Genomic DNA, 57,671 nt, shown 5'->3' on the forward strand with positions numbered 1-57,671 from the left:
AATCAACAAATGGCTCTATCACAGAATACGTATGTGTATATGGAAACAATGGAAGAAACCCAAGACAAAGGTGCGAAATCTGATTAAGATGGGTGTACCCGAGGACTTAGCATGGCAGGCTGGGAACAGCCGAAGAGGCCATTGGTTCACGACGCATACAGTCGCAGTCAATATGGCTATGACAAAAGAAAGACTGATAAACAGTGGCTTCTATGATTTAGCCACGGCCTATCAGTCTGTGCACGTTATCTCAACTATTGAAAGCGCCGTATACCGAACGGTACGTACGGTGTTGTGAGAGGACGGCGGTTAGTCACCGCCTCCTACTCGATTTTACGCGAACAGTGAGCCGCAGCCGAATGCGAAGTATTCGTGTGCGGCGAGCGTCGCGATAGCGAGATAAAACTCGCGCAGCGTGTTTTATCTCGTTTGAAAAGAGCCCGGGTTCCGTGAGCTTTTCCAGTGTCTGGTCAGGAAAAGTAAAAAAATTAGCACTCAACACTTGACATGGCTAACAAATGGTGCTATTACATAATCGTAACAAGAAAGGGTTACATAAGATGAGCTGAAGGGCCGCGGATACAGAGACCCGGAGCGAATCGAAAGACGAAAAGAGCATTAGAGAAAGGCTCAGAAGTTACATGCAGGGTGCTTGAGACGACATCCGGACATGCTTTTATGGTAAAAGGAGGTATGACTTATGATGTATTTACCAAGTTTGTTCGGAGAGGATATGGAAGATATGATGGATGATTTTGATGATGAATTCTTCGGAAAAAGAAATCCGGTGTTCGGGCGTCATGCAAAAAATCTCATGAAGACAGATATTAAGGATCAGAAGGATCATTATGAACTGGACGTAGATCTTCCGGGATGTAAGAAAGAAGATATTGCGCTGACACTCAATGATGGCTATCTGAACATTGCCGCTCAGAAGGGTCTCGGCAAGGAAGAGAAAGATAAAGAAGGCAAGCTGATCAGACAGGAGCGTTACGCAGGCAGTATGGCGAGAAGCTTCTATGTAGGTGAAGGCGTCAAGGAAGAGGACATCGGAGCAAAATTCGAGAACGGTGTTCTGAGAATTACAGTCCCGAAAAAGGAAGAGAAGAAGGCAGTTCCGGAGAAGAAGACAATTGCAATTGAATAACAGCCGATGGAATTCTGGCTGTGTATTCTGTCCGTGCACCGGATGATCAGCCGGGAGGCTGACCGGTCGCAGGTATCAGAACCGCAGCGTATACAAGTTTCGGCGGATAATAAACAGATGCAGCAGAGGAAAAAAATATCTCTGCTGCATTTTTATGTCTCTCGTTCGCGGGGAATATGGGGTTATAATTAAAAGCACAGAATGATAATAAAAACGCAGGGCGATAATAAAAGTATGGGTTTATAATAATAAGCAGAGAATAAATCTATTCAGAAGGAGGATAAATCTATTCAGAAAGAGAATGAATCTATTCAGAAGGAGAATATATCCGTTTCACGCAAGAAAGCGTTCATTGCCAGGTGGAGCAGTAACAGAGAACAGGGTCCGAAGATAAGGCGGAATTCGGCTTGTCTTCGGCAGATATGAAGAAAGCCGACAGGATATGTGGGACGAAATCAGGGAGTAAAGGATATGGGAGAGGACAGGGATTTCACGGATAATCAAAAGGAAGAAAAGCAGCTGACGGAGAGCCTGGAGAAGATGAACCGGGAGAACACGGAGCTGTGCCGCAGAATTCAGAAGGGTGATGTGTCTGCCCAGGAGGAGCTCTGTGAGAAGAACAGAAAACTGGTAGACAAATACGCCTGGTCGTATCACAAGTATTACGGGAATGACCTGGATTTTGAGGACATTGAGAACATGGGGCTTACAGGCCTTCTGCATGCGGCGGAGAAGTACGATCCGGAGAAGGGCGCGTCCTTCAGCACATACGCGACCTTCTGGATACGCCAGTCGATCGTCCGGGGAATCATGGAATCAGGATTTTCGGTCCGGATTCCGGTGCATGTGTTCTCGGCAGTGTCGAAGGCATCCGCGATCGACAGCAGGCTCTCTCAGGAAGGCGTGGATGATCCGGACAAGCGCAGGGCAATGGTTGCAAAGGAAATGAAAATTCCGGAGGAAAAGGCGGCGTACTATCTGTCTCTGAAGCAGGATTTTTTCACAATGCCTTCTCTGAACAATCCGGTCGGCGACGATGGCGAGACGGAACTGGGGGATATGGTGACCGGTGATGATCATCTTTCAGTGGAGGATGCCGTCGTGCAGTCGGACATCTACAATCGTCTGGATGAAATCGTAGGTACTTTGTCCGATCGGGAACAATATGTCCTTAAGCGCAGGTTCGGACTGGATGGAAATGAGGTGCAGACGCTGGATGAAATCGGAAAGCAGCTGGGAGTCACAAGAGAACGGGTGCGTCAGATCGAGGCAAAAGCGATCCGGAAGCTCCGCGCGCCAAAGACGATGCTGAAGCTGAAGGATGCGGAGTCATAAGAAGAATTTCTGAAGCAGAAGTAAGGCGGAGAATTGCGTCACGAGACAGAGCAAAATGTGAGAAAATAAAAACAGAACATAGCACAGAAAAACCAGAAGATAACACAGGAAAAACAGAATAAACACAGAATAAAAAAGAAAAGGAGAATGCCGCGTGGGACATTCTCCTTTTCTTTTTTAAATGAGGGGGAGATAGTGAGTGGTTAATCAACTATCTGAGTAAAAATATACGTGGAAGTTGTGATTAAAATGTGGTGGCTGTCTAAAGAAAATATAAACTTTATCCATTTCAATTTGAGAGACCCGCAAAGTGGAGCCTTCCAGTATTCGGGGCAATGTTGATTTTGGTGCCTTGATTTCGCTTCCGCAGTCATGCTGCCGGTTGAAGGGGTTGAGGTTGAGAAATCGACAGATAAAATGTATAGTAAGATCAGATCCGATATCAGGGACAGCAGGTATTTTCCTGAAGTGATGCGCGAATATACAGCCTGTTGAGCGGATCTTCCGGGCTACACGCGCGGCTTGCAGAGTCTGCTGAGCGGATCTTCCGGGCTACACGCGCGGCTTGCAGAGTCTGCTGAGCGGATCTTCCGGGTGACAGGCGTAACTAACTGTTGAGTTTACGGGGCTTCCACTCCGGGGAATGATGAAGAAGAAGCTGAGAGGAACGGGCGATGGATGATTTTTGGGGATGCAGGCATGCACTGTGTCAATACGGGAAGAGACATGGAAGCTACGATGGTCTGGAGGAGATCTCACTGGACAAGGTCGGAGTAAGGGTAGAAAATCACTATTTTATGTATGGAGATTATGTTATCACCGTTGAGGAAAGCATTCGGGAAGCGGATTTGGCGCGGTCTTACAGTGCCTGGATCTCGGAGGATTCCTATTCGGAGGTGCGGCAGTATGTGATCGGTTATCGTCCGCTTTCGGGATTTGAAAAAACAGGGCATGATTACCGGGAATTTATCCGGGAGTCTGTTCTTCAGGATAACAATATTCCCCGTGCGATCCGGAAGCTGAACGCGAAGCTTAGGCGTTTGAATGAGGAAACCTGGGAGAATGACGAGCGGGAGAATGAAGTATATCGTCTCTACGCTGCGCTCCGTGACACCAACGGGGATATTCTCGGATGCTGCCCGGTAGCTTTGATGGATTCTGAGGAGAAAGCAGGTGCGATTGGTGAGTTTCTGCGGTCTCATCAACTGCTTCCGGCAAAAGCATGGGATTTATATCGGGCGTCGCGGGACGCATCGGTTGAATATCGAGCGGCGAGGCTGACCGAGGAGGATATTCCAGAGTACTGGTGCGGGACCGATGAAAAGGTCGTCTTCAGTGCCTGTCTGTTTCGAGACTGTAACGGGAGCCCGGAGGATCAGGAATTATACGGCATCAAGCCGGAGTGTAGAATCGACACTGCCTCCTCCCGTGGAACGGTCGCTTATGTCCGTGGAAGAGAACTGGCGGGTGAGATCTGCGGCCTGATGAATGTGATGTCGCTGTATCCCATTGAGATGTATACGGAATTTGATTCGCCGGAACATACGATGACTGCGGGCATCCGGCGGATCGGGCCCGGAGAGGTGCCGGAGGCGGAGGAAAAACTTCAGAACGGGATTGTGCTTGAGATCATATCGAGCTGGAGAATGTGAGAAATCCACAGATGTTTTTCTCGTTTGGGAAAACATCTGTGGATTTTTACGTGAAAATCGGACCTGTAAACTTGCTTGTGTTCGAAGAAAGCAGGCATATCCGGCCACAGCTTCATGCGAGGATCAGAAGAAGCTGGAGCCATGCCTTATGCGGAGATAGCCGCCTGGTTCATGCGAAGAACAGAAGCAGATAGCCGCCTGGTTCATGCGAAGAACAGAAGCAGATAGCCGTCTGGTTTATGCGAGGAACAGAAGCAGATAGCCGCCTGGTTTATGCGAGGAACAGAAGCAGATTGGATGCCACAAGTCCGATGAGGGATGAGGCGGCAATCATGAAAGGGTTGCTTTTCTTCTTCATGAGAGAGAGATTCAGAACGATGATGCCGCAGGTTACGAGAAATACCGGAAGAACGGCTATGCCGATGGAGGCGGCGGTGCTGAGGCTGGTCTGAATCATGGAGCACATGACGTTGAGCAGAAGGCCGGCGATGATGGGACGGATCCAGTGGCCGATTTTCTGAAACACGGTGATGTGCTCCACCGAGTTATAGGCATGATAGACAAGGCAGAATACAAGCCCGGAAGCAACAACGCTGCAGATGAACCCGGCGAATGCTACGGCGATGCCCTGGACGGGTGAACCGTTCAGATTGTAGCCGATATAATATCCCACACCGGTGAGAATTTTGCTGAGAATCGATCCGGGCAATACATTTGCCACAGGAACGAGGAGGGAATAGAATTCCCCGTAGGTGACCATCCCGGAGTTGACAAACAGGCCATCGGCGACCGAGAGATAAGCGTCTCCTCCTCCGAAGGAGATGATAGAAGAAAAAAATCCCCGGATCAGATAGAGAGGCGTTTTTTCGGTCAGAAAGAGAGCGGGCAGTGCACAGACAGCCAGAAGCAGGAGCCAGGCGAGGGTCTCCTTCAGGAAATGCAGAAGATTTTTTCTTCCGGAAAGCAAAGCCCTGTGCGCGCGCAGATCATCCCGGATGCTGAGAATCATTCCTGCGGCTGCGCAGAAATACATAGCAGCAACCAGGATTCTGCGGGGGCCAGCTCCCGGAATGAGGTGAGCATGGCCGGCACTGAGTGCATACAGAGCTACAAGAACGGCAGAAACCGCTGTTTTCCATGGGGTGTTTTTCCCTCCGGTGAAGAGGATCACGAAAAAAGCAAGCCCCAGGATCTGAATGGTAGAGAGTCCGAAGAGATATCTGCCGTTCATAAAGGGGAGATTGCTGAAGGTTTTTCCGCATCCCAGAAAAAACACGGCAAGCATCACAAGGAAGGTTTTTCTGGTGTCGCCGGAGGCTGCATTCTGGGATTCCCGAAGGGTGTTGATGGCGTACAGAAGCAGCAGATAGCTGATAAAAGCACCGACGCCGATCGAAAAGCACTGGATCTCTGTCAGGACCAGGCCATCGGCTCCGGACAGGAGTGCCAGAATCAGCACCGTCAGAAGCGAACCGGGAAGTGCGAGCGCCAGGGCGGCAGAGAGCATCCCGGTGATTCCATAGGCGGAAAGACCGAGACCTGTGGCGATTTCGATGGGAAGAGCTCCCGGGGTGATGCATGCCACGAGAGTATCCTTGTCGTATTCCTTCTGAGTTACCAGCTTTGCGTCCTCGACGATTTCCTTCTCCATGACAGGAATCAGGGCGCATCCGCCACCGAAGCCGAGAAAGCCGATCTTAAAGAGCGAGGAAATCAGGGCCGGAAAATGCTTCCGGTTTCTCTTCGCTGCGGTCTTTCCGGTTTTTGCTTTTGTTTGTATCGCAGACATGGATAATCCTCACTAATTTTTACATGATTTCACATAATTCCTATAGACATGATAGGAAATCTATGCTATGATTCTACGATGAAACAGGCAAAAAATCAATAGAAGAAAGACGAAACAGATAAAAAGTCGAAATCAGCAGCCGGAAGTCAATACAGAGAAAAGGCAAGATCATCGAATCATTGAAAATATGAACAGGAGAATCGCAGACAATGGCATCGCGCACACGCACAGGAGTATCAAATGAAGATTGAAAGAATCAATGCAGATGTACTGATTATCGGAGGCGGTACCGCGGGCTGTTATGCCGCGCTTACTCTGGCGGATCGGAATCCGGAGCTCCGGGTTGTGATTGCGGAGAAGGCAAATATCCGGAGAAGCGGATGCCTCGCTGCGGGTGTCAACGCATTGAACGCGTATATTACGAAAGGGCACACGCCACAATTTTATGTGGACTACGCGCTGAAGGATGCGCACGGCATTGCGCGGGAGGATCTGCTGCTGACCATGAGCGAGAATCTCAATGAGGTGACCGCGAAGATGGAGCAGCTTGGGCTGGTGATTCTGAAGGATGAGAACGGCGAGTACGTGAGCCGCGGCAACCGGAACATCAAGATCAACGGGGAGAACTTCAAGCCGCTTCTGGCGGACGCGGTCAGAAAGCTGCCGAATGTTTCCGTGTACAACAATATTAATATCGTAGATCTTCTCCGGGATGAGAAAAGCGGCAGAGTTACCGGGGCCTTCGGACACGGTGTCAAGGAGGAAGTGATCTGCTTCTTTTCCGCGGATGCCACGCTGATTGCAACAGGAGGGGCGTCCGGCATCTACCGGCCGAACAATCCGGGATTTTCCAGACATAAGATGTGGTACAGTCCTTTCAATACCGGTGCCGGATATGCGATGGGAATCCGGGCGGGTGCGGAAATGACGACCTTCGAGATGCGATTTATCGCTCTTCGCTGCAAGGATACCATCGCGCCAACCGGTACGCTGGCGCAGGGAGTCGGCGCAAAGCAGATCAATGCCCTTGGTGAGGTGTATGAGAATAAATACGGACTGACCACCTCTCAGAGGGTATGGGGAACGGTAGAGGAGAATAAGGAGGACCGCGGACCCTGTTATCTCCGGACTAAGGGAATCAGCAGATCACAGACGGAGGATCTGGAGAAGGCATATCTGAACATGGCTCCTTCACAGACGCTGAAGTGGGTGGCGAGAGGCAAGGGACCGGATGAAGAGAACGTGGAGATCGAGGGGACAGAACCCTATGTTGTCGGAGGGCATACCGCGAGTGGCTTTTGGATCGACGACGGAAGACGGACAACGGTTCCGGGACTCTACGCTGCCGGAGATGTGGCGGGCGGCTGTCCGCAGAAATATGTGACCGGTGCTCTCGCGGAAGGAAAACTGGCAGCCTTGTCCATACTCAGGGATCTGAAGTCTCTGCGGGCGAAGATGAATCCCTGTGAAGAAATGAGGGTGACCGTAGGAAAGGATTCTCACCGTACCAATGAAAGTATAACAGAGGGCGGAATAACAGAAGGCCGGGACAGCATCAACACGGTGATACATCCGGCGTGGGATACGCTCACAGACGCCCGGATCCGCAGTGCCGTGAAGGAAATCGAGTCGCACTATACCGACGGGCAGCCAACATCCGGATATACCCCGGAGCAGCTTGAGGCAGATATGCAGGAGGTGATGGACCGCTATGCCGGAGGAATCAGCGAAAGCTACGCGTTTACAGAGGAATCTCTTGCGGAGGCGGACCGGAGGATCGACGGACTGATGCGGAGAGCCGGGGAGATCCGGGTGAACCGGCCCATGGATCTCGCGCATTATTTAGAGACGCGGGAGAGACTTCTCGTGGCGAAGGTGCTGATTGCGCACCTCGGCGCCAGAAAGGAGACCCGCTGGCATTGTTTTGCCGAGAATGAGAGCCATCCCGACAGAGACGATGAGAACTGGCTGAAATTTGTGAATTCCGTCTATGAGGATGGCAGAGTTCGGATGATTTTCCACCCGATCCGGACCGGAATCCGTGATTTCACCGTGGGAACCGGAGAAGAACCGGAAGCGGGAGTCGCGGAAGAACCGGAAGCGGGAATTGAAGCAGAAGCCACGGAAGGAACCGGATGGAGACAGCTGTTCGGAGAGGAGGCGGCAAGATGAGTATTCGAATCAATGACAGGTGCATCGGATGCGGCCGCTGTGCCGATGTCTGTCCCGGAAGCCTGATTGATGTCATCGGTAAAAAGGCAGTGATGCAGTATCCGGAGGACTGCTGGGGCTGCGTGTCCTGCGTAAAGGAATGTCCGGTCCGGGCCATTGAATTTTTCCTCGGAGAGGACATCGGCGGAGGTTCAGCCTACATGCAGGTGGAGCGGGAAGGAAAGCTTCTGAACTGGAAGTTCTATGATTCGGATCACCGGGAAAAGCCCATCCGCACCATCACCGTGGACAGTACAGATTCCAACAAATACTGAGCAATACAGATCAGGTCAGAACGCGACCCGGTTATAAAGAATCAGGCTGCAGCACGACCCGGTTATAAAGAATCAGGTCACAACGCGACCCGGTTATAAAGGATCAGGCTGCAGCACGACCTTTTAATAAATAATCAGGTTGTAACCCGACTAAGGCATACATCGACCAAGTCATAATAGGAAAGGATGAAATATCATGAGTAATCTTTCGCATCTGGACGCCCTGGAGGCAGAGTCCATCTACATTATCCGCGAGGTCGCGGCAGAGTGTGAGAAACCGGTCATGCTTTATTCCATCGGCAAGGACTCCTCTGTCATGCTTCACCTGGCAATGAAAGCCTTTTACCCGGCAAAGCCGCCGTTCCCGTTCCTCCATGTCAACACGACCTGGAAGTTCAAGGAAATGATCAAGTTCCGTGATGAGACGGCGAAGAGACTGGGCATCGACATGATTGAGTACATCAATCAGGACGGCGTGAAGCGGGGAGTCAATCCCTTCGATTACGGGTCATCCTACACGGACATCATGAAGACGCAGGCTCTGAAGCAGGCACTGAAGAAATACGGATTCACCGCGGCCTTCGGCGGCGGACGCCGTGACGAGGAGAAAAGCCGCGCGAAGGAGAGGATTTTTTCCTTCAGGAATGAGGCGCAGGCATGGGATCCGAAGAACCAGCGTCCGGAGATGTGGAAGCTGTACAACACAGAGATCCGGAAGGGAGAATCCATCCGTGTATTCCCGATCTCAAACTGGACGGAGGCAGATATCTGGGAGTATATCAAGCGGGAAAATATTCCGATTGTGCCGCTGTATTATGCTGCCGTGCGGCCATGCGTCGAGCGCGACGGACAGCTGATCATGGTGGACGATGACCGCATGCGTCTGAAACCGGGCGAAAAGCCGATGATGAAGAAAATCCGTTTCCGCACGCTCGGATGCTATCCTCTGACCGGAGGATTCGAGTCCGATGCCGACACACTTGACAAAATTATTGCGGAAACACTGTCTTCGGTAGAATCCGAGAGAACCACCCGTGTCATCGATAAGGACGGCGGAGAGGCCAGTATGGAAAAACGTAAGAGAGAGGGGTACTTCTGATGAGCGATCTTTTGAAATTTATCACATGCGGCAGCGTTGATGACGGAAAATCCACACTGATCGGACATATTCTCTATGACTCGAAGCTTCTGTACGCGGATCAGGAGAAGGCTCTTCTCCTGGACTCCAAGGTCGGATCCACGGGAGGCGACATCGATTACTCCCTTCTTCTGGACGGCCTGATGGCAGAGCGGGAGCAGGGAATTACCATCGACGTGGCATACCGCTATTTCACCACAGATAAGCGTTCCTTTATCGTTGCGGACACGCCGGGACATGAGGAGTATACAAGGAACATGGCTGTCGGCGCTTCCTTTGCGGATCTCGCCGTCATCCTGATTGACGCCACACAGGGAGTTCTGGTGCAGACGCGCCGTCACGCGAGAATCTGCGCGCTGATGGGAATTCACTATTTTGTATTCGCTGTCAACAAAATGGACCTCGCCAATTACAGCAAGGAGCGCTTCGACGAGATCACCGAACAGATTCATGTGCTGGCAAATGAGCTTCACCTCCGCAATGTGCAGATCATTCCGGTGTCCGCAACGAAGGGCGACAACATCACGAAGAAGTCCGCAAACATGCCCTGGTATGAAGGCCCGGCGATTCTCGAATATCTGGAGAATGTCGATGTAACAGAGAGGGGACACGAAGAGGGATGCTACATGCCGGTGCAGCGTGTCAATCGTCCGGATCATACCTTCCGGGGATTTCAGGGACAGATTGAGGCGGGAACCGTCCGGATCGGAGATGAGCTCACGGTTCTTCCGTCCGGTGAGAAGGCAGAGGTGGAGCACATTCTGATCGGAGACAAGGACGCCGAATCCGCAGACGAGGGCCGTCCGGTGACCATCTGCCTGAACCGGGAAATCGATATTTCCAGAGGCTGTGTGCTGGAGAAGGACAGCAAGATTGCCGTATCCAAGGTCTTTGACGCGACCCTTCTGTGGATGGATGACGCAAGGCTGGCGGACGGAGAGGATTTCTTCGTCAAACTTGGAACCAAGAAAATCGGCGGTTTTATCCGCAGGATTTTGTACAAGACGGATATCAACAGCGGCGAGCAGGTGAAGGCGGACACGCTGGAGAAAAATGAGATCGCGCTCTGCGAGATCGTCCTGGATGAGGCGATCCCGATGGATTTGTTCCGCAACCACAAGACCATGGGCGAGCTGATCCTCATTGACCGGATCAGCAATATGACGGCAGCCTGCGGCGTTGTGGAAAAACTTGTGAATGAGGAAGATACCGGCGTCAGAATCTCCGGCGGAGATATCACCGCAAGAGTGAACGTATTCGACGAATTTTTCTTCAACGAGAAGCATGACGCAATCGAGAATATGGGCGTCGAGGAGAAGGAATACGAGGTTGGAGATTCCTTCCCGGTCAAGGGTGAAAGCTACGAGTACCCGAACTATTTCGACATTCTGTCCGTGGATTCCGGCGCGTACGTGCAGATCCGCGATGACAGAGTGGCTGAGGTCGGCCCCATTGAGAATTACAGATACACCGGACTTCCTGCGGTGAATGCGAACGGTTTCGCGGTAGGAATCTCAAGTCAGAAGGATTTCGAAAACTTCCTGAAAGACCGGAAGAGCATGGACCGTCAGGAGTTCAACGCGAAATGGCTTACCTTTGAGACATACCGTCGGATTATCTTTACCGGAAATTCGTGGAGCATCTGAAACAATTGTTCAAATGAATCATAGCTTTTATGATCCCGCCAGGCGCTTACAGGGCCGGGCGGGATTTGTCTGTCTCTGAGCCTGACAATTGCGGCCTTTGATTGTCTGCGATTTTGCGAGAAACGATTGTGATTGCGTTGAAACAATTGCGGCAGAACGCTGGATTGATTTTTGGCACAATAATCAGATTATGGTTGACAGGAATACAGACAATATTTTATGCTATATATAGCATAAAGGAGGGGGAGGTTTGTTTAGCGTTAATTTCTATCGTGAAGAAGATGGAAGTAAGCCCGTAGGTGAGTTCATTCGTTCATTAGACACAAAAATGAAAGCAAAAGTAGTGTCGGATTTGCACCGGTTGGAAATGCTTGGCAATGAAGCCAGAGCTCCGCTGAGCAAATTCCTGGAAGACGATATTTTTGAACTGCGTTCTGTGTCGGGAAGCAACATTGTGAGGATTCTTTATTTTTTCGACGAAGATGAGATAATTATTGCCACAAATGGATTTGTGAAAAAACAGCAGAAGACGCCGCGCAGCGAAATTTTGCTAGCAAAGCAAAGAAGAGCAATTTATATGGCCGGGAAGGAGGACATACGATGAGTGATTTACAGGAATTGACCAATGAATTAATGCAGGATGCTGAGTTTAAGAAAGAATATGAAGCACTTCAGCCGGAAAGAGATATTACTATGTCCCTGATCCAGGCGAGAAAAGAAGCGGGACTGACCCAGGAAGAGCTGTCTAAGAAAACCGGAATCAGTCAGGCGGATATCAGTCGTCTGGAAAATGGCACCCGTAATCCCAGTCTGGCATTGTTGAATCGTATTGCAGAGGCGGTAAATGCGACTCTTCGAATCGAATTTGTCCCAAACAAGAGAGTCGCTAAGTAATACGCTGAGCTGCCTGATAACATCAGTTCGTATACCTTGTAGAGGCAGGATAACTGAAGTCAATAAGAACCAAATCATATCAAATACATAACCTAAATGGGATAGAATCTAAATTCCATTTTCGAGCCGGAACGGCTGCAATTGTGTCAGAACGGACTTTACAAACAAAATGGCAGGTGTTACAGTTAATGCGATTGATAAATTTTTTATAAAATCTATCCGAAAATCTATCCGATGGATGGTTCGGCTTTTCTACTTAAAAGGGAAAAGCTGTGGGTCTGGCGGGTTAACAAAGAAAAGAGGTGGAGCAGATGGAAGGCTGTGATGGTGAAGGCCGAAGTCCTTATCACATACCGAAGGAATTGCAGATCTTGAGGAATGCAAGTCACAACGGGCAGCCGGAAGCTGTTCTTTCTTTTTTGTGCTTTTCATATCCTCTGTTTTTTTGAGTTTTCATTTCTGATCTGCAATTCATTTTCGTATTCATCCAAAAAGACATTTAATTTCATACAAAACCGCAGCGCAGAGAAAATGTATCAGTGGAATTGTCTGAATGACGGCTGAATCGGAGCCCGGACCTGATTGGAGTGTCGGCTGAGTCAGAGCACGGATTTCAATTCCGATTTCTTTCAGGGCCCCTGGTGCAGGAACATTGCTGTCGAACGGAAGGTCTCCGGGGATTGCGTTTGGAACATCGGGTGAAACGCTTCGCCGGTACGAGCGTGCGTGAGAGCAGCTGTGCATGAGATCGCGCATGACAGGCGGCGCGTGAGGACGATGTGCGTGAGAGCAACTGCGCATGAGAAGGATCGCGCATGATAGGTGGCGCGTGAGGACGATGTGCGTGAGAGCAGCTGTGCATGAGATTGTGCGTGACAGGCGGCGCGTGAGGACGATGTGCGTGAGAGCAACTGCGCATGAGAAGGATCGCGCATGACAGGTGGCGAGTGAGGATGACTGTGTATGAGAGAGCTGCGGATTGGGAAAGGGGAAGGAATGAGCAGAGAGGAAAAAAAGACAGAGATGACTGCTACCGGATATGAGAAGGAAATTCTGGATGTCATCCGCAGCAAGAATTCTCCGAGAGTGATCCGGGACAGGCTGCAGGATTATCACGCGAACGATATCGCGACGGTTCTTCCGGAGCTGGATAAAAGAGAGCGGCTGTCGCTGTACCGCATCATGCGTACAGAGGATCTGGCGGAGATGCTGGAATATACCGACGAGGATGCCGAGGAATATCTGAATGAGATGGATCCGAAGAGGGCGGCTACGGTTCTGGAGGAGATGGAGCCGGCGACGGCAGCGGATATTCTGAAGAACAGCGATTCACAGCAGAAAAGAGCCTGGCTGGAGCTGATGGATCCGGAGTCGAGAGAGTCGATTCAGGTGCTGGCTTCCTACGATGAAGACACGATTGCGAGCCGTATGACCACCAATTTTGTCACACTGAACTGCAGTCTGTCCATCAAGGAGGCGATGAGCTCGCTGATTGAGCAGGCGGCAGAGAACGACAACATCTCCGTGATCTATGTGCTGGATGATGATGGTGTGTACTACGGAGCCGTTGATCTGAAGGATCTGATCATCGCGAGGAACGGAACGAGTCTGGAGGATATCACGGCTACTGCATATCCGTATGTGTATGCCGACGAAAAAATTGAAGACTGTCTGGAAAAGATCAAGGACTATTCCGAGGAGTCCATACCGGTTCTGTCGGACGACAACCGCATCCTGGGTGTCATCACCTCGCAGGATGTAGTAGAGGTTGTCGATGACGAGATGGGTGAGGATTACGCAAAGCTCGGTGGTTTGTCCGCGGAGGAGGATCTGGAGGAGCCGGTGAAGCTCAGCGTCAGAAAACGTCTTCCCTGGCTGGTGCTTCTCATGTTTATGGGGATCGGCGTATCTACGGTCGTCGGTCTTTTCGAGACAGTCGTCCAGAAGCTCACCCTGATCATGGCTTTCCAGTCTATGATTCTGGATATGTCCGGTAATGTGGGAACACAGTCGCTTGCCGTTACCATTCGTGTCCTCATGGACGAGCATCTGACCGGAAAGCAGAAGCTTCATCTGGTTGGAAAGGAAATGACCGTGGGATTTTCCAACGGCTTTATTCTGTGTATGGTTTCGTTCGCTGCGATCGGATTGTATATCATGGCGGCGCGGCGCATGCCACCGACTACGGCATTTGCGATCTCGGCCTGTATCGGTCTGTCTCTGCTTCTGGCAATGCTGATTTCAAGCTTTGTAGGAACAGCGGTTCCGATCTTTTTCAATCAGGTCGGGGTGGATCCGGCGGTTGCTTCCGGTCCGCTGATCACAACGCTCACGGACCTTGTCGGAGTTGTAACGTACTACGGACTTTCCTGGATCATGCTGGTCAATGTGCTGCATATGTGAGAGAGGGATAAACAATGGATTTACAGGATTTCTACAACGGAGAGGAATTTAAGGCCTTTGAGTACCTGGGCGCCCAGTGCGGGAAGAAGAACGTGGTATTCCGCACCTATGCGCCGAATGCCGATGCGGTTTCCGTGATCGGCGAGTTCAACGGATGGACGGATACGCCGATGCAGAAGGTGGAAAACGGGCAGTTCTGGGAGGCTGAGGTGGATAACGCCAAGCCGGGACAGATGTATAAGTTCCGGATCTATGGCCCGGACGGGAACTTCATGGACCATGCCGATCCGTATGCTTTTTTTTCGGAGAAGAGACCGGGAACGGCGTCTGTAATCTATGACCGGAAGGGCTATGAATTCCATGACGAGGACTGGATGTGGACCAGAAGAGACCGCACGAAGGAACCGCTGAATATCTATGAGATGCATATGGGTTCCTGGAGGAGGAAGGACGACCCGGAGATCCACGCGAGGGAGCTGGATGAGGCGAAAGCGCAGGGGATTGGCATCGATGTCTCCGACGGGTGGTACACATACGATGAGATTGTGGGCCAGATTATCCCTTATCTGATGGAAAACCATTACAACTATCTGGAGATCATGCCGCTGAACGAGTATCCCGCCGACGAATCCTGGGGCTACCAGTCGCTGGGATTTTTCAGCGCGACATCAAGGTACGGCAATCCGGACGGACTGAAGCGGTTGATCGACACCTGCCATCAGCACGGGATCGGCGTGATTCTGGATGTCATCACCGTGCATTTCGCGGTGAATGATTATGGTCTGTGGAAGTATGACGGAACACCGCTGTATGAGCACGCGTTTGCCGATAAGAGCACCAGCGAATGGGGCAGCTGCAACTTCAACCATTCCAGGGGGGATGTGCGGAGCTTTCTGAATTCCGCAAGCGAATACTGGCTCGCGGACTTCCATTTTGACGGGCTTCGCTTCGACGCGGTGGGAAATCTGATCTACTGGCAGGGGGACGAAAATCTCGGCAGAGACGAGAACGCGATTGTGTTCCTGCAGAATATGAACCGCGGATTGAAGAAGCTTGACGGGAATGTCCTTTTGATCGCGGAGGATTCTTCTGCCTATCCGGGCGTTACAAAGCCCGTGTCGGAGGGAGGACTCGGATTTGACTACAAGTGGGACATGGGATGGATGAACGACACCCTGAATTATTTCCGCACCCCGCCGCAGAACCGTTCCGATGAGTACCATAAACTGACCTTTTCCATGCAGTATTTTTATAATGAAAAATATCTGCTCCCCCTGTCGCATGATGAGGTGGTTCACGGAAAAGCAACCATCATGCAGAAGATGGCAGGCGATTACGCGGACAAGTTCCCGCAGGGAAGAGCGCTGTATCTGTATATGATGACTCATCCGGGCAAAAAGCTCAACTTCATGGGCAATGAGATCGGACAGCTCCGTGAATGGGACGAGAAGCGGGAGCAGGACTGGTTCCTGACGAAGTACCCGATTCATGACGCATATCACAGACTGACGGTTGATATGAACGAGATCTATATGAAGCATTCCGCCTTCTGGCAGAAGGACTATGACCGTCTCGGGTTTCAGTGGATCGAGGCGGATGACACCAGCCAGAGCGTCTATGTGTACCGGAGAACCTCTGACACCGAGGGAATTCTCTGCTTCTTCAACTTCTCCGACAGGGAGCAGACCTATTATTACAGGCCCACAGGCGATGAGAATCTTCATCTGCTGATTGACTCGGACGATTGCATCTATAACGGCACGACGCCGGAAGATAAGCTGGAGAAGCTGATCCGTGTGAGAAAAAAGAACGGAGCCGTGCCGGTGACACTTGCTCCGTATTCGGCAAGGCTTTATCAGGAGGTGATGCCGGCGCTGGATTCGGACGAGAAAAAAGCCGGACAAGCCGGCAGGGCAGGCTCTTCGGGCAGCGGAGCAAAGACAGCAGATCCGGCAGGCGGCAGGACGAAAGCGTCAGGTCAGGCAAAAGGCGGGACGAAAGCAGCGGTTCCGGCGGACGGCAGAGTGAAGGGCGTGAATTCGACAGATCGAGGCACATCGCGGAAAAGCGCGGGCAGGAAATCTCCGCGTACGCATACCGGTCACGGAGAGAGCCGCAAAGATAAGTAAGAAAAAGCAAAAATACGCAAAAAAGGACATCAACAGCAGAAATAAGAGCTGCCTACTTCAAATTAAGCATTTTCAATCTGGGGTAACATGCTTATAATGTGACCATGTACAGAGAGGTACCGATTTGTCGGTATCTCTCTTTTTTTACGCGAACAGTGAGCCGCAGCAGAATGCGAAGTATTCGTGTGCGGCGATCGTCGCGATAGCGAGATATAACTCGCACAGCGTGTTTTATCTCGTTGTATAAGCCCGGGCATGCAGGCCGCGGAGCAGCGGAGCAGCCCGGATAACTTATATCATTCGTTCTGTAGATTTCGGGAGGAGAACATATGGATTACAGTATTACAGACACTTTATGGGTTTTTCTGGCGGCGATCCTCGTATTTTTCATGAATCTTGGGTTTGCTTCCGTTGAGGCTGGCTTCGCCAGATCCAAGAACACGGTAAACATTCTGTCAAAGAACTTTATCGTCTTCGCGATTTCGTCTCTGGGCTTTATTCTTCTGGGATGGGGCCTGATGTTCGGAGGAACCGGCGGGTTTGTCGGAACCTCGCATCTCTGGGTTCTCGGAAACGCGGACCTTTCGTTTTATGACAATACGCTGACCAGCGCGGTTCCGTTCTGGGGCAAGTTCTTCTTCGAGCTTGTATTCTGCGGAACAGCGGCGACGATCGTATCCGGTGCCGTGGCGGAGCGAGTCAAATATGTGTCCTTCATAATTTTTTCCTTTATCCTGACACTGCTGATCTATCCGATCATCGGACACTGGATCTGGGGCGGTGGCTGGCTTGCGCAGATCGGCTTCAAGGATTTCGCCGGTGACACCGTGGTGCATTCTCTCGGAGGATGGTCAGCGCTGAGCGGAGCTCTGATCCTCGGACCCCGTATCGGAAAATATGACAAATATGGCAAACCGAGGGCAATCCCGGGACACAACATGTCTCTGGCGGTTATCGGACTTTTCGTTCTCTGGCTTGGATGGTTCGGTTTCAACCCGGGCTCTACCATGACCTTCCAGAATCCCTCAGATGTCATGCACATCCTTATGACCACAAACTCATCCGCCATCATGGCGGTTCTGACATCCACGATCACAGCATGGATCGTGATCGGCAAGCCGGACCTCGGCATGACGGTTAACGGATGCCTGGCGGGACTTGTAGGAATTACCGCAAGCTGCGCGTATGTAACGGTTGGAGCGTCCATGATCATCGGCGCGATCGCCGGCGTCATCGTGGTATTTGCGGTCGGCTTTTTCGATAAGCTTCATATCGATGATCCGGTCGGCGCGTGCGCGGTTCATCTGTGCAACGGCGTTCTCGGAACGGTGGCGGTTGGCCTGTTCTCCTGCAGGGGAGTCACAACACTTTCCACGGAAAACGGACTGTTCTACGGCGGCGGATTCCATCTGCTCGGGGTAGAACTCCTCGGCATTGTTGCAGTCGGGGCCTTCAGCTTTTTTGCATCGTTTGCGGTGTGGCAGATTCTGAAGCACACCATTGGAATTCGTGTCACGAAGGAGGAAGAGCTTCAGGGTCTGGATATCGGCGAGCATGGAAACATTGCGTATCCGGATTTCGCTCCGGCGACAGCTACTGCCTTCAACACGGAGATTGATGATGACGATGAGAGAAAGTACGGAGGCGGAAAGATTGCGGCTACTATCGGCGGAAGCACACCGGCGGAGATGAAGAAGGCGGCAGGTGCGGAGGCAAGTGTTCAGGAGGCTGTTCCGGTTACAAGAGTGGAGAGAGCCGGCGCGAAGATCACGAAGGTGTCCATTGTGGCCAACCAGACACGGTTCGCGGAGCTGGAGGATGCACTGGAAAATATTGGCATCACCGGAATGACGGTTACCAACGTCTTTGGTCACGGCATGCAGAAGGGACATTCGACCTATTTCCGCGGCGTACCGGTGGAGACGAGACTTCTCCCGAAGATCAAGCTGGATGTGGTCATCTGCAAAGTATCCTCTGAGGAACTGATTGATACCGTTCAGAAGGTATTGTATACCGGCAGATACGGAGACGGAAAGATTTTCCTGTACGATGTCGAGGATGTCGTAAAGATTCGTACCGGGGAGCATGGATATGACGCTCTTCAGGATGATCCGGGAGCGCAGGACGACTGACAAAGGGCAAGAAAGAGATTTTAATATGGAAAAGATCCCGTATCAGCGGATGATGGAATTTTCATCCGAAGATACGGGATCTTTTGTTGCGTCCTTTATTCTGTGTGATTTATTCTATGTTATTTGTGGGGTTCTTTATTCTGTGTCCTTCAGTCGGCATCCTTTGTCTCACCGCCGGCCTTGTTTTCTTCATTTTCCGCCAGCTGGGCGTAGTAAAAGTAGCGGTCCATGTAGATCTTGTGGGAAATCGTGATGACTGTATTGCGAAGCAGGATGTGTCCCTCGGAGTCATCGGTTGATGCAGGTGGAATTCTGTCCTCTGCCCCGGTCATGTGGTGCAGAGCCTCCTCCATCTTTCTGCGGAACTGCTCGTAGGAGTATTCCGTGTCATAATCTTTCTCCTGAATCGCAAGAAGAAAACGTATTTCCTCCAGCGAGAGAACGCATTTGGTAACCGCGATGAAGAACAGAAGGGCAATCTGCTCGCGGTAATACATCTTGTGAATCGGATTCGGTATCAGTTTATGCTTTACATAGTTGCTGACCATGGATACGGTCAGCGGATCATCGCGGATCGGATCCAGATAATCATTGATATATGCGACCACCTGCTTCAGATAGAGTCCGACGTTCGGAATCTGCGTATAAGCAGGCATCTGAAAATTGTTCAGACTTTCTGCAATCTGTTCTTCGCGTGTGGTTGGCATCTGTTTCATCTCCCGGAACTGAATATAAGTGCGACTGGACTAATTTTGCATGCAGCTTTCTGTGCATGCTTCGCATGCCCAAAACTGCCTGCTTGACGACGGCTTTAATGGCAAACTGTATAAGTCCCCGCGTCACGAGAGCTGCTTCGCAGCTTACGTGCCGCTAACAGGTATGAGCACTTTCATGCCGCTTACGCGTCATTTCGTGCTCATACCTGTTTTCGTCGCTAATGTTCTTGCCCATTGGTGAGCAAGCTCCCCATGGGCCAAGAACATTGCGACTGGACTTATACAGTATATTTTATTCTATTGTGTGAGTCAAGTGAACCGCGTGTGCGGTTTTTGAAAAACTTGACAACGGGTATTTGAGAAACTATGATAGGGACAGAACTGGTATTGAGTCAACAGGATACTTTTGCACGGAGGGTGGTGCGAGGGTCTCGTTTGGCGGCCGCGGGGCGGCTGCAGGGAGTGATTTATGCAGGAGAAGATTATTGTAATGGCGGATTCTTGCTGTGATGTCGGCAGGGATTTGCAGGAGAAGTACAACATCCGGGTTTTGCCTGTTCATGTGATTTATCCGGAGAGGGAGTACGAGGATGGTGTGGACATTGATCCGAAGACCATTTATGAGCGTTTTCCGGATGAAATCCCGACGACTTCCATGCCGTCTCCGGGGGAGATCCTGGATTTCCTGGAGAAGCTGAGAGAGGAAGGATATACACACTGCATTTCGGTGAATATCTCCGATCATCTGAGCGGGACGGTCAACAATGTGCAGGCGGTCGCCGGTGAGGTGGAGGGATTGACAACCTATGTGTACAATACAAAGGATATCTCTTTTGGAAGCGGCGTATATGCGGTGTATGCGGCAAAGCTGGTGAAGGAAGGAGTTCCGTTTGACGAAATCTGCAGAAGGATGGAGGAGAAACGTGAGGACTCTCATCTGATGTTCTATATGGACACTCTTGATTACCTGAAAAAGGGCGGACGCATCGGGAATGTCGCGTTCATGATCGCCAATGTGCTTCATATGAAGCCAATCATCGCCTGTGACCCGGACGGAGTGTATTATACCGTGGCGAAAATTCGTGGCGCCAGAAAAGGGAAGCAGAGAGTTATAGACGAAATCGCGAAGAGAGTGGGGGACAGGAAGTGCTGGCTGGCGGTCCTTCACGGAGATGACGAAGAGGAGGGAAAGAGGACGGTTGAGATGATCAAAGAGCGGATCCCTCAGGGAGAGCTGATTTATTTTAACCAGATCAACGCCTCCCTTGCCGTGAACACCGGCCCCGGACTGATCGGAGTTCTTGCCTTTGTGGAGCCATAAGCCCGGCCTGAAAGCACCGCTGCTGCAGTTCAGCGGGGAAAATCGTATAAAAGTGCACTAAAATATCCGCGAATTTCAGTAAATTTGTTTCCAGACAGTGGCTTGACCGTGTGAATCAAACTGCTTATAATATAAGAATAATGTAGCATTAAAGGATAACCGTCAGTCGTCGTGGGGCTGGCGGTCTTTTTTTACAAGGATTCGGAGCATGTGTGAGGAGAAGCTTTTTGACAATCCGAAAGAGGCGAGAGATGCGCTGTATTATTCGATCTATCCGGATCAGAACGGAAAGATCTGGATCAAGTTCTTTGGTATCTTTCGCTACGACTGGAATTTTCCATCCAAACCATGGAAGCTGCAGGAGTATTTCGGTGCGGATTTTGCGTATGAGGATTTCCTGAACATGACTCCTTCGGAGCTGCATGAGAACCTGTCTGAGATCAGGGATACGGTGGGGAACTTCTCGGATGAAGAAGTGCTGTACAGCATGAATCATTTTTTTACAACATACTGCATGCCTCCGGACGCAGGCAGGGTAACGAAAATGCCGCTGGATCATCTCACGGATCGCACGCCCTGCGGTCTGTATGTGACCTGAGCAGGAATTTTGTTCGGCGGAAAATTGTCGGACCGCGCAAGATGGTTTGCGGAAGACAATATTATCATATAGGTTTATTTCAATTGCTATGATTGGGAAAGGAAGGACAGATGACCGATTCGTTATATGATTTCGATATGGATGAGAAGATAGTATACGGAAGAAATCTTCCGGAAGCCTATCACAAGGCACTGCTGGCGCTGGATGAGAGCGGACGTGTGAACGACTGCCCGGACTGGAACTGCCGTCAGAAGGAGCTTTCCATGACCATGTGTGTGGCGGAGCCGCTCAGCGAGCCGATGATTTCCAAGTGCTTTATCGGCGGACCGAAGGAGCTGGAGCAGTACCGTCAGGAGATGCTGTACGGCATCCTGGATTTTGAGGTGGAAAAGGGAAACTGGGTGTATACCTACCATCAGAGATACGCGGACCAGATTCCCTTTATCGTGAGTGAGCTGAAGAGAAATCCCGGCAGCCGCCGCGCGGTTATGACGGTGCGGGACAAGCAGGCCGATATGGGAAGCGATGATCCGGCATGCCTGCAGCACATCCAGTATTTCATCCGGGAGGGCAGGCTTTGCTGCAAGGTTCTGTTTCGGTCCAATGATGCCTGCAAGGCTGCTTACATGAACGCGTTTGCGCTGATCATGCTGCAGAAGATGATCGCGGACGAGCTTGGCGTCGGCGTGGGAAGCTATACACACCGCGCGAACAGCTTCCATTGCTATGACAGGGACTTTGAGCTTCTGGAAGGATATGTAAAGCGTATTCGGAAATCCATCGAGGAGGATGACCCGGATGAAGTGACCTTCGATTACGAGGATGGCTGGGATGAGATGATGGAGGAGGCAAAACCCGCCATCGCGGCACAGGTTGAAGAGCTGAAGCACAACTGAAGTGAAGGATTTTAATGCGCAGAGACACTGGATTCGGTATCCGGTGTCTTTGCTTTTTATTGGGGACTGATGAACAGCCGGCTGCTTGGTGCGGATTGCGCAATTCGTGGAGAGAGAGCCGGCGTCCCGGCGCAGATCCGTAATTTTGTGAAGCGCGATCCGGCTTCTCATCGCAGATCCATTATTCTGTGAAAAGAGGGAGTCCGCTTTTCAAAGGTTGTGAGCTCCCGGAAGCCGCATTCATATGCAATATCCTGTCCGGCTCTGAGAAATGCCCCGACATCTTCGGGCCGGTGGGCGTCGGAGCCAAGCGTGAGAATCCGGCCTCCGCAGTCGTGGTACAGCTTCAGAAGTCTGGGGGTCGGCATGGTGGTCTGCATAGACTGACGGAAGCCGGACAGATTCAGCTCGATCCCACGGTCTCTGCGGATGATGACGCGGTAGAGATTCTCGATCTTCTCGAGAAACTGTTCGATATTCACAGCGAAGCCTGCCTCAGCCATATAACGAAGCGGATAGGTGATGTGGCCGATGACATCATAATCATATTCGGAGGCATATGTCGTGAGAAGATCCAGATACTGATCATAGACCTGAACCGGGTCATGCTTGTGAAAATTGTAATAGTAGACATCCAGATCATTGTCCATCTGGTGCACCGATCCGATAACGAAATCAAGCTCCGGATGATCGGAGAGGAACCTGCGGCCTTCCCGGGGATTTGACATTGGCTGTCCCAGTTCGGCACCGATGACGACCTTCAGCTTTCCGGCATAGCGGTCCTTCGCGTCCAGAAGGTCCGGATACAGATGGCCGCAGTCCAGGATATAGCTGTACTTCTGCAGATGAAAGATGTCCATATGATCGGTAATGGCAAGCTCCGATATGCCACGGTCAATTGCCGCCCGGCACATGGCGTCGATCGTCGCATGGGGAGCGCCGTCAAAGGAAAAACAGGTGTGGGTGTGGTAGTCCGTGAAATACATGATTCAGATTCCCCTTTCTGTGCAGCGGCTGTTCATCAATGCGGAGCATTTGCAATGTATATATTCATGATGCATGTATTCATGATGCATGTATTCGTGATGCATGTATTCGTGATGCGTGTATTCGTGATGCGTGTATTCGTGATGCATGTATTCGTGATGTATGTGTTTGTGATGCATAAGATTGTGATATCTGTATTTATAGCAGTTGTATTCCGTTCGCACAACAGTATAGCATGGATATTCGGCGGTTTGAGAGAAAATCCGAAAAAACAACTACTTGAAGTCAGATTCTGACGAGTTATTTTCGAAGGGATCTCCTATTATGTAAAAGATATTTATCGCACAAACACTTATCGCAGCACAAAGGGGAGAAACAGTCATGAAGTACATGAAACAGTTTGCGATCATTCTGGCAGTATCCTGCATCGGAGAACTCCTGAATCATTTTCTGCCGCTTCCGTTTCCGGCAAGTATCTACGGCCTGGTGATCATGCTTATTCTGTTAATGACACACATCGTCAAGCTTCCGGATGTAGACGAAACAGCGACCTTCCTGGTGGACGTCATGCCGATGATGTTCATTCCGGCCGGTGTAGGCCTGATTACGGCATGGCCGGATCTGCAGCCGATCATCATTCCGATTCTCGTGATCACGATTGTGAGTACATTCCTCGTCATGGGAGTGACCGGAAAGGTAACCGATGCTCTGGTGAAGGGAACAGAGACCGGCGAAGAGAAAGAGCTTGCTGATGAGATCAGTGAGGATCTTGGGAGGATCGAATCCCTGCAGGAGGATGTCACGAGAAAAGAAGCTGCAAGGGTACTGGTGGAGGAAGAAGAATCCGAAAAGCCGTCCAGACTTGGTGAGGAACTGAGCCGGAGAGCTTCAAAGGACAAATTTGAGAAGAAGAACAAAACTGAGAACAGGTAAGAAGGAGAAAAGATCATGAATAACGTAATGCTGTGTTCTGCTACTATCGGTTTTGTCATCAGCCTGGTCACCTACGGATTCGGCGTCTGGCTCCATGACAAGACAAAGCTCGATATCATGAATCCGCTGCTGATCTCGATCGCTCTGACAATCGTGATTCTGCTCGCCTGCAAGGTGGATTACAAAAGCTACAACGACAGCGCAAAATATCTGAGCTACCTGCTCACACCTGCGACCGTCTGCCTGGCAATTCCGCTGTACAAGCAGATGGCTCTGTTAAAAAAGAACTTCCGGGCGATCCTGATCGGCGTCCTCGCAGGCTGCCTCACCTCCATGGGATCGGTACTGATCATGAGCAAGCTGTTCCGGCTCTCACATGCGGACTATGTCACCCTTCTTCCGAAGTCCATCACCACAGCGATCGGAATGGGAGTATCTGAGGAACTGGGCGGCGTCGTAACAATTTCTGTTGCAGTAATCATTGTCACTGGAATCATCGGAAATGTAATTGCAGTCGGAATGAGTAAACTCCTCTGCATCAAGAGCCCGATCGCAAGAGGGCTGATGTGCGGAACCTCTGCGCATGCCATCGGCACCGCAAAAGCCATGCAGATGGGAGAGATCGAAGGAGCCATGAGTTCCCTCGCCATCGTTGTATCCGGACTGATGACTGTTATCCTTGCAAGCTTCTTTGCGATGCTGGGATGACTAGGCGGGAACATATAATCGCACATCATCAGGATCATCAGGCATACTTGTTGCTCCGCTTCGGAATGCTTTTAATTAAATCAGAAAAGTAAATCAGAAAATACAGATATCAGAAAAGACCTCACAGAACGCACTTCCTGGGTAGCATATCACCCATAAAGAGACGCATCTGTGAGGCTTTTTTAAACATCCGCTTATTCTGAGTATTTGTCAGAAGGCGGCAGATTGGCGATGATATCCTGAACGGTTCCGATCGGTATATGAAGCTGGTCGGCAATCATCTGCGGAGAGTAATGAAACGTATCATACAAGATTTCAATCTTGCCTTCGATGCGACCTTCTTCCAAGCCTTGAAGTCTGCCTTTTTCGATTCCTCTATTCTCAATAACATCGAGTACTTCACACATTTCGACTCCTTTCTCCGGAAACTCATCTGCGGATTCTTCAAAGCGATGGTCGCCGGTCAACACGGACAGAAGCTTCAGAACAGCATCGACATGATCAACCTGACCCGGTGCGGGCACATACTCTCCGTGAAGGCGTGTCTGAACGAAATAGTCCGCGACATATCGAAAATCGCTTTGAAACAACAGCACTTGTTCCGGTGTTAAAAATGAAATCTCAAACAGGTTTTTCATTTCATAATCACTGACAAACGGTCTGAAATCTTCCGAAAGATCAATTAAATCAGTGAGGTGACGGCTATAGTTCCAATGGGTTGTACCAAAATACAATATCATTGTAACAACCGGAAAGATGTTTGTCACTTCTTTATTCAGCAACTGCATCCGGTAGGAAGCTCCGTCATACCCTATAATTCGGAAAGGCATAAACCGTTCCGGCCGGCTTTGGTTCTCGATTCCCAGCAAAGAGATAGTGACATTATTGTCTGTATAATACTTGGTGACATCCCTTTCCTGTTCATGAAGCTTGCCGTCTACTTTGTACTGGCTGCGGCTGCCTGCGTTGAGTAATTTGTCAGGAGAAATTTTCTGCTCTCCATTGAAAAGCAGTACGTTGACAATATCAGCGAACACATCATTATAATCTGCTAAAATCTTCTCTGAGATATCTTTTTCTGCCATCTGTTACTCCTATATGCACTATATGATCCATGAGATCCTTTTCTGCTATATATTTATGATAACGTTTGGCAGGAAAAAAGTATATGCCTGATTGTTTGTGCATTATGTGCAAACTTCAAGCTTGAAATTTATGAATATCGGATGAACTATGGATCCCTCTGCGTGATACGTGGAAATCATCTCTCCGTCCATCATCCGCGGCCAGCACCAGAAGCAGGAATGGATTTGCCTGAATCTCGATCAGGTGATGCTCGATGACACAGGCAGCGATGATCAGAAACAGCAGAAAGAGTTTCAGGTGATCGCCTGTCTTTCTCTCGCGATTGGCGGTAATCACCAGAATCATCAGCATGGCAGCCAGAACAACGAGCCCGAGCCGGAGCAGAATATTCACGTAGGAACTGTCCAGGAAGAAATACTCGGTGGTACGCTTGACCGCTCCGCCTGCGCCGTGCATCTCGACATTCTGAGCCCACAGCCGCACATTGTAACGCTCAAAGCCTATGTGTCCGTAGTAGAGACGCTTATTCAGAACGCGGTTCACAAACCGCAGGAATCCGGACGATTCCGAGTAGAAGCGGGACATCAGGATCATCATTGCCGCGAAAATCGGAGCGGACAGAACAATCAGCCAGTCGATCCACTCACGGAAGCGGGAGAAGACAACGGTTCCGGTCCGGCGTTCCGCGGACTTCTGCGCGGTTCCGGCATGGCGTTCGGCAGACTTCTGCGTGGTTCCGGCAAGGCGTTCCGTGGATTTTCGTGCGGTTCCGGTCCGGCGTTCCGCGGACCTTTGCGCTGCCCGCGTGGTTCGTGATCCACAGGCCGCGTGATCCGCGGATTTTACGGACGAAGCCCTGTGTGCGCGGAGCTTCATGATTCCAAGGCGTAAAACAAGAAGGGCAAAAAGCAATGTCGTGGTGCGCGCGTCGCAGCAAACCCATGTGAAAATCCCCAGAACAGCGATTGCGATAATCTCTCCCCAGCGGATCCTCCGAAGCCGGAGCCATACATAGCTCAGAGTCATGAAGAACAGGTGCGCGCAGAAATCGGTCGGATAGAGGAAGCCGAAAGCCATCCGTGCCCTGTAATTGTGTGACTCCTGGTAATAAGTCAGATTTTCGATCCTGCCGGAAAGCGCCAGGACCACTGTTACAAGCGTGACTGCGACAGAGACGGCCAGATGCACCGTCAGAATCTTCCGGAATTCCATGCCGTGCGCGAGAAAAATCAGCACCGCAAGCTCATAGATAAACGCGTAGGAATAGGAATGCCACGACAGCAGAAGGCTTCCGCACAGAAAGACAGCCAGAACTCTCTCCCGCGCCGTCCAGACATCGTCCGAAGCCGCTTTCCACATCACCATCACGAGCGCGACCAGTTGGAGGATGTTCTCCAACCGGGTGTTCCACCAGTTTACCGGGATCATAGTTGCGGTGAGCATCGATTTTAAGACGATAAAGGCAAGGTACACATAAAAAGCAGTTTCGAAATATTTTTTCACGAAATGCCGAAGAGCGTTTGAGGCTTTCCGAAAGCTTCCGGAAGAAGAAAGATATTCCATGTGATTATACAAATGATTACTTTCCTTTCAGAAAATGTATGGATAAATTTCACAGGTGCCCGCGGACGGGCAAAACTATGCTTATTGTACCATCTTTCGCGGGTTCGTAAAAGAGCAGCGCAGAGGCACAGGCGGAATTCCAAATCAATTTTCAATCAGGAATCAGAATTCTAATTCAGAATCCTTGGAATGTAGTAGCTTCCAGCAGAGAATTTGTGCTACAATGTACAGATACATGTGTGCTCGTGCGGACTTTCCGTTCTGTGCATCAAAGGCAGAGAAAGGAAGAAGAAAATGACGGTTTCAAAAGACCACAGCCTGAAAATCTGTTTTGCCGCGTCCTCGGGTGGCCATTTCGAGCAGCTCATGCGCCTGAAGCCGCTGATGGACAAGTACGACAGCTTCCTGATGACTGAGCGGACAGACTATCTGCCCGATGCCGGCGGAGAGAAGATCTACTACCTGTGGCAGGTGAACCGCAAGGAGATAAGCTTTCCGGTCCGGATGCTTGTGAATGTCTTCAAGTCTCTCAGAATCTATCAGAAGGAAAAACCGGACGTCGTGATCTGTACCGGAGTTTTTGCGATGATTCCCATGTGCCTGATCGCGAAATTACATGGGAAGAAACTGATCTATATCGAGTCATATGCCAAGGTCAGCTCCGGGACGGAAACGGGTCGCTTCCTATATAAATATGCGGACCGCTTCTACATTCAGTGGAAAGCACTTCGAAAGGTATATCCCAACGGCAGATATGTCGGCGGAATTTACTGAGGAGCAGAAGGAGTTCAGATGATATTTGTAACCCTCGGATCACAGAAGTTTCAGTTCGACCGGCTTCTGGAGAAAATCGACAATCTGATCGTCTCCGGCTCGATCACCGAAGAGGTCTTCGCCCAGATCGGATACAGCGATTATCTGCCAAAGCATTACGTTTACCAGAAGTTTATGGATGAAACGGAATTCAAGGAAAAAATGAAAGAGGCGGACTTCGTCATAACCCATGGCGGCACCGGAGCCATCATCAACGCGGTCAAAGCACACAAGATCGTCATCGCCGTACCCAGAAAAGCTGAATATGGAGAGCACGTCGACGACCATCAGAGGGAGATTATACGCGAATTCGGAGAACAGAATTACATTCAGCCGTGTATGGAAGTCGACGCACTCGGCGAAGCACTGCTGCAGGCAGGGCAGAAAACCTTTTCGGAGTACCGCTCTAATACAGACCGCTTCATCAGCGATATCGATGATTACCTTCAGTCTGAAATCATTAACAAAAATGACGGCAGAAGTAGAAGATCGTAAAAAAAAATAAAGAAAATGACATAATTTCAGAGGCGGGGAATTCTGTATATTATTCACAGGAAAACAGGCAAAAGTCAGCAAATATCGAATTTCAGGACTCCCGAAGGCGTGAAAAAAGAAACGAAAACGGCCGAAAACCACGAGCAATGGCATCAGAATGTCACAGATTTTGAATGTTTTGTTAAAAAAATACAAAACAAGAATTAAAAATTTGGTAATACTTTCAAAGATATTTATGATAGAATACTAAAGTAAAGAGCATACTATAGCAGACAACCCACGGGAAATACCATCTCAGGGTTGGAAATGGGGTTATAGTCAATCTCTACAGTTTATTACATTATTTTTCACCTGGGAGGAAAAAAGATTATGAAACGCAAAGAAATTGCAAGAAAACTTGCGGTAGTGGTGCTGAGTGCCTCGATGCTCGTGCCTATGGTGCCGGTGAATGCTTTCGCAGCAACCACACCAGTAGAGGTTTCTGATCAGCAGAAGACAGATAACAACTACAACTGGCATTGGAGGGATGCTGTTGATGCTGCGGCAACAGCAGTTTCTGGAATGACCGATACAAAGGGCAATCCGGTTACAATTGATACTGATGAGGCAACCCTTCAGAACCTCTTCGTTACTGCGTTTGGTACTGACAGTACAGTAAGCAAGATCGTTCTTACAAAGGGAACACCCGTTCCGGCAACCACTGATGAGAATGGCGTAACCAAGATGGGTACCATTCCGGTAACTGTAACAATCACTGGAATGCCTAAACTTGGCTCAACTGTTAATGAAATCAGCGAAACCTACAATACCGAGATCACAGCAGCAGCTCTTACTGCAGCAGAGGCACAGAAAGATCAGCTCGCCATTGCGTCTAAGGTCGTAAAAGAAGCTCTCGAGAATGAGAATAATTATACAAGCGTTGGTGAAATCAATAAGGCCACGGTAATTAAAATCGCTGAGGACGCAATTGCTGCGTACAACACAGCTAATCCTACCAAGGTTCTTCCTGCTATCACTGTTTCAATGGCAGCAGATCCTACTTTCTCAGACTCTACCACAACAGCTAAGGGAAGTGTTGCAGGAAAAGTAAATCTGAAAATCACTGATAAAGCATCTGTAGATGTTGATTTTACTTCTACAAGAAAAGCACTTAATAGCGCAGCTCATTGGAAGGCTTCTTATGTTACGAATTTGCTCGAGAACTCTCATGAAATGCACTATATACAGATGAACGACAGCTCAAATCATGATAATCTCAACAAGCCTTCGGATAAGATTTTCACTGATTATTATTATGATGGACTGTCAGCATCTGAAATTGAGGAATACATCAACGCAGAACTTGTTAAAAATGACGCACATCTGAAGGTTTCTAATGTTGTGATTCAGGATGTCAAGTCAAAAAAATCTGAACATGGTAAGGCAAATGGCGAAATTTATGGTCAGTTCCTTGTTACCGATACTACTAACGGTGAGTACGAATCAGGCAATTTTAAAATGAACACGGAACAGTCCGACGAAGAAAAACTCGATGAGGCGGGCGCAAAAGCTGTTGAACTTGCTAAGGATGCAGACTATGCAAGGAGTTACAGTAGATCCAAGGCAATCGCTGCTACTAAGGATGAAGTAATAGCTAAAGCAACTGAAATTGCAGATAACGCTGCTAATGCATTCAAAGTTGAGGGAATTCTGGATTCAAACGGCACAAAATATTATGTTCCACTCGACACTACTGTAAAGAACACCGCAGAGGTTAAGGCTTCCAATGTCAAGGTTGACTATACACCGGCAACTGTAGACGCTGAAGGCAAGGCTGTTGTTACTGTAACTTATAAGACACTGAATGACCTTTACAAGCTTGGTATCAGCCCTGAGTCTGATGCTTTTATTACAAAGGATTATACATTTACCCTTACACAGCCGAAGCTTGTTAAGAAAGCAATTACATTTGTTTATTTCCATCACTCACTGACCACCAAATATAGTCCTGTTGAGGCTGTAAATAGTAAAGCTGTTAGCGATCAGGGTAATGCACTTGATCTTAGCAGTTTCCTTGAGGTTAGCCCGTGGGATGGAAATGACAAGATTACATACACCTCCAGTGATGAGTCTGTTATCGTAATGGATGGCAGCATGGCTATCCCGCAGGGTGTTGGTACTGCAACGATTACTGCAACAAACGCAAACGATCCATCCGTTACCGCAAAGGTAAAAATCTCAGTTGTAACTGATTTTCAGTTCAAAGATGTTCAGGATGCGCGTAAGTATTATTTCCAGCCGGTTTATGATGCATTAAGAAACCATATTACTGCTGGTCTCACAGATGACACGTTTGGAGTAGATCGTACAGCAACACGTGCACAGATGGTTACATGGATGTGGAGAAAAGCTGGAAGTCCTGTAGTATCTACTTCTTACGCAAAGAAGTTCACAGATGTAGATACTGATGCTTACTATGCAAAGGCAGTAGCTTGGGCAGTTAAGAATGGAATCACCTCTGGAACAACCGCTACAACATTTAAGCCGAACGGGACAGTTACTCGTGCACAGATGGTTCAGTTCCTGTATAAGTATGCTGACGGTCGTCTCAGTCAGAACTATAGCGGAAATGGTTCCTTCAACTTTACTGATGTAAGCTCAGATGCATACTACTATGATGCGGTTCAGTGGGCAGCAAAGTACGGTATTACCGCTGGTAAGACCGCCACAACATTTGCACCAAACGATGCTTGCACAAGAGCTCAGGGAGTTACATTCCTTAGCAGACTGTAATTAAGAAAAGGATCCTGGGTGTCAAATAACTTGATACTTATACAAGAGAGCTCCACTTGGAAGCAGTTCCAAGTGGAGCTCTCCTTATATTTTCTCCCCAATGGTTGTCCACATATCATAACTTGTCCTTCGCACATTATCAACATCTGCTCTATCACTATCTCATGGCGAAGTTTAATTTACCGGCCCTGATGCACATCCTTATTATTTCTAATGACAGACCCGGTTATTCTGTGGTAAGCTCAACAATAGAATCTATTGTTTACACAAGATCTTTACACCAACTTCGAATATACGTGAGTTTGAACATACGTTATGATGTATAAATACAAGAACCGGCAATCCGGGCTAGAATGTTTAAAGCTCTTCGCGATTGCAATGATTATCCTCTCTCATATTGTACAGTGTATGACGCAGCCGACCGAATTCGCCGGGAATCAGCCTTATCTGTTTTCGATCTCCTCTCCATCAAAATCTGTTTCCGTATTCACTCTCGCTCTGTTCTTTCATCTGGGTTCTCTGGGAAATGACATATTCTTCATTTCTTCCGCATGGTTTCTCCTGGAGAGCAGGACATGGAAGAAGGAAAAGTGGATGAGACTTTTTCTTCAGACCTGGGTGATTTCTGTGCTCTGTCTTCTTGCGGTACTGATCGTCCGGCATGGTCAGGTGCCCGGAAAGCTTATTCTGCACAGCATTCTTCCAAATCTTTTCACCAATACCTGGTATATCACCGCTTACCTGCTGTTTTATCCGCTGGCGCCTCTGCTGAACGTTCTTATCGAGAACATGGACAGGAGGAGGCATTTTCAGCTTGCTGCGGTCATGACATGGCTGTATCTTGTCTGCGAATTTATTGTAAAAGGAGCCTTCTTCTCCTCTAAGATCATTCAGTGGGTTGCGATTTACCTGCTGCTTTCCTATCTGAAGAAGTATAAACGGGCATGGATGGACGATCGGAAGATGAATCTGATATGCCTGTTGATCGGTCTTGCTGGATTTATCCTGCTTCCCGCAATATCCAATGTGGTTGGTTTACTGACCGGCAGAGACACAAATCTGCTGTACTGGGTAAGTAATGCAAATCCGTTTCTGGTGCTGATTGCTATCGCATCGGTCAATCTTGTTCGAAGAAATGAGAATTTTCACAACGGAATCCTCAATTATCTGTCCAGTCTGTCGCTGACCATCTATCTGCTTCAGAGCAATCTGATGTTTAAGACATATTACCGGACAGGACTGGTGCGTTTCTTTTACAATCATTTCGGATTTGAGAACGCCGTTGTGGGCAAAGCGGTCGTTATGGCTGGGATTGTTTTTGCGGTTTCATTAATCGGAGCAATTCTCTACGACAGAATACTATCCCCGGCTGTGAAACATCTCAGCCGGCAGGCATTGACATGGATTCGGCGGATTTACCACCGGGCGGAAAGAAGTCTTTCGTGATGGAGGGATTGATCCAGATATAAAAGATTGATACAAATATAAAATGATTTATCCAGATATAAAATGTTTGATCCAGATGCTTTGCCGCTTGTGATGCGCCGGGATACTGGTTCTGTTCTGCTGCGGCAATGAATAAGGGAGGCACAATGACGGATATTCTCTTATCTGTAATTATTCCGGTTTATAATACACAAAAAGATCTTACCCGGTGTATAGACAGTGTCATGAAGGACGGCACTGTTTCATCCGCGACAGAATCTGAGACAGGGGCCACGTTCACCCCCGGCGAGATCGAAGTGATTCTCGTGGATGATGGAAGTACCGATGGGAGTGGAGCTCTATGTGATGAGCTTTCTTTGCAGTACCCGTCTGTATATGTGATTCATAAGGAAAACGGAGGCATAGCCAGCGCCAGGAACGCCGGAATGGCCCGGGCGCGAGGTCGATATTTTTCCTTTCTGGATTCCGATGATTATCTGAAGCCGGGATCTGTTGCCCTGTGGATTGGCTGGATCCGTCAGTATGGTTCGGACCTGATACGTTTCGGATTATGCAAGATCTCGGAAACAGGGGAACTGCTGGAGGACAGAACTCTGCCGTATCCGCCGGGCAGATATACCGGGGCCGCATTGAAGGAGCTTAAGCTCGATTCGATTTACTATGAGCACGTGCTGGATTACAGGACTCCCCGAATTCTTTCGTCCTGCACCAACCTGTACCGAAGCTCCTTTTTGAAGGCGCATGATCTGAAATTCCGGTCTGAACGTGAAATCCTGCGGGAAGAATACCTCTTTGTCACCTCCTGCATGCAGGCTGCGGAATCGGTTGCCGTGTGCGATGTTTCCTGCTATTGTTATGTACAGCGGAGAGGATCCGTCACGCAGCATTATATTCCGGACATGCCGGAGCGGTCGCGCAGGCTGATGCGGGAATATCAGACACTGCTTCCGAACCCGGAGCGCGAACAGGCAATTCGAATGGACAATTTCTACATTGACAGCATGTATGCATGTATCGTCAATGAGTGCAGAGAAAATCGCAGCAGCAGGAATGCCGTTCATGAAATCCGGTCTGTCCTGGCGGATGCTCATCTGCAGGAGGCCCTTCGAAGAAGCCACAACCGGGCATCTACCGCAAAGACAAGGGTGATCGTGTTTCTGATGCGCCATCGCATGGCACTTGTCATGTACAGACTGTATCGGCTTACTGCCGGGAAGTAAGTACCCGCATACTGCGTATTCATCCTTTCCGCGATGATACCTTCCGATTTGAAAAGATCGGTTGCAGGAAAGTATATCGAAACATACGCTGAATGAAGTAGCGGATTCCATAAATGAGCTGTATGAAGAAGTGCTTTCCATAAATGCGCTGTAAGAAGCGCTATCCATAAATACGCTGTACGAAGAGTCGAATACCATAAATGCGCTGTATGAAGAAGCGGATTCCATATCAGAGAAAGGTCGTTCCCACGCAAGCATGTCACACATGAACTTCAAAAAAATAATACGAAAATATGGCCACAAATTTCATACCGCCCTCTTTCCGATCACGGGAGCACTTTTTTCTCTGCTTCCGGTGAAGAACAACCGGGTTGTGGCTGTCAGCTTCCGCGGGAACGGTATCGGAGATAATCCAGGTGCAATCTGTGAAAGTCTTTATCAAAGGGACCCGGAGGCCGAGATTGTCTGGCTTGTCGACCGCGGGAGGAACCGAACCATTGATCTTCCGGAATGGGTCAGAGAGGTGCCGTATTATTCCTTCCGATCCATGCTGTATATGGCCACGGCAAAGGTATGGATTGACAACTGCCGCAAGGACTATATGCCCGGAAAAAAGAAGGATCAGATCTATATCCAGACCTGGCACGGAGGACTCGGGTTCAAAAAAGTAGAAGCGGCCGCGCAGCAGGATCTTTCGGAATTCTACATTCGCGTGGCGAAGCGTGATACGGCTGCTACGGATCTCATGGTCTCGAATGGAGAGATGACTAGCCGGATTTATCGCACCATGTTCCGCTATCAGGGAAGGGTCCTTGAGTGCGGACTTCCGCGCAACGATTGTCTGGTACGTAACGACCGTTTAACCTGGAAAGAAGAGGCGAAGAGAGCGCTGGGGATTGAACCGGATCACCGTTTGCTCCTGTATGCGCCCACCTATCGGGACATGACCGATCTTTCCGCGTTTTCATTCGATATGGATGCTTTTCTTCGCGCGCTTGAGAAAAAAACAGGAGACAAATGGACCGGAGCCGTCCGTCTTCATCCAAATCTTCAGAATAGTAAAATCCCTGCATTGTCAAATGACCGGATTCTGGATCTGACGCATATACCGGATCCCAATCAGGTTCTGCTGGCAAGTGACGCGATGGTGTCAGACTACAGCAGTATGGTCTTTGATTTTGCCGGGATGGGTGGGCTTGTCCTGCTCTATGCGCCGGACTATGACGAATACATGCAGCGAAGGGGACTGTGGCTGACGTATGATCAGACCCCGTTTCCCTCCGGAAGGACGAATGAAGAGCTTCTGGAAAAGCTAAATGATTTGCAGATCAGCAGTTACCAGAAGGATTTGAAGAAATTTTTCGACGATTTCCACATGGCCGAAACCGGAAGATCCTCGGAAACCGCCGCAGAAGTTATAAGGTCTGTTCTGCGCGGCAAGCCGCTGGAGATGGCATTACGGGAAGTATGCGTTCCGGCCGGTGACGGAAGATATTTGCTGAAAAACAGCTAATGAGGTAACTAGAATGATCAAAAGAGTTCTCTATTTTGTCTGGGCGCCGATCCACCGGCTTCCGCCATGTGTAGCCCAGGTGCAGCAGCTCCGGGATTTTGGAATCAAGGTAAGCGTACTCTCCAGAGAGATCAGCCCGGAAACGGCAGAGATTTTTCGGAGCAGAAATATTTCGTATGAGACGCTTCCAGTCATCACCAGAAAGAACAAGGTACTTCAGAAAGGCCTGAACTATCTGAACTACCGGCGCGTCTTCCGCCAGTGGTTCCGGAAATACTGGACAGACGACAGTGTTCTGTGGATCGGTTCCGAGATGGGCGCCATAAAGCAGTGGCATTTTCTGAAGAATCATCACCCTGTAATCGTCAATTGTCTGGAATTCTTTGAATACGACTGGTACCAGAATGCAATGAAACGAATCAGCAGCGATGTAGATTTCCTCACAGCATGTGAGCCTCACCGGGCACAATACATGAAGGACTGGTGGAATCTCGGGTCACTGCCCGTTGTTCTTCGGAATAAACCATATGCCCTATCCCGATCCAGAAATCTGGAGCCCACCTCCCCTGACGTCGAAAAGGCATTAAAAAAGCTCGAAAACCGCCATGTTCTCCTGTATCAGGGCATGATATCAAAGGAACGCGACCTCTCACCTCTTGCAGAAGGACTTAAGAGAAGCGGCAGCGACTGGACGCTTGCGCTGATGGGAACGGATTATATCGGCGATGCGGGCGCATCACTGCAGAAAATCTATCCGGACACCGTTTACCTGGGATACTTTTATCCGCCGCATCATTTTGAAATCACATCACACGCAGATATCTGCGTCGCCTGTTATGAAGAAAACTCCATCAACACAAGATACTGTGCGCCGAATAAGATCTATGAATACGCGGCATTCGGATTGCCGATGCTCTGCAATGATATTCCCGGCCTTGAAGAAACCGTCGGCCGGTACCATGCGGGAAAATGTGTGAATTTTCACGATCCTGACCAGATTGCAGCCGCGATTCGGGATCTTGCCGCCAATTACGAAGACTACAGCGCAGGGGCTACGCGAATGTACGAGGAAACGGACAACACGGCAGCCATGCATCAAATCCTGGAGACCGTATCCTCACTGTCCACAACTGGGGCCGGAAAGCATGGCCGCTAGATCGTAATTTACATGATTGCCCTATGCGCTGTTGAATTCTGGAATCTGAAATCCAAAGGCCAACTCTTTCGAAAGAGCCTGGTATCCCGCGTTTGCTTTAAATGCTGGAATCCGGAGACGAACCCGAAAAAAGGAGATAGAAATGAAGATATTACTGCTCGGCCTGTATTATTCAGAGAATAAAGGCGATGCCCTGCTCACGGACTGCGTGGCTGCAAGGATTCGCCGCTCCTTTCCGGATTCGGAACTGACTGTATGCGACCTTTTCGGACGAACCGGATGGAAAACCGCAAGCGGCGGCGAAGAAGCAGATTTAAAGAAGAGGATCTTCAAGAACAAGCTGCGGACATTCGCCTCGAATTATACCCCCTGGGATAAGATGTATTCACACGAACAATACCTGTATGAGATGCATCGTGCCGATATAGAACGGGTCATGTCCATTTCCTGTAACTGTGTTGTATTCGCCGGAGGTCAGCTCTTCATGGATGATCTGGCTCTCGTTGTCAGTTCCTACATCGATCATTTCGCAGCCATGGAGATTCCGGTCATCATCAACGCCGCCGGATGGGGGCCCTTTTGCAGCCGGCACATCCGTGAGCGGCTGGCGCAGTCACTGCAGAACCGATGGACAATTGATCTGTCCGTACGAGATCACGCATCCGCAATCAGCCGTCTGGTCGGAAGGAAAGTCCCGGAAAGAGCTGACTTTGGATTGTTTGCGGATATCACCTATGGAATTCACCGTGATCCGCAAAGTAACCGGACAGGGCTCGGGATCATGTACGCGCCGACCATTTCCAGAGGAAAAATGATTTGCTTCTGGCAGGGATTAATCCTTCAACTGACCCGGAAAGGAATTGCATGGACGCTCTTCACAAACGGATATCCATCAGATGAAGAATTCGCCAGAGACCTTCTGAAGCTGCTCCCCGAAGAATGCTTCCATACCGGAAAAAACCGGAGGGATTATCTCCTTCCTGCTCCCGGCACGCCCCGCGAGATGACCGCCCAGATATCCTCGTTTCAGTCGCTGATTTCCATGAGACTCCACAGCCATATTGTGGCAGCTTCGCTTGGTATTCCCTCCGTTGCGATCACCTGGGATGACAAGCTCCCTGAATTTTTCCGCATGCTCGGATACCCGGAACGCTGTCTTTCCATTCACGAACCAGCAGACCATGTCATTTCCATGATTACGCAGGCGGAAAAGGACGGGATAAACAGGAACACAGTGAACGCGCTGCGTGAGGCCGCCGACAAATCGCTTGTTTCATCTATCCGTAAGGCAACCGACAAATCGTTTCTTACCTCTATCCGTAAGACGTCTGACAGATCGCTTCTTACCTCCATCCATGAGGCAAAGAGCACTCACTCACAGAGAGAAGAAGAATGACCGGTGCTTTTCTTCCATACAGAGGCAATCTGCTGATAAAATCGTGCTTCATCAAAATTTGCCTCGATGGTATTTCGGGCATTCCGGCTGTAATGGCGCCAGATTTTCTCATGCCCCGTCAGATCCGATATTGCCTCAGCCAGAGCGGCAATGTCACCCGGTTCAACCAGAATCCCATTCTCTCCGTTTCTTACACAGGACGGAATATCTCCGACCGTCGTACTGATCACGGGAAGTCCAAAGCTCATTGCTTCCAGAATCGCGACCGGCAGACCCTCGTTATAAGAGGGGAGCGCAAGAATATGAGAAGACTCCAGGAGCTCCTTTTTTCTTTGTCCATCCACCCATCCGGCAAAATCCGTCTGATCTGAAATGCCCAGTTCCCCGGCCAGTCTCTTCAGGTTTTCTTCTTCCGGACCGCTTCCGGCCAGTACAAGCCTCCACTTTGCGGGCTTTGCCATCGCAAATGCCCGAAGCAGATCCTCCGCACCCTTTCTCCGGATCAGAACACCCAGAAACAGAATCCGGTTCTCCGTGTCATTTAAGGCTGTGATCTCCTCCGGCAGTTTCACGGCATTGTGTACGATTTCCACGGACACACCGGGACAGATTGACTGAATACTCTTCCGGTAATGTTCCCCGAGCACAATGACATGGGCGCAATTTCCCAGGAACTCCCGTACCTGCTTCTGCTTATCCGGACCCAGAGAACGATACCAGTCTTCAAACTCCGAACCATGAAGGTGCATCACAAAGGGAACGTGAAAACGAAGAGCTATCTTCTGCAGTGTCCGCGCCCGGACAAAGCTGCCTTTATAAGACATATGAACATAGACCAGATCCGGACGCTCTCTCAGCATAACCTCGGTCAATCTGAAGCACGCTTCCGCAAATACCGCCCCCTTCGCTGCCGGATTCCGATCCGTATACGTCGGAATAAAACGGAGCTGAATCCCCTCCCTCGTCCAGTCATTCTCCAGAATCTGCTGAATTACACTCGTAATACCGCCCTTTACATCCCCGCGGTTTCCCATCATCAGGACCTTCATCATACCTGTCGAAATCCTTCCCTTTTCTTTCCATATTCTCTTTCTATGCCAATATTCCTCGCAAATATTCCCGTACATCTTATCACAAAAAACGCTGTCATCGTCGCCAAAATATCTGGTCAGGCCCAATCTTATCATGCCTGCTTTTCGGTTTGTCCCCTTCCCTTGCGTTTAAAAACGCCAGGCACATCGCCGGCATCCGATACAAAATCTGTGTCAAAGCTGCGTCAGATGCCCGTTATATTTATTAAAAGTCTTTCCTATTGTTGAAAAATCCGTACCCTCATCAAGTAAAGAGCATACTTCATGCTACATTATATTATTTTAACTTAGGTTAGGAGGAATAACAAATGGCAAGAAACAAATTCTTAAAGCGTATGGCTGTTACGGCTCTTGCTGCGTCCATGACATTTGGTGCCGTACCGGCTATGGCAACTCCAGCGCTGGCTGCTTCAACAGTTACTGTTGCGAGCTCATCTGATCATCTCGGAGTAGGCGCTACCGTTCAGTCTGCACTTGATAGAATGACAGTTACTTCTGCGACTACTGCAGATGATATTAAGACAAAGGTTGCGGAAGCATTCAAGACAGCATTCCCCAACGAGAACTACAATGTACAGGTTGACAACGTAGTGGCAACTGCTTCCAGCTATTATGATGATGGTCAGCACAATGATCTGGCAAACGGTGAATATCATAATTTTGGAAAAATCACAGGAAGTGTAACACTGAGTAGCCCAGACAATAGTGCTACTCCGGATTCCCAGAATACTACGACCTATAGCTTCGAACTGGATGAGAACGCTTACACAGATAAGGAGAAGATCGAACTTGCAGAGCATTACATTCAGAAGTATTTCAATGAAATGAATCCGTTTGCTGCAACGGATGAAACCGTTGAAACCAATTCAGGCGATGAAATCAAAGATGTAACGATGAAATCTATGGCCCAGGCCGCGCTTAAATATTATGCACGTCAGGGCATTACTGAATTTAGAGATGGATCGATCACAGTTGACGCTAAAAATACCTCTGCACCGGTTAATGATGATAAGAATAAATTAATGACATTTACTTCTGACATCACGGTTTCTGTAGGTAAGACAAGCGATACAAAAACTTATACCGCTACAAGAGATCGCGCTCACAGTTATCTCACCGAAGCGTTTGCAAGTGCTGTAAAGGCTTATTTAGAAGACAAAGATGATCCGACTACTGAACAGAAGGAGGGTACTTACTTTGCAAATGATATCGACGCTGAAAAACTTGCAGACGTCATCAACAACCTTAGATTTATAATTTCAAATGGAAAAGGCGTTGGTTCAACGACTGACAACACTTATTTTAATAACTTTAATGGCGAGGTATTCGCTAATGCTCTTGGAAGGGCTGGTTTTAACGACTATGCGCAGCTGAAGCATATCTCTATCTCTGCTGATGACATTGAGATCGGTGAAGCAAACAAGGTACTTGCAAAGCATGGCGTCAACGGACGTGTGTCTGTAAACTTTAGGCTTAAGGAAGATGGAAACAATGATACTCAGGTCTTCACCGCCACTCTTAATCTGAAGGAGTCTGCTGATGAGATGCTCACAGAGATGACCGATGAGATGACCAGACTGTTTAAGGAAGATAAGACAATCCTTCCGACAATTGCGTACGGTGATTCCGATAAGGCTTCTGCTCCGGATTATGACGTTAAGAATTCTACGGATAAAACGGATGATACGCTTGGCGGTGTCACAGCAGATGGTTTTGCATACGCACTTTATAACAATGCTGGCCAGAAACTGGTTAATAAGGCTTATGCCGGCCACCCACTTTCTGAAGACGGTGTTCAATATGTTCGCAATACTGCAACCTACAGTGATTATGTAAAACCCACCACGAAAGCAGATGGAAGTGTCAAGGTTAACGCAACTGTAAAGGTATTGAATCCTTGGTATGCTACTTATGACGGCACAATGACTCCGGATGAGCAGTATGTAACAAAAGATGTTTCATTTACTGTTACTATTCCGAAGCTTAACACCGTCGCTGCAACGGATATTGAACTTGCAAATGCACGTACAATCTATATTGTAAGAGGAAACGAAGGCAAGCTTGATAATGCACAGACTAAGCCAACAACTGTAGATCTGAAGAATGGTGTATCTCAGACACCTAATCATACAATGTCATATGCAAAACCAACTAATGCAAATGACATTGTCTGGACTTCCAGTGATCCTTCGGTCGCAACAGTTGACGAGAATGGAATTGTTACTGCTCTTAAGGGTGGCAAAACTGTAATCACAGCTTCCAGTGAAACTAATCCGAAGATCAGTGATTCCGTCACAATCAACGTGAAGGAGACATATAACGGATTCGTTGATGTAATGGATCCGACTGCATATTACTTCACTCCTGTTTACTGGGCAAAGGATGATGCTAAAATTACCGCAGGTACAACGACTACCACATTCAGCCCGTCCAGTACTGTAACCAGAGGCGATATGATTACCTGGCTGTACAGATATGCTGGTTCACCTGCAGTTAGCACAACTACCAAATTCAAAGATGTAAAGGATAGCGATTACTATGCTAAGGCAGTTGCATGGGCAACGTCAAAGGGCATCACATTTGGTACAAGTGATACCACATTCAGCCCGAAGAAAGCTGTTACCAGAGCAGAGATGATCAGCTTCCTGTACAGATATTCTCAGGCTGTCGGAAAGACAGATGATGAGAGTGGAAAGTCTGACTTCAATGATGTACTGAGCAGCAAGTACTATGCATCAGCAGTTGCATGGGGCGCTGAGAATGGTGTTGTTGCAGGCTATGCAGATGGAACATTCAGACCGGACAAGACCTGCACAAGAGCAGAGGGTGTAAGCTTCATCTACAGAGCAGTAAATCACACAAAGGGCCAGAAACCAGATAATCTTCTTCAGAAGTAATCTTGTGGATCAGAGATTTAGCTAAATACTCATAGTATGAAGCTTAGTTGATGGGTGCCAGATCATTCTATAAAGGATGATCTGGCATCCGTTTTATATGCGCCGTCTGGTGCAGACAGAAACGCGGACAAGCAATGAAAATTACTTGTCCGCGTCTTTTAGATTATGCCATAACGACAAGGAAAATATCCCAGGTTCAAATTATTAGAATTTGAAATATCTCTCAATAAATGCTGCAGCCTGACCTCTTGTTACTTTATCATTCGGTGCGAAAACCTTTGATGTCTTTCCTGCTGTGATGCCGTTATAATAAGCCCAAAGGACTGCCTGGGTATAGTATGCACCGGATTTAACATCATCAAACTGATGAATTGCATAATCATCACCAGTTGTAACTTTAACGCCATCATATCTGGCAAGGAATGTTACAGCATCAGCACGCGTTATCGTCTTAGTCGGGCTGAACGTGGAATCAGATGTACCGCTTGCAATCTTATTATCAACAGCCCAGGCAATTGCTTCTGCATAATAATCTTTTGAAGAAACATCGCTGAATTTCTCAGAAGCATCTTCAGCATTTACAGTTCCTGTGACTTTTTTAGCGGCTTTTGCTGCGCGGTAAAGAAGAGTGATGAAATCTCCACGCGTTACATTTCTTTCAGGAGAATATGTGGAAGCAGTAGTTCCTTTTACAACCTCTTTCGCGGTCAGCTTGTAAACCGGCTCGAAATAGAATTTCGTTGCGTCGGTAACATCCTTGAACAGTTTACTCAGACTGACATTTACAGAATCTGTTGCCAGCTTATTATCACGAGCATCATAAAGAGTAGCCGTCAGAGTTCCCTCGATGTCCTTCCAGTCTTCTGTGTCAGCTCCATCATCATAACCATTTACAATCTGAATCTTTTGTCCGGCTGTGATCGTAAAGATACCACTGCTTGCTCCATCTGCAGTGCGGGTAATATTGGCAGTAGTAGTTCCATCTGCAGAAATGATATTTACGGTAGCCTTGTCAAGTTTTGTATCACCCTTCCAGCTGAGCTTTACATATCCGCAGTTTGCTCCATCCGGTGAAAACTCTGGGGTAATAGATGCAGCGCCTTTTGTATCAATATCAGCGCCAAGGCTGATTCCTGTAGCAACCTTTGTGCTGAGTTTATCCGTAACCACAGGAGAGAGACTGATAGTATCAAATGTATCATATTTTGTGGTGTCAGACTTGGAAGTAGCCTCATGAGCCTTCAGCAGAGATACTGTAGCGGATACTGAACCAGTTGCTTCAGTCGTTGCTGGCGTATAATCAAATGCAGAAAGAATATACGCTTTCTCACTGTATAGTTCAGAAGCAATCGTTGCTGTTCCACCAAGCTTATCAGCCAGTGCCTTATCGACTGCATCTGTGATGACTTTCTTCACATCATCCTTCGATGGAGCTGTTGTAGCATCCTTTGCCTGGAAGTCTGTCTTCTTCAGAGCTTTAAGGGCAGTGTCTACAGCGTTGTGAGCTTCTGCCTGGATATCTGCGTCACCATGTACGATGGTCAGTGTCTCGATACTTGTCACATCATTAGCAGTAGACTTATCAGCGTCAGCATGATAGGTTACAGAAACCTTTACCGATCCATTTGCAGCATGTGTTGCGCTCTTGTTGGAGGAATCCTTTGCAATCGTAACATCTGAGATTGTTACGCCGGTGATTCCGGCATCGTCTAGCTTCTTCTGTAAGGTACCTTTCAGAGTAGAGCTGATCGCTGTGATCGCCTTTGCATCCTTAGAATATGCATAAGTATCTTCAACCTGATCATTTGTCAGTTCTACAGATTCGATAACCTTCTGAGCCTCAGCAACTGTAGAAGCTGCAGCAGAGGTTCTGGAGATATATGCTGTGCCGGAAATTGTAACCGTAGCGTCTGTAGCAGCTGTTGTCGTTGTTTTTGCAGTTGTGTGTGTGACAGGAATTGTCACTGCTACTGTGCCTTCAACGTCGTCTGTCGGCTGTGTCTGAATCGCTGTGGTAATCGTTCCAATGGAAACACTGTCAAAATAAGGAGCAAGAACCGTATTGGCCTTTGCTGCAGTTGTCAGAGCATCCAGTTTTGTCTTGATCGGAGTGGATGATACAGAAGCAACATTTGCAAAGGTATAAGCCAGTTTATCTACGGATCCGCTCTTGATCTCATCTGCATAATATCCCGCTTCTACTGTAGCGTAATCCAGGTCAGTCAGCTTTCCGCAATCAAGTGTGAATGTAACATTATCAATTGCAGCAATTGCCTCAGTAGCATTCGGCTGCGTTCCGATAGTTGCCTTGTCATATTTCTGCACCTTTGCAGTTGCGTTAATTACAGGAGCTGTCGGAGCAGTTGTAGCATTAACATACTTGGCAGTATCTGTGCTGTCTACAGTAACATCAACACTGAAGCTGCTGGAAGGATCTGCTGTCTCAAGCGCATTCTTTAAAGCTTCTGCAATCTTATCGCCAGTTGTAGCAGTGGAAATCTCAGCGTTCTTGTCCAATGTTTTAACTGCTGCATCAACTTCACTATAAAGACTTGCTGTAGCAGTATCTGAAGAACTGGGGGCCTGAGAAGTGACCTTTGTCTCAGCAAATACATTCATAGCAACAGCCGGTACGGTTCCCAATGTCATGGATGCAGCAAGAGCCGTAACAGCCATACGCTTTAAGAATTTGTTTCTTGCCATTTGTTATTCCTCCTAACCTAAGTTAAAATAATATAATGTAGCATGAAGTATGCTCTTTACATGAGAATGCTTTGTCTGTTCCGGCAATTCTGGGCGTTTGGGATGGGGAGATGGGAAAAGTGACACACTATTGACACAGCATTTTTGTGATCCTGTTGATATGGTGAGATTCGAAAGAAAAGATGAACGTAACGATAAAGGTAAAGAAAAATAAAAAAATAGGAAGATATGAATAGAGGAAAGAAAAAATAAGAACGCAAAAAGAAGGGCTCTGTGATCTGCGCGCTTTGTTTCATGTGTGCAGTCACGGAGCCTTTACCGGATGTCGGCTTCGCCGTTCGCTTGTGATTTTGCCTGCTGACAAAGGTTTCGCTGTTTATTCGTGGTTTTGGCTGCCGACGGAATTTCTGCCTTTATGGATCCTGGCCTTGTTCCTGTACATCGCGGCGTCTGCGCGTCTGAGGAGCGGATCGATGCTGTCTACGGGTCCCTTGTGGACGTAGAATCCGATGGCAATGTCGATTCCGGAGGCGCTCATGACAGATTTAATTTCGGAAAGATATTCTCCGGCCTGGTCCTCGTTCATGTCTTCGCGGATCACGAGGAATTCATCACCGCCCATGCGGAAGGTGTGGTCGCGGTCAGAGTAGTTGATCAGAACCTCGGCGGCACTTTGAATCAGTATGTCTCCGGCGTGGTGGCCATTGGTGTCGTTTGTCTGTTTGAGATTGTTGATGTCAGCGGAGAACAGTGCCAGATAACCGGTTCCGTTATAAGCAGACATATATTCGTCAAGGCCTCTTCGGTTGAGCGCTCCGGAGAGAGTGTCACGCCTGCCCTGCTCCTCGATTTCCGTCATGTTGTTGCGGCTTCGGATCATAGAGGACAGAAAACTCGTGAGGGTGGACAGAACCAGACTTGCGGTCCGGAAGGTCTTGTCGGAGGAGTTGATCACCATTGTGAAGCCGATCGGTTGCTCCGCGATGGACAGCTGGCCCGATACGATGTTCCGGATATGGGGGATCGGGAGGCGGAAGTCCGGGTGTTCCCGTTGGAACGTTGAATAATCCGGAATCTTGGCGACCTGCTGGGTGCGGAAAATCGTATATAAAGCCTCCAGATCTCCGTCCGGAAGATTGGCAAGCCTGTCTTTCAGCGGGGTCAGGTTCCTTCTGTGCCACTCATAGGTGCAGGAGACTGTGCTGCCGTCCCGGTTTTCGAAGATCAGAAAACGGTTGGCACCGAGGCTTTCCGCGATTACGGCCATGGCTTTATGAATTCCGACAGACGGATCCGGCTCTTCCAGTCCGACCATGATTGCGTCATTGGCATTGGATTCATAGAAGAGAAGGCTGTTCTGTTCTGCCAGCTGTTGTCTGCCGGCTCTGTCGGGGAGCTTCGCGACTCCAAAACTTTTCAAAAAAGCGGGAAGCAGCCAGCTGCGGTTGAGATGGTGCTCCCATATATCTTCCCGTTCCACAAGGAGGATATCCCTTGACGCAGATTTTGGCAGGACGAGGGCGCAGAAAACCGTCCAGTGCCAGGATCCGTCTTCGCGTCTGACGCGGAACAGGTCGGAAGCCTCTGATCGACCCGATTGTTCTGCGTGCAGATAGAGGAGGTCCGCACTGATAAAACTCAGGAACCGTTCGGTGTCTTCTGGGTGGATCAGTTTCGCGGCAGATGTCCGGAAAGTAGAGCGGATATCCTGAAAAATCTGACCTGTCTGCACCCGGGGATGCGTGCAGCTGATCACTTCGATCTGGTCGTTTTTCATGTCCAGATAGTACAGCGCGTCATAGAGGAGCGTGAGGTTCCGGATGAGGTTGTCCATCCGCTGGGCTTTGGTCATGTCACGCACGGGCTGTATATTTTTGAGTGACAATCTGGCGAGCCAGTAATCGGAGCTGCCGGCAATCCGCGTCGCGCTGATCTGCATATACTGTCCATCATCGACATAGGTCATAGTGTCGGCGTGTTCTCTGAAGACCTTCTCCATAAAGGACAGATATTTGAATTTCATCGGATAGCTTGAGAGACTCAGGTTGCGGTTGGCGTCTTTCAGGGTATGAGTGTTCACGGTGCCGAGTTCGTGAAGATAGGCCTGGTTTGCTGTCAGCAGGGTAAGATGTCCAGGGGTGCAGCGGACGATCGCGACGGGGCTGGTACAGGCGACATCGATCAGATCAGCGGCATTGTACATCTGATGTTCGTCAGATGTTTCCGCAAACAGATTTTTGCCGCGGCAGGAAGCGAGTGTTTCCTTGTAGGGAAGCGGGCGTCCGAAGTAAAATCCCTGAATTTTTCCGCAGCCGATCTCGCGAAGAAACTGCAGCTGTTCTTCGTTTTCGACGCCTTCTGCGAGGGTGTACATGCCGAGCGCTTTTGCCATGGTCACAATGCTGGTGATGATCTTGCGGCTCTTGTCGTCGAAGTTCCGGAAAAATTCCATGTCAATCTTGAGTTCGTCGAAGGAAAAATTGTGCAGAGTGTTCAGGGAGGAGTAATCGCTCCCGAAATCATCGAGCCATACCTCATATCCTGCGTCGTGAAATTTCTGAATGATGGTTTTCAAGGTCTGGCGCTTCCACACCATGACAGATTCGGTGATCTCGACATGAAAAAAGTCTCTGGAAAGATGGTATGCCGCAACGGTGCTCTCGAGAACCTCCAGAGGATCCATCAGGTCGAAGTCGAGCTTGGAGAGGTTGACGGATACCGGAACGACGGGAAGACCGCCTGCCAGGCGCTCGTGCATGAGCCGTCCGCTTTCCCGGATGATATAGGCGTCCAGACGGTCAATCAGGCGCGCTTCTTCCAGAATAGGGATAAAGATATCGGGACCCAGAAGTCCCCTCTCCGGATCTTCCCAGCGCGCCAGAGCTTCAAAACCGCAGAGCTTCCCGGAGAGTGTGCGGACAACCGGCTGATAGTAGATACGAATATCACCGTTCTCCAGGGCATCATCGATGTGCTGGATGACAAAGAGCCGGTTCTCCAGCCGTTTTCCCATATCATTGGTGTAAATGGCGCAGGATTTCGTGACATCTGTCTTTATGGACAAGTTGGCGATTTTGGCCCGGTCAAAGGCATTCATCAGCCAGGTGCGGTCCGCATCCTCCGGCGTGTATACAATTCCACACTTCAGGAGAATGTTCCGGTTGTTGGTGTAGGAATCGATCTTTTCGCAGACAGATTCCAGCTGTTCGATAAGGCCGTCTTTGCTGAGCACCGCGGCAAAGGCATCTGCGGACAGATGACCGAGAAGCTGTCCGTGGAAGGTATCGATCAGTGTGTCCGAGACCTTGCGCAGAAGCCGGTCTCCGGCGTGGACGCCAAAGCTGCGGTTGTATTCACGGAAATTGGTGATATTGAAGTATACCGGGCAGAATTCTGTCAGAATGTTGTCCTGCTTGTTCTTGTCCAGAAGATCCAGTGCCGCCTTGTAGAAATCGTTTCTTCCGAGCAGACCGGTCAGGCCGTCGGATTTGAGGACGTGAGCCATCTTGTCCGAGGAGAGGATTTGGAGCAGGTATACCGGAGTACCATCCAGGGTGAGGCGCTGAAGGAAGGCTTCCGCCATCTGGAAATGGCCTCCCATCGTTCGCAGGGTATAGAAAAAGGAAGAACTTTTCTGTACCTGTCCGAGAATGATCGCCAGGGGAGGCGTTTTGACTTCATCATCTGCTTTCATGCCGCGGAAGGTTCCTCCGGTCAGGCGGAGAAAGCTGTCCTCGTCGGGACACTGGTATAGACTCAGGATTCCGGTATTTACGAACAGGATCGTTTCCGCGTCATCCGCCGTAATCAGGCAGATTCCGAGATCGAGCTTGTCATAGAATGAATGGTATTCCTGTTTATTGAACATAATAAAATCCTCATACCTGTTGCCTTCGAAATCGCAGCCGGTCTCTTACACACTACCGGTTGCCTTCGAAGGCGCAGCCAGTCTCTTGCGTACGCTTCACGCCAGGCGGCCCGGCTGTGTTTTCGAAGAACTGTTTCGTTTTTTTGCACGGTATAAGCTGCGGATTGCTCCGTGCTTCGCGCGTGACGAGGCTGACTATGTTTTCAAATTGCTTATACACTGTTAATATATATTATCACTTTACCGCTTTTTCGTACTCTCATCAAGATTATTTCGCGGTGTTGCTGTTCCGGCAGGGCTTTTGCAGCCCTGCCGATTGTATCAGGAGACCTGAAAGATTCGCTGAAGCTCCTCCCGTTCGGTGTCGATGCCGATGTGGGTGTAGATGTCCATGGTGATGCGGATGGAGGAGTGGCCGAGAATGGTGGACAAGGTCTTCATCTGCATTCCCTTTCTGGTGCAGTTGGTGGCGAAGGTGTGGCGGAAGGAGTGGAAGGTGTAGCGCTTTCCGGGGTCGAGCCATCCGTCCCGGCGCATGTCGTCGATGATTTTCCGCATGCTTTTGTCGATGTCTGAGGCATAGATGGGTTTACCGGTTCCGGTCAGGAAACAGAGATCTTCGAATCCTTCGGGAACGGCGTATCCGGGGCGTGTCTTGCGCTGGGTTTGTGAAGTGTCGTATTGCTGCCGGAGGATGCGGGTGCATTCCGGAAGGAGCGGAATCACGCGTCTGCTGGTCTCGCTTTTGGGAGAATCCAGGTAGAAGCCTTTGCCGGAACTGTAGGAGAGTGTGTGGCGCACGCATATGGTTTCCTGTTCGAAGTCAATGTCTTTCCACTGGAGCCCGAGAATTTCTCCGATACGGAAACCGGTCAGAATCGAGAGGCGGTATATGTTCTGATAGCGGGAGGATTCGGAGCGGCGGATGAACTCGGCGAGCTCCGCCTCGGTGAAGGCGGATTTCCGGAGAAGAGCTGTCTTGCACGCGGGCATGTGAACCAGATTCATGGGATTGACGCGGATGATCTGATGCTTGCAGGCGGTTGCGAAGAGGTCGGCGAGCATAGAGCGCACGGAGTTGACGCTTGCTGCGGTGAGGCCTTTCTCGCTGACCCGGTTCAGGAGATCCTGAAGGAGTTCCGGCGTGATCTTCCGGATTCGCATGCGTCCGAGTTCTTTTTGAATATGGCAGGAATACATCTGCCGGTATTTGATCCGAGTGCTTTCTTTGATGGAGGCCTTGAAGGTTTCGAGCCAGATAGCAAACCATTGATCCATTGTTTGGCTTCCTTCTCTGCCATAGATTCCATTTTCCACCCGGTACCGTGCGTCGAGAAGCCCCTTCTCGGCATCTGCCAGACGTGCCGCGTAGCCGCAGTAGGTGTGCCGGTTATAGGAAAAACGCCACATGTAACGTCCGTCTTTGCGGTAGGTGATTCCCTTCGGTAATTTTTTCTGATTTGTCATGACTGTGTCCTGTCCTTTCTTTAGTTTTTTTCGATCAGAAGCTGTAATTCAGAGTAGGACTGTTGGAAATCCGGAGCAGAGCACTGTGTCTGCAGAAATGATGTGTTCTTTGTCTATCATACCGCATCCCGAGTCCGGACCGCATGGAGAGGATTTGATTTTCAGAAGACTGGATGATTTTGAGCTGTTTGAGATATCCTGAGAGATTTCGGGAGGGCTGCTGACAGTGAGTGACAGGCAGCAGAAGACAGAGGAAGACAACGGAAGACAGAGGAAGACAAAGGAAGACAGAGGAAGACAAAGGAAGACAGCGGAAGACAAAGGAAGACAGCGGAAGACAAAGGAAGACAGCAGGAATTCTCGTTCTTCAGACCGAGGCAGCGTTCAATGACGTAAGAAGTGGAAAAAGTGGAATTTTGAAAATGTTACAGGAAATTTTCAAGGGATTCAGGGACGCAGTCTGACACAGATTCTGACACAGATTTCAGCACGGATCAGGGGCAGATTCCGGCGTGGATCAGGGAAGATTCCGGCGCGGATCAGGGGCAAATTGACATTTACCGGGCGTAAGGTTAAGATATACAGACAGTTTGAGATGGCAATTTCGCGGCAGCGCTGCCATCGGATGATGAATTGAATCATGGAGATTTATGATGGATCGTAAGAAGAATGCGGCGCGAAATGTGGGAACCTCGATTGCAGGGCAGCTCTTGAATAATCTGCTTCGTTTCGTTTGCCGCACGGTTTTTGTCTATACGCTGGGCAAGGAGTTTCTGGGTATTTCCAGCCTGTACACCAATATTCTGTCGCTGCTGAGCATCTCAGAGCTGGGATTTTCCTCGGCGGTCACCTTCAGCCTTTACAAGCCGCTTGCGGAGGATAATCAGCCGCTGATCTGCGCTTATATGAATTTTTACAGGAAGGCATACCGGGTCATCGGCTCGATTATTTTCTTCGCGGGGCTCTGTCTGCTTCCGTTTCTCCCGAATCTCATGACCGGGGTGACGGATAAGGTCAATATTTATGAATATTATCTTCTGTACCTGATACAGACCGTGGTGTCCTATCTCTTCTTCGCCTACAAGTCGACCCTGCTGGATGCGGATCAGAAGAAATATATCTCCGATATCGTGACGTATGTCTGTCAGATTTTGATGAACGTGGTTCAGATCGTGATCCTTGTGGTGTGGCGCTCTTTTCTGGCGTATACGATCACAAGTATCTTCAGCAACATCATGATCAATGCCGTGATTTCGGTGATTGTGGACCGGAAGTATCCGTATCTGCGCCGGAAGGTGCCGGCACTGGATGAGAAGGAGAAGAAGAACCTTTTCTCGCGGATTTACGCGATGGCGCTGTACAAGGTGAGCAACGCGGTCGGATCCGCGACGGACAACCTGATCATTTCTTCTTTCATCAGCGTTGTAATGGTCGGTATTTACAACAATTACTATCTGGTGATCCAGACGATCCAGACCATTCTGTCGGAGGCTTTCAACGCGATCACGGCGAGCCTCGGGAATAAATATGTACTGGACAGCAAGGAGCACAATGAATATACTTTCCGCTGTCTGAATCTATTGAATAATATGCTGGTGGCTGTCTGCGCGGTCTGCTTCATGGTACTGTTTCAGCCTTTTATTATTCTGTGGCTCGGCAGAGATTATCTGCTTGATCAGCCGGTGCTGATCATTATTGTTCTGAATTTCGCCACAAATTACATGCAGCTGACGACAAATATCTATCGGCAGGCAAGCGGCGTTTTCGTCCAGGGCAAATACCGGGCGGTGGCGAATGCTATCCTGAATCTGGTGACTTCGATTATTCTGGTGAAGCAGATTGGTCTGGTCGGTGTATTTCTCGGCTCCATCATCAGCCGCGTGCTGACAATTACCTGGTATGATCCGTGGCTTCTCTATACGAAGGGGTTCCGGAAGTCTCCGGTTTCGTTTTACCTGAACTATATCGTCTGTCTGGGTATCATCGCGGGATGTTCCTTCGTTATGCTTCGCATTCCGCTCGGCGTATCCGCGGAATCATGGGCTGGCTTTATCCTTCGCGGAATTCTGAGCATCGTGATCACTCTCGTGGTGTACTGGGTGGTTTACGGAAGAACGGAAGAGTATCATTATCTTACTGACCTGGTGCGGAAGACGGTGAAGCAGAAACTGAAAAAGACGCAGAAATGACAAACGCGTGTGTGCTGTTGAGTGAGCAGAGATGACGGACGCGTGTGCGCTATCGCGACGCTCGCCGCACACGAATACTTCGCATTCGGCTGCGGCTCACTGTTCGCGTAAATAAGAGAGGACCCGGCGCTAAAACGCCGGGCCCTCAAGGTTAGGGGAGAATACCCAGGAAGGTACAAGCTGCCTTGTACCCGTTGGGTGCAATATTGATACAGAAATGATTCGGATCATTTCTGCATGTTGCCTTTATTATTAAGAAATGCCAACCGCACACTCTATGTGAGAAAATCTGTCAGGATATCGGCGATGCGTTTGCTGGCATGTCCGTCTCCGTAGGGATTGGACGCAGTGCTCATGGCCTTGTATTCGTCCGGATCGGAGAGAAGACGGCTGAATTCCCGGTAAATGGTGTCTTCGTGTGTGCCGGTAAGCTTCAGAGTTCCGGCTTCGATGCCCTCTGGGCGCTCTGTCGTGTCGCGCATGACCAGTACCGGCTTTCCGAGAGACGGAGCCTCCTCCTGTATGCCGCCGGAATCGGTGAGGATCAGGTAGGATGCATTCATGAAGTTGTGGAAATCAAGCACATCGAGCGGCTCAATCAGGTGTATTCTGTCACAGCCGCCAAGAATCTCATCGGCAGCGGCGCGGACGACCGGATTCATATGGATCGGATAGATAGCCTTTACGTCGGGGTGCTCATGGATAACCCGCAGAATGGCGCGGAACATGTGGCGCATCGGTTCACCCAGATTCTCCCGCCGGTGAGCGGTGATCAGAATCAGCCGGGAGCCCTTTGCCCAGTCGAGCTCCGGATGAGAATATCCGGAATGGACAGTGGTCTGAAGAGCATCGATGGCGGTGTTGCCGGTTACATATATTTTGGAGGCATCCTTCTGTTCGTTGAGAAGATGCTGTTTTGCAAGCTCAGTAGGGGCAAAAAGGAGATCTGCGGAGATGTCGATTGCCTGACGATTGTATTCCTCCGGATAAGGGGAGAACAGATCATAGGTGCGAAGGCCGGCCTCTACATGGCCTGTCGGAATCCGCAGATAGAAGCAGGCTAGAGATGCGGCGAAAGCGGTGCTGGTATCTCCGTGAACCAGTACGATATCAGGCTTTTCTGTTTCGAGAACCGAACGAAAACGGTCAAGGATCGAGATTGTTATGTCGAATAAGGTCTGGCCCTGCTTCATGATGGAGAGGTCGTAATCAGGTGTTACATGAAAAATGGATAAAACCTGATCGAGCATTTCCCGATGCTGACCGGTGACGCAGACGATGGTTTGAAAATCACTGCGTGTCTTCAGCTCCTTGACGACCGGGCACATCTTGATCGCCTCCGGACGTGTACCGAAAACCAGCATGACTTTTTTCATATATAAAATCCTTTCGCTTGCTTTGGGCGGAAATCCATTACCTTCAGGTGGCTTACTGTATTTATAATATCCTTTCGCTTGCTTTAGGTGGAAATCCACTACCCTCAGATGACTTACTGGATTGACACTGTTTACGACAGGACAGTTAACTATATTATAGATCATTCCGAAAAATTTGTCACGAATAAATCCGGACGCGGAAGCCCGTATATTTCCCGTATACACATAGTTTGTAACAAAATTGTAAAAAATACGCATTACTCCGTTGCATTTTTTTGAGGCCTGTGATAATATTGTAAAAGATTACAGAATGTGTAACAAGAAGATTACAAAAATGCGCCTGAAGTTTTAAGCGCAGGGAGGTTATATTTTTGAAGGTCAGATTTAAGCGTTTACTTACAATTGGAGTTGCAGTCGCCATGCTTGGCGCACAGCCGTTGCCTGTAAGTGCGGATGATTTCGACACTCAGATTCAGAATGCGGATAACGCGATCAGTGATCTGCAGAATCAGCAGGCAGAGACGAATCAGAATCTTGCGGACATACAGAGCTCCATCTCCGATATGGAGGCTGACAAACAGCAGATCCTGAGCGAGATCGATGGATATGATCAGGAGATCGTCATCACGATGGCTTCCATCTCTTCCATGGATGATCAGATCGAGCAGAAGACCAAAGAGCTGGAACAGACGACAGCGGATCTGGAGAAGGCTGAGGAAGATCAGGATACACAGTATCAGGCCATGAAGAAGAGAATCCAGTACCTCTATGAGGAGGGCGGAGACAGTGGATGGGCGAGCGTCATGATCGGCAGTCTCAGCCTTTCGGAGGGTCTTGATAATGTAGACAATACAAAGTCCCTCTATAAGTACGACAGAGAGGAGCTGGAGGCATATACTGAGACCGTATCCAAGGTGAAGACCCTGAAGGCTCAGGAGACTGCTCAGAAATCTTCTCTGGAAGCTTCCAAGCAGGAGCTTGAGGGAGCAAAGGAAAATCTGGAAACGCTGAAGGCAGACGCAGAGGCGAGAGGAGAGGATGTCGATTCCCTGCTTTCGGATGCTCAGAGTAAGGCAGATGAGTATTACGCTCTGATTCAGGAGCAGAACGCGCAGATTTCCGAGCTGCAGTCCCAGAAGGAAGCTGCACAGAACGCGAAGGCTGAACAGGAAGCACAGCAGAAGGCAGCGGAAGAGGCTGCGGCGAAGCAGGCGGCGGCACAGCAGGCCGCAGCACAGCAGGCAGCTTCCCAGACAGCGAACACCTCCGCGGCGTCCAGCGGATCATCCGCGAATACCTCTGCGGGAGCTGACAGCTCTTCTACAGATACAGGCGCTGCAGATACCGGTACTGCAGACACAAGTACCACGACTACCACAGACACGAGTGCTGCGGACAGCAATACTTCCTATGACAGCAGTTCTTCTGCTTCATCTTCTGCTTCATCCGGTGCCTCCTCTTCGGCTTCGACAGTGAGCGGAGTAAGTGGTCAGGATGTTGTGAACTATGCGCTTCAGTTTGTGGGCAATCCTTATGTATGGGGCGGAACTTCACTGACAAACGGATGTGACTGCTCCGGATTTGTTCAGCAGGTATACGCACACTTCGGTATTTCGCTGAGCCGTACGACCTATACACAGGCGAATGAGGGCATTGCCGTATCTTACAGTGAGATGCAGCCCGGTGATGTTATCAACTACGGAAGCCATACCTCAATCTATATCGGAAACAACATGATCGTTCATGCGGCGGATGAGTCTCTCGGAATCATCACTCAGAGCAATCCGGCATTTGAGCCGATCGTTACCATTCGCAGAATGATCTATTAATCTCATTCATCACGCATCGTACTCTCTGGAGCATGAAGATCCATAGAGATGTCTATTTCGAGTGGAGTATTTATTAACAGCCAGACAGGCATTTGGTCCTGTCTGGCTGTTTTGCGGTGCCGATGGTAATGCGGCGCCGATCTGCTGCCCATACACATTGGCTATTTCTCTGCTGTCAGCTGTCCATCAGTTGTAATTCACCGACAATCCTTTATAATAAATAAGAAAAATACACGATTAGTCAAACCAATATGCCCCGCAAGCGGGGTGCGGCAAACTGCATAAAGCCAGCTGCTCTGTTGCTTCGCGACGCCCGCGGATGCCACAGGTGACCGGCTTCGTTAGTGTGTCGCGGCTTCCGCCTGTAGCAAAAGAAAGGATTTTATTTATGAAGAAGACAAACTTATTATGGAGACGATGGGTCCCGGTATTTCTGTCGGCGGTGATGCTGCTGTCCGGATGCGGTTCGGCTTCCGGGGACACTGTATCGGGAGTATCGGGAAGTGCAGCGGACAGCGTTGTTTCCGGGTCGGTGGTAAACTCACAAAGCAGTGATGCCGCTTCTGCAAAAGCGGCGGAGGCAGCAACCACACTGCAGACGGTAAGCGACCCGGACAACGCTCCGGACATAGACGGACTGACGTATACCGGCACCATGGAGCTTCAGTATGCGACCTGTTTTAACGTATATTATTATGAGGGCGGCTATAAGCTGATTTCCGTTCCAAAGAGCGGAGATTATCTTCTGGTGCCTGACGGAAAGGAAGCGCCGAAGGGACTGTCTGATGACATTACCGTAATCGGACAGCCGCAGAATATATATCTGGCGGCAACTTCTGCCATGTCTCTGTTCTGCGCGCTGGACAGTCTGGATGTTATTACTCTGTGCGGGATCAAGGCGGATGACTGGACGATTGACGAGGCCCGAAAGGCTATGGAAGACGGATCCATTATTTTTGCGGGAAAATACAATGAGCCGGATTATGAAACTATGGTAGAGAAAAACTGCGATCTTGCCATTGAATCGACGATGATTCTGCATAACCCGGAAGTGCAGGAGATGATTGAGAACATCGGTATTCCGGTGTTTATCGACCGATCGAGTTATGAACCCGAAGCGCTTGGCCGTACAGAATGGATCAAGCTTTACGGGGCAATGGTAAATAAAGAGGATGAAGCGTTTGCTCATTTTGCGGAGCAGACGAAGGTTATTTCGGATCTGGAGGGAGAGAAGAACACAGGAAAAACGGTGGCCTTCTTCTCGGTGGGAACAGATGGCACAGTGACTGTTCGTTCCGGCAATGATTATATCGCCAACATGATAAAGGAGGGCGGCGGTGACTATATTTTTGCGGATCTCGACAGCGGAGAGGACTCCAGTGTATCGGTCAGCCTTTCCATGGAAGAATTTTACAATAAAGCCAACCAGGCGGATTATCTGATTTACAACGGAGCCATCGAAAACGGGCTTGGATCGGTACAGGATCTGATCGACAAGAGCAATACCTTTGCCGATTTCAAGGCTGTCAGGGATGGAAATGTATGGCAGGTGGGAAAATCCATGTACCAGGCAACGGATACCGTCGGGCAGTTTATCACCGATGTCCATTTGATGCTGACGGGAGGCGACGAGTCGAAGATGACCTTCCTCTCCAAAGTAGCCTCACAGTGATCGTGAATGATCAGACCTTGCACTGTCCGGCGGTCATGAATGATCAGGCGTTATACTATCATCAGGGGATCCGGAATGATCTGCCCTGTAGGGCTCATATATTCTGAATCAGCCGAACCTGGACCGGGCAAACTGCCTAGAGCGGATCGGTGCGTTGCGGTCCGGGACAGTAAACGCACATATGGCAAGCATCACACTTTCATCACAAT

At 49.3% G+C, this 57,671-nt stretch carries 40 protein-coding genes and 1 pseudogene; 31 read left to right on the forward strand and 10 right to left on the reverse strand.

Features of this window, described 5'->3' with window-relative positions:
• From ACTQ3A_RS10460 to ACTQ3A_RS10475, 4 genes and pseudogenes are all read left to right on the forward strand, one after another.
• A pseudogene (locus ACTQ3A_RS10460) lies at positions 1–298 on the forward strand (hypothetical protein); the annotation flags it as partial.
• A 405-nt stretch (positions 299–703) separates the two neighbouring features.
• Positions 704–1,147: an Hsp20/alpha crystallin family protein gene (locus ACTQ3A_RS10465; RefSeq protein WP_441101142.1), complete on the forward strand. Its 444-nt coding sequence runs from the start codon at positions 704–706 to the stop codon at positions 1,145–1,147.
• Between the two features lie 444 nt (positions 1,148–1,591).
• Positions 1,592–2,482, forward strand: coding sequence for a sigma-70 family RNA polymerase sigma factor (locus ACTQ3A_RS10470; protein ID WP_441494827.1), 891 nt, complete (start codon positions 1,592–1,594; stop codon positions 2,480–2,482).
• Between the two features lie 674 nt (positions 2,483–3,156).
• Entirely contained in the window at positions 3,157–4,134 is a 978-nt protein-coding gene (locus ACTQ3A_RS10475) for a hypothetical protein (protein WP_441494826.1), read from the forward strand.
• A gap of 271 nt (positions 4,135–4,405) precedes the next feature.
• Here the strand turns inward: ACTQ3A_RS10475 and ACTQ3A_RS10480 are convergent, their stop codons facing one another.
• The gene (locus tag ACTQ3A_RS10480) at positions 4,406–5,923 is read right to left on the reverse strand and encodes a chromate transporter (protein WP_441494825.1); all 1,518 of its coding nucleotides are present in this window, start codon (positions 5,921–5,923) and stop codon (positions 4,406–4,408) included.
• Between the two features lie 240 nt (positions 5,924–6,163).
• On the opposite strand from ACTQ3A_RS10480, the gene ACTQ3A_RS10485 reads away from it, so the two are divergent.
• The 9 genes from ACTQ3A_RS10485 (at position 6,164) to ACTQ3A_RS10525 (ending at position 18,751) form a co-directional block, all read left to right on the forward strand.
• Positions 6,164–8,095 (forward strand): adenylyl-sulfate reductase subunit alpha, encoded by a 1,932-nt coding sequence (locus ACTQ3A_RS10485; RefSeq protein WP_441494824.1) that lies wholly within the window; start codon positions 6,164–6,166, stop codon positions 8,093–8,095.
• Positions 8,092–8,409 (forward strand): 4Fe-4S dicluster domain-containing protein, encoded by a 318-nt coding sequence (locus tag ACTQ3A_RS10490; RefSeq protein ID WP_441101136.1) that lies wholly within the window; start codon positions 8,092–8,094, stop codon positions 8,407–8,409. Before ACTQ3A_RS10485 ends, ACTQ3A_RS10490 begins: the two co-directional genes overlap by 4 nt.
• Positions 8,410–8,605: 196 nt before the next feature.
• Entirely contained in the window at positions 8,606–9,508 is a 903-nt protein-coding gene (cysD, locus tag ACTQ3A_RS10495; RefSeq protein ID WP_441101135.1) for a sulfate adenylyltransferase subunit CysD, read from the forward strand.
• Positions 9,508–11,193, forward strand: a complete 1,686-nt coding sequence (locus ACTQ3A_RS10500) for a sulfate adenylyltransferase subunit 1 (protein WP_441494823.1) — start codon at positions 9,508–9,510, stop codon at positions 11,191–11,193. The genes cysD and ACTQ3A_RS10500 overlap by 1 nt, the downstream gene beginning before the upstream one ends.
• A gap of 250 nt (positions 11,194–11,443) precedes the next feature.
• The gene (locus tag ACTQ3A_RS10505; protein ID WP_441101133.1) at positions 11,444–11,797 is read left to right on the forward strand and encodes a type II toxin-antitoxin system RelE/ParE family toxin; all 354 of its coding nucleotides are present in this window, start codon (positions 11,444–11,446) and stop codon (positions 11,795–11,797) included.
• Complete coding sequence (locus tag ACTQ3A_RS10510) at positions 11,794–12,087, forward strand: helix-turn-helix domain-containing protein (RefSeq protein ID WP_441101132.1); 294 nt, start codon at positions 11,794–11,796, stop codon at positions 12,085–12,087. The genes ACTQ3A_RS10505 and ACTQ3A_RS10510 overlap by 4 nt, the downstream gene beginning before the upstream one ends.
• Before the next feature lie 996 nt (positions 12,088–13,083).
• On the forward strand, positions 13,084–14,490 hold the full coding sequence (gene mgtE, locus ACTQ3A_RS10515; RefSeq protein WP_441101131.1) for a magnesium transporter: 1,407 nt from the start codon (positions 13,084–13,086) through the stop codon (positions 14,488–14,490).
• 14 nt (positions 14,491–14,504) lie between these two features.
• The gene (glgB, locus tag ACTQ3A_RS10520; protein WP_441494822.1) at positions 14,505–16,619 is read left to right on the forward strand and encodes a 1,4-alpha-glucan branching protein GlgB; all 2,115 of its coding nucleotides are present in this window, start codon (positions 14,505–14,507) and stop codon (positions 16,617–16,619) included.
• 329 nt (positions 16,620–16,948) lie between these two features.
• Complete coding sequence (locus tag ACTQ3A_RS10525) at positions 16,949–18,751, forward strand: ammonium transporter (protein ID WP_441494821.1); 1,803 nt, start codon at positions 16,949–16,951, stop codon at positions 18,749–18,751.
• A 149-nt stretch (positions 18,752–18,900) separates the two neighbouring features.
• Here ACTQ3A_RS10525 and ACTQ3A_RS10530 read toward each other — a convergent pair whose 3' ends face one another.
• Entirely contained in the window at positions 18,901–19,458 is a 558-nt protein-coding gene (locus ACTQ3A_RS10530; protein ID WP_441494820.1) for a DUF1836 domain-containing protein, read from the reverse strand.
• A 478-nt stretch (positions 19,459–19,936) separates the two neighbouring features.
• On the opposite strand from ACTQ3A_RS10530, the gene ACTQ3A_RS10535 reads away from it, so the two are divergent.
• The 3 genes from ACTQ3A_RS10535 (at position 19,937) to ACTQ3A_RS10545 (ending at position 22,282) form a co-directional block, all read left to right on the forward strand.
• Entirely contained in the window at positions 19,937–20,788 is an 852-nt protein-coding gene (locus ACTQ3A_RS10535; RefSeq protein WP_441494819.1) for a DegV family protein, read from the forward strand.
• Positions 20,789–20,996: 208 nt separating this feature from the next.
• Positions 20,997–21,386, forward strand: a complete 390-nt coding sequence (locus ACTQ3A_RS10540; RefSeq protein WP_441101126.1) for a hypothetical protein — start codon at positions 20,997–20,999, stop codon at positions 21,384–21,386.
• A gap of 110 nt (positions 21,387–21,496) precedes the next feature.
• Entirely contained in the window at positions 21,497–22,282 is a 786-nt protein-coding gene (locus ACTQ3A_RS10545) for a thymidylate synthase (RefSeq protein ID WP_441101125.1), read from the forward strand.
• A gap of 167 nt (positions 22,283–22,449) precedes the next feature.
• Here the strand turns inward: ACTQ3A_RS10545 and ACTQ3A_RS10550 are convergent, their stop codons facing one another.
• Positions 22,450–23,268, reverse strand: a complete 819-nt coding sequence (locus ACTQ3A_RS10550) for a histidinol-phosphatase HisJ family protein (protein WP_441494818.1) — start codon at positions 23,266–23,268, stop codon at positions 22,450–22,452.
• A gap of 382 nt (positions 23,269–23,650) precedes the next feature.
• Here ACTQ3A_RS10550 and ACTQ3A_RS10555 point away from each other — a divergent pair, with 382 nt between their 5' ends.
• Together ACTQ3A_RS10555 and ACTQ3A_RS10560 are read left to right on the forward strand one after the other, a co-directional pair.
• On the forward strand, positions 23,651–24,202 hold the full coding sequence (locus ACTQ3A_RS10555) for a CidA/LrgA family protein (protein ID WP_441101123.1): 552 nt from the start codon (positions 23,651–23,653) through the stop codon (positions 24,200–24,202).
• 15 nt (positions 24,203–24,217) lie between these two features.
• On the forward strand, positions 24,218–24,910 hold the full coding sequence (locus ACTQ3A_RS10560; protein ID WP_441101122.1) for an LrgB family protein: 693 nt from the start codon (positions 24,218–24,220) through the stop codon (positions 24,908–24,910).
• Positions 24,911–25,104: 194 nt separating this feature from the next.
• Here the strand turns inward: ACTQ3A_RS10560 and ACTQ3A_RS10565 are convergent, their stop codons facing one another.
• Together ACTQ3A_RS10565 and ACTQ3A_RS10570 are read right to left on the reverse strand one after the other, a co-directional pair.
• The gene (locus ACTQ3A_RS10565) at positions 25,105–25,995 is read right to left on the reverse strand and encodes an Rpn family recombination-promoting nuclease/putative transposase (RefSeq protein WP_441101121.1); all 891 of its coding nucleotides are present in this window, start codon (positions 25,993–25,995) and stop codon (positions 25,105–25,107) included.
• 115 nt (positions 25,996–26,110) lie between these two features.
• A complete protein-coding gene (locus ACTQ3A_RS10570) occupies positions 26,111–27,499 on the reverse strand; it encodes a hypothetical protein (RefSeq protein WP_441495313.1) in 1,389 nt (462 codons plus the stop codon).
• A 354-nt stretch (positions 27,500–27,853) separates the two neighbouring features.
• On the opposite strand from ACTQ3A_RS10570, the gene pssD reads away from it, so the two are divergent.
• The 8 genes from pssD to ACTQ3A_RS10610 all read left to right on the forward strand — a co-directional run bounded on the left by pssD (position 27,854) and on the right by ACTQ3A_RS10610 (position 38,370).
• On the forward strand, positions 27,854–28,333 hold the full coding sequence (gene pssD / locus ACTQ3A_RS10575; RefSeq protein ID WP_441494816.1) for a PssD/Cps14F family polysaccharide biosynthesis glycosyltransferase: 480 nt from the start codon (positions 27,854–27,856) through the stop codon (positions 28,331–28,333).
• 18 nt (positions 28,334–28,351) lie between these two features.
• Positions 28,352–28,867, forward strand: coding sequence for a PssE/Cps14G family polysaccharide biosynthesis glycosyltransferase (pssE, locus tag ACTQ3A_RS10580; protein WP_441494815.1), 516 nt, complete (start codon positions 28,352–28,354; stop codon positions 28,865–28,867).
• 369 nt (positions 28,868–29,236) lie between these two features.
• Positions 29,237–31,639 carry an S-layer homology domain-containing protein gene (locus ACTQ3A_RS10585; protein ID WP_441494814.1) on the forward strand — a complete coding sequence of 801 codons (2,403 nt, stop codon included), beginning with the start codon at positions 29,237–29,239 and terminating at the stop codon, positions 31,637–31,639.
• 318 nt (positions 31,640–31,957) lie between these two features.
• Complete coding sequence (locus ACTQ3A_RS10590) at positions 31,958–33,085, forward strand: acyltransferase family protein (protein ID WP_441495314.1); 1,128 nt, start codon at positions 31,958–31,960, stop codon at positions 33,083–33,085.
• 146 nt (positions 33,086–33,231) lie between these two features.
• Positions 33,232–34,305 (forward strand): glycosyltransferase family 2 protein, encoded by a 1,074-nt coding sequence (locus tag ACTQ3A_RS10595; RefSeq protein WP_441494812.1) that lies wholly within the window; start codon positions 33,232–33,234, stop codon positions 34,303–34,305.
• A gap of 265 nt (positions 34,306–34,570) precedes the next feature.
• A complete protein-coding gene (locus ACTQ3A_RS10600; RefSeq protein ID WP_441494811.1) occupies positions 34,571–35,818 on the forward strand; it encodes a CDP-glycerol glycerophosphotransferase family protein in 1,248 nt (415 codons plus the stop codon).
• Positions 35,819–35,831: 13 nt separating this feature from the next.
• The gene (locus ACTQ3A_RS10605; RefSeq protein ID WP_441494810.1) at positions 35,832–36,974 is read left to right on the forward strand and encodes a glycosyltransferase; all 1,143 of its coding nucleotides are present in this window, start codon (positions 35,832–35,834) and stop codon (positions 36,972–36,974) included.
• A 142-nt stretch (positions 36,975–37,116) separates the two neighbouring features.
• Positions 37,117–38,370 (forward strand): polysaccharide pyruvyl transferase family protein, encoded by a 1,254-nt coding sequence (locus tag ACTQ3A_RS10610; protein ID WP_441494809.1) that lies wholly within the window; start codon positions 37,117–37,119, stop codon positions 38,368–38,370.
• On the opposite strand, the gene ACTQ3A_RS10615 is transcribed toward ACTQ3A_RS10610, so the two are convergent.
• On the reverse strand, positions 38,346–39,557 hold the full coding sequence (locus ACTQ3A_RS10615) for a glycosyltransferase family 4 protein (RefSeq protein ID WP_441494808.1): 1,212 nt from the start codon (positions 39,555–39,557) through the stop codon (positions 38,346–38,348). The genes ACTQ3A_RS10610 and ACTQ3A_RS10615 overlap by 25 nt on opposite strands.
• Before the next feature lie 212 nt (positions 39,558–39,769).
• Between ACTQ3A_RS10615 and ACTQ3A_RS10620 the strand changes: the two genes are divergently transcribed.
• Complete coding sequence (locus ACTQ3A_RS10620; protein WP_441494807.1) at positions 39,770–42,358, forward strand: S-layer homology domain-containing protein; 2,589 nt, start codon at positions 39,770–39,772, stop codon at positions 42,356–42,358.
• Between the two features lie 204 nt (positions 42,359–42,562).
• Here ACTQ3A_RS10620 and ACTQ3A_RS10625 read toward each other — a convergent pair whose 3' ends face one another.
• The 3 genes from ACTQ3A_RS10625 to ACTQ3A_RS10635 form a co-directional block, all read right to left on the reverse strand.
• Positions 42,563–45,061 (reverse strand): S-layer homology domain-containing protein, encoded by a 2,499-nt coding sequence (locus ACTQ3A_RS10625; protein WP_441494806.1) that lies wholly within the window; start codon positions 45,059–45,061, stop codon positions 42,563–42,565.
• A gap of 376 nt (positions 45,062–45,437) precedes the next feature.
• Positions 45,438–48,929 (reverse strand): EAL domain-containing protein, encoded by a 3,492-nt coding sequence (locus ACTQ3A_RS10630; protein ID WP_441494805.1) that lies wholly within the window; start codon positions 48,927–48,929, stop codon positions 45,438–45,440.
• 321 nt (positions 48,930–49,250) lie between these two features.
• The gene (locus ACTQ3A_RS10635; protein WP_441101107.1) at positions 49,251–50,396 is read right to left on the reverse strand and encodes a tyrosine-type recombinase/integrase; all 1,146 of its coding nucleotides are present in this window, start codon (positions 50,394–50,396) and stop codon (positions 49,251–49,253) included.
• Between the two features lie 226 nt (positions 50,397–50,622).
• Between ACTQ3A_RS10635 and ACTQ3A_RS10640 the strand changes: the two genes are divergently transcribed.
• Positions 50,623–50,787, forward strand: coding sequence for a hypothetical protein (locus tag ACTQ3A_RS10640; RefSeq protein ID WP_441494804.1), 165 nt, complete (start codon positions 50,623–50,625; stop codon positions 50,785–50,787).
• Between the two features lie 262 nt (positions 50,788–51,049).
• The gene (locus tag ACTQ3A_RS10645; RefSeq protein ID WP_441101105.1) at positions 51,050–52,585 is read left to right on the forward strand and encodes a lipopolysaccharide biosynthesis protein; all 1,536 of its coding nucleotides are present in this window, start codon (positions 51,050–51,052) and stop codon (positions 52,583–52,585) included.
• Between the two features lie 275 nt (positions 52,586–52,860).
• On the opposite strand, the gene wecB is transcribed toward ACTQ3A_RS10645, so the two are convergent.
• On the reverse strand, positions 52,861–53,961 hold the full coding sequence (wecB, locus tag ACTQ3A_RS10650; protein ID WP_441101104.1) for a non-hydrolyzing UDP-N-acetylglucosamine 2-epimerase: 1,101 nt from the start codon (positions 53,959–53,961) through the stop codon (positions 52,861–52,863).
• Between the two features lie 371 nt (positions 53,962–54,332).
• Between wecB and ACTQ3A_RS10655 the strand changes: the two genes are divergently transcribed.
• Both ACTQ3A_RS10655 and ACTQ3A_RS10660 read left to right on the forward strand, forming a co-directional pair.
• Positions 54,333–55,790: an NlpC/P60 family protein gene (locus ACTQ3A_RS10655; protein WP_441101103.1), complete on the forward strand. Its 1,458-nt coding sequence runs from the start codon at positions 54,333–54,335 to the stop codon at positions 55,788–55,790.
• Positions 55,791–56,178: 388 nt separating this feature from the next.
• Complete coding sequence (locus ACTQ3A_RS10660) at positions 56,179–57,462, forward strand: ABC transporter substrate-binding protein (RefSeq protein WP_441101102.1); 1,284 nt, start codon at positions 56,179–56,181, stop codon at positions 57,460–57,462.
• Positions 57,463–57,671: the final 209 nt, after the last annotated feature.

The sequence above is a fragment of the Bilifractor sp. LCP21S3_F8 genome, from assembly GCF_052117805.1.
Lineage (GTDB): Bacteria > Bacillota > Clostridia > Lachnospirales > Lachnospiraceae > Bilifractor.

Bases quoted from the DNA above. Each gene is read 5' to 3' on its own strand.
- ACTQ3A_RS10510 (WP_441101132.1), top strand. From the start codon at position 11,794: ATGAGTGATTTACAGGAATTGACCAATGAATTAATGCAGGATGCTGAG.
- ACTQ3A_RS10660 (WP_441101102.1), top strand. From the start codon at position 56,179: ATGAAGAAGACAAACTTATTATGGAGACGATGGGTCCCGGTATTTCTG.
- ACTQ3A_RS10545 (WP_441101125.1), top strand. From the start codon at position 21,497: ATGACCGATTCGTTATATGATTTCGATATGGATGAGAAGATAGTATAC.
- ACTQ3A_RS10625 (WP_441494806.1), bottom strand. From the start codon at position 45,061: ATGGCAAGAAACAAATTCTTAAAGCGTATGGCTGTTACGGCTCTTGCT.
- ACTQ3A_RS10530 (WP_441494820.1), bottom strand. From the start codon at position 19,458: ATGCCAACCACACGCGAAGAACAGATTGCAGAAAGTCTGAACAATTTT.
- ACTQ3A_RS10525 (WP_441494821.1), top strand. From the start codon at position 16,949: ATGGATTACAGTATTACAGACACTTTATGGGTTTTTCTGGCGGCGATC.
- ACTQ3A_RS10600 (WP_441494811.1), top strand. From the start codon at position 34,571: ATGAACTTCAAAAAAATAATACGAAAATATGGCCACAAATTTCATACC.
- ACTQ3A_RS10560 (WP_441101122.1), top strand. From the start codon at position 24,218: ATGAATAACGTAATGCTGTGTTCTGCTACTATCGGTTTTGTCATCAGC.
- ACTQ3A_RS10465 (WP_441101142.1), top strand. From the start codon at position 704: ATGTATTTACCAAGTTTGTTCGGAGAGGATATGGAAGATATGATGGAT.
- ACTQ3A_RS10535 (WP_441494819.1), top strand. From the start codon at position 19,937: ATGCAGGAGAAGATTATTGTAATGGCGGATTCTTGCTGTGATGTCGGC.
- ACTQ3A_RS10645 (WP_441101105.1), top strand. From the start codon at position 51,050: ATGGATCGTAAGAAGAATGCGGCGCGAAATGTGGGAACCTCGATTGCA.
- ACTQ3A_RS10500 (WP_441494823.1), top strand. From the start codon at position 9,508: ATGAGCGATCTTTTGAAATTTATCACATGCGGCAGCGTTGATGACGGA.
- ACTQ3A_RS10480 (WP_441494825.1), bottom strand. From the start codon at position 5,923: ATGTCTGCGATACAAACAAAAGCAAAAACCGGAAAGACCGCAGCGAAG.
- ACTQ3A_RS10555 (WP_441101123.1), top strand. From the start codon at position 23,651: ATGAAGTACATGAAACAGTTTGCGATCATTCTGGCAGTATCCTGCATC.
- ACTQ3A_RS10485 (WP_441494824.1), top strand. From the start codon at position 6,164: ATGAAGATTGAAAGAATCAATGCAGATGTACTGATTATCGGAGGCGGT.
- ACTQ3A_RS10540 (WP_441101126.1), top strand. From the start codon at position 20,997: ATGTGTGAGGAGAAGCTTTTTGACAATCCGAAAGAGGCGAGAGATGCG.
- pssE (WP_441494815.1), top strand. From the start codon at position 28,352: ATGATATTTGTAACCCTCGGATCACAGAAGTTTCAGTTCGACCGGCTT.
- ACTQ3A_RS10490 (WP_441101136.1), top strand. From the start codon at position 8,092: ATGAGTATTCGAATCAATGACAGGTGCATCGGATGCGGCCGCTGTGCC.
- glgB (WP_441494822.1), top strand. From the start codon at position 14,505: ATGGATTTACAGGATTTCTACAACGGAGAGGAATTTAAGGCCTTTGAG.
- ACTQ3A_RS10565 (WP_441101121.1), bottom strand. From the start codon at position 25,995: ATGGCAGAAAAAGATATCTCAGAGAAGATTTTAGCAGATTATAATGAT.
- ACTQ3A_RS10605 (WP_441494810.1), top strand. From the start codon at position 35,832: ATGATCAAAAGAGTTCTCTATTTTGTCTGGGCGCCGATCCACCGGCTT.
- ACTQ3A_RS10610 (WP_441494809.1), top strand. From the start codon at position 37,117: ATGAAGATATTACTGCTCGGCCTGTATTATTCAGAGAATAAAGGCGAT.
- ACTQ3A_RS10615 (WP_441494808.1), bottom strand. From the start codon at position 39,557: ATGATAAGATTGGGCCTGACCAGATATTTTGGCGACGATGACAGCGTT.
- cysD (WP_441101135.1), top strand. From the start codon at position 8,606: ATGAGTAATCTTTCGCATCTGGACGCCCTGGAGGCAGAGTCCATCTAC.
- pssD (WP_441494816.1), top strand. From the start codon at position 27,854: ATGACGGTTTCAAAAGACCACAGCCTGAAAATCTGTTTTGCCGCGTCC.
- ACTQ3A_RS10585 (WP_441494814.1), top strand. From the start codon at position 29,237: ATGAAACGCAAAGAAATTGCAAGAAAACTTGCGGTAGTGGTGCTGAGT.
- ACTQ3A_RS10620 (WP_441494807.1), top strand. From the start codon at position 39,770: ATGGCAAGAAACAAATTCTTAAAGCGTATGGCTGTTACGGCTCTTGCT.
- ACTQ3A_RS10590 (WP_441495314.1), top strand. From the start codon at position 31,958: ATGTATAAATACAAGAACCGGCAATCCGGGCTAGAATGTTTAAAGCTC.
- mgtE (WP_441101131.1), top strand. From the start codon at position 13,084: ATGAGCAGAGAGGAAAAAAAGACAGAGATGACTGCTACCGGATATGAG.
- ACTQ3A_RS10475 (WP_441494826.1), top strand. From the start codon at position 3,157: ATGGATGATTTTTGGGGATGCAGGCATGCACTGTGTCAATACGGGAAG.
- ACTQ3A_RS10635 (WP_441101107.1), bottom strand. From the start codon at position 50,396: ATGACAAATCAGAAAAAATTACCGAAGGGAATCACCTACCGCAAAGAC.
- wecB (WP_441101104.1), bottom strand. From the start codon at position 53,961: ATGAAAAAAGTCATGCTGGTTTTCGGTACACGTCCGGAGGCGATCAAG.
- ACTQ3A_RS10630 (WP_441494805.1), bottom strand. From the start codon at position 48,929: ATGTTCAATAAACAGGAATACCATTCATTCTATGACAAGCTCGATCTC.
- ACTQ3A_RS10550 (WP_441494818.1), bottom strand. From the start codon at position 23,268: ATGTATTTCACGGACTACCACACCCACACCTGTTTTTCCTTTGACGGC.
- ACTQ3A_RS10595 (WP_441494812.1), top strand. From the start codon at position 33,232: ATGACGGATATTCTCTTATCTGTAATTATTCCGGTTTATAATACACAA.